At 62.2% G+C, this 57671-nt stretch carries 36 protein-coding genes and 1 pseudogene (2 of these 37 running past the window's edge); 23 read left to right on the forward strand and 14 right to left on the reverse strand.

The window, feature by feature from the left end:
- The 9 genes and pseudogenes from HV753_RS22410 to HV753_RS31410 form a co-directional block, all read left to right on the forward strand.
- Positions 1-1255 carry the 3' portion of a pilus assembly protein TadG-related protein gene (locus tag HV753_RS22410; protein WP_175176786.1) on the forward strand. 137 nt of this gene lie to the left of the window's left edge, so the window shows 1255 of its 1392 coding nt (coding positions 138-1392); the start codon falls outside the window, past its left edge; it ends in the stop codon at positions 1253-1255.
- Positions 1252-1887, forward strand: coding sequence for a pilus assembly protein (locus HV753_RS22415; protein ID WP_175176787.1), 636 nt, complete (start codon positions 1252-1254; stop codon positions 1885-1887). Before HV753_RS22410 ends, HV753_RS22415 begins: the two co-directional genes overlap by 4 nt.
- A gap of 41 nt (positions 1888-1928) precedes the next feature.
- Complete coding sequence (locus HV753_RS22420; protein WP_246288358.1) at positions 1929-2612, forward strand: hypothetical protein; 684 nt, start codon at positions 1929-1931, stop codon at positions 2610-2612.
- Complete coding sequence (cpaB, locus tag HV753_RS22425) at positions 2609-3460, forward strand: Flp pilus assembly protein CpaB (RefSeq protein WP_175176789.1); 852 nt, start codon at positions 2609-2611, stop codon at positions 3458-3460. The genes HV753_RS22420 and cpaB overlap by 4 nt, the downstream gene beginning before the upstream one ends.
- Positions 3457-4818 carry a type II and III secretion system protein family protein gene (locus HV753_RS22430; RefSeq protein WP_425485921.1) on the forward strand — a complete coding sequence of 454 codons (1362 nt, stop codon included), beginning with the start codon at positions 3457-3459 and terminating at the stop codon, positions 4816-4818. The genes cpaB and HV753_RS22430 overlap by 4 nt, the downstream gene beginning before the upstream one ends.
- Positions 4819-4822: 4 nt before the next feature.
- Positions 4823-6523: a TadA family conjugal transfer-associated ATPase gene (locus HV753_RS22435; protein WP_175176791.1), complete on the forward strand. Its 1701-nt coding sequence runs from the start codon at positions 4823-4825 to the stop codon at positions 6521-6523.
- Entirely contained in the window at positions 6520-7371 is an 852-nt protein-coding gene (locus HV753_RS22440; protein ID WP_175176792.1) for a type II secretion system F family protein, read from the forward strand. Before HV753_RS22435 ends, HV753_RS22440 begins: the two co-directional genes overlap by 4 nt.
- Positions 7372-7443: 72 nt before the next feature.
- On the forward strand, positions 7444-8316 hold the full coding sequence (locus HV753_RS22445; protein ID WP_175176793.1) for a type II secretion system F family protein: 873 nt from the start codon (positions 7444-7446) through the stop codon (positions 8314-8316).
- A 65-nt stretch (positions 8317-8381) separates the two neighbouring features.
- Positions 8382-8549, forward strand: a pseudogene (locus HV753_RS31410) (DUF192 domain-containing protein); the annotation flags it as partial.
- Between the two features lie 3 nt (positions 8550-8552).
- Here HV753_RS31410 and HV753_RS31255 read toward each other — a convergent pair.
- Both HV753_RS31255 and HV753_RS22455 read right to left on the reverse strand, forming a co-directional pair.
- The gene (locus tag HV753_RS31255) at positions 8553-9356 is read right to left on the reverse strand and encodes a BPSS1780 family membrane protein (protein ID WP_246288359.1); all 804 of its coding nucleotides are present in this window, start codon (positions 9354-9356) and stop codon (positions 8553-8555) included.
- A 63-nt stretch (positions 9357-9419) separates the two neighbouring features.
- On the reverse strand, positions 9420-10388 hold the full coding sequence (locus tag HV753_RS22455; RefSeq protein ID WP_175176795.1) for a homoserine kinase: 969 nt from the start codon (positions 10386-10388) through the stop codon (positions 9420-9422).
- Positions 10389-10572: 184 nt separating this feature from the next.
- Here HV753_RS22455 and dusA point away from each other — a divergent pair, with 184 nt between their 5' ends.
- The gene (gene dusA, locus HV753_RS22460; RefSeq protein ID WP_175176796.1) at positions 10573-11589 is read left to right on the forward strand and encodes a tRNA dihydrouridine(20/20a) synthase DusA; all 1017 of its coding nucleotides are present in this window, start codon (positions 10573-10575) and stop codon (positions 11587-11589) included.
- A 51-nt stretch (positions 11590-11640) separates the two neighbouring features.
- Here dusA and HV753_RS22465 read toward each other — a convergent pair whose 3' ends face one another.
- Both HV753_RS22465 and HV753_RS22470 read right to left on the reverse strand, forming a co-directional pair.
- Positions 11641-12099 carry a CBS domain-containing protein gene (locus HV753_RS22465; protein ID WP_169270394.1) on the reverse strand — a complete coding sequence of 153 codons (459 nt, stop codon included), beginning with the start codon at positions 12097-12099 and terminating at the stop codon, positions 11641-11643.
- Between the two features lie 37 nt (positions 12100-12136).
- Positions 12137-13450 carry a YihY family inner membrane protein gene (locus HV753_RS22470; RefSeq protein WP_175176797.1) on the reverse strand — a complete coding sequence of 438 codons (1314 nt, stop codon included), beginning with the start codon at positions 13448-13450 and terminating at the stop codon, positions 12137-12139.
- Positions 13451-13467: 17 nt separating this feature from the next.
- On the opposite strand from HV753_RS22470, the gene HV753_RS22475 reads away from it, so the two are divergent.
- The 3 genes from HV753_RS22475 (at position 13468) to HV753_RS22485 (ending at position 16258) form a co-directional block, all read left to right on the forward strand.
- Positions 13468-13839, forward strand: coding sequence for a DUF2069 domain-containing protein (locus HV753_RS22475; RefSeq protein WP_175176798.1), 372 nt, complete (start codon positions 13468-13470; stop codon positions 13837-13839).
- Positions 13836-15323 carry a protein adenylyltransferase SelO gene (locus HV753_RS22480; RefSeq protein WP_175176799.1) on the forward strand — a complete coding sequence of 496 codons (1488 nt, stop codon included), beginning with the start codon at positions 13836-13838 and terminating at the stop codon, positions 15321-15323. Before HV753_RS22475 ends, HV753_RS22480 begins: the two co-directional genes overlap by 4 nt.
- Positions 15324-15538: 215 nt before the next feature.
- A complete protein-coding gene (locus tag HV753_RS22485) occupies positions 15539-16258 on the forward strand; it encodes a response regulator transcription factor (RefSeq protein ID WP_169270390.1) in 720 nt (239 codons plus the stop codon).
- A 52-nt stretch (positions 16259-16310) separates the two neighbouring features.
- On the opposite strand, the gene HV753_RS22490 is transcribed toward HV753_RS22485, so the two are convergent.
- The gene (locus HV753_RS22490) at positions 16311-17711 is read right to left on the reverse strand and encodes a sensor histidine kinase (RefSeq protein WP_246288360.1); all 1401 of its coding nucleotides are present in this window, start codon (positions 17709-17711) and stop codon (positions 16311-16313) included.
- A gap of 143 nt (positions 17712-17854) precedes the next feature.
- Positions 17855-19747: a bifunctional diguanylate cyclase/phosphodiesterase gene (locus HV753_RS22495; RefSeq protein WP_246288373.1), complete on the reverse strand. Its 1893-nt coding sequence runs from the start codon at positions 19745-19747 to the stop codon at positions 17855-17857.
- 607 nt (positions 19748-20354) lie between these two features.
- Here HV753_RS22495 and HV753_RS22500 point away from each other — a divergent pair.
- Genes HV753_RS22500 through HV753_RS22510 form a run of 3 tightly spaced genes read left to right on the forward strand, consistent with a single transcriptional unit; the run spans position 20355 to position 23707 of the window.
- Positions 20355-21737, forward strand: a complete 1383-nt coding sequence (locus HV753_RS22500) for a putative bifunctional diguanylate cyclase/phosphodiesterase (protein WP_175176802.1) — start codon at positions 20355-20357, stop codon at positions 21735-21737.
- A 36-nt stretch (positions 21738-21773) separates the two neighbouring features.
- On the forward strand, positions 21774-22841 hold the full coding sequence (gene aroC, locus HV753_RS22505) for a chorismate synthase (protein WP_175176803.1): 1068 nt from the start codon (positions 21774-21776) through the stop codon (positions 22839-22841).
- Between the two features lie 38 nt (positions 22842-22879).
- Positions 22880-23707 carry a M48 family metallopeptidase gene (locus tag HV753_RS22510; protein ID WP_175176804.1) on the forward strand — a complete coding sequence of 276 codons (828 nt, stop codon included), beginning with the start codon at positions 22880-22882 and terminating at the stop codon, positions 23705-23707.
- An 8-nt stretch (positions 23708-23715) separates the two neighbouring features.
- On the opposite strand, the gene HV753_RS22515 is transcribed toward HV753_RS22510, so the two are convergent.
- From HV753_RS22515 to HV753_RS22550, 8 genes are all read right to left on the reverse strand, one after another.
- Positions 23716-25692 carry a bifunctional diguanylate cyclase/phosphodiesterase gene (locus HV753_RS22515; protein ID WP_175176805.1) on the reverse strand — a complete coding sequence of 659 codons (1977 nt, stop codon included), beginning with the start codon at positions 25690-25692 and terminating at the stop codon, positions 23716-23718.
- A gap of 17 nt (positions 25693-25709) precedes the next feature.
- Positions 25710-26393: a transglutaminase-like cysteine peptidase gene (locus tag HV753_RS22520; RefSeq protein WP_175176806.1), complete on the reverse strand. Its 684-nt coding sequence runs from the start codon at positions 26391-26393 to the stop codon at positions 25710-25712.
- A gap of 105 nt (positions 26394-26498) precedes the next feature.
- Positions 26499-42911: a VCBS domain-containing protein gene (locus HV753_RS22525; protein ID WP_175176807.1), complete on the reverse strand. Its 16413-nt coding sequence runs from the start codon at positions 42909-42911 to the stop codon at positions 26499-26501.
- An 84-nt stretch (positions 42912-42995) separates the two neighbouring features.
- Entirely contained in the window at positions 42996-43652 is a 657-nt protein-coding gene (locus HV753_RS22530) for a helix-turn-helix transcriptional regulator (RefSeq protein ID WP_175176808.1), read from the reverse strand.
- A 19-nt stretch (positions 43653-43671) separates the two neighbouring features.
- A complete protein-coding gene (locus HV753_RS22535; RefSeq protein WP_175176809.1) occupies positions 43672-45093 on the reverse strand; it encodes an HlyD family type I secretion periplasmic adaptor subunit in 1422 nt (473 codons plus the stop codon).
- Between the two features lie 7 nt (positions 45094-45100).
- The gene (locus HV753_RS22540; protein ID WP_425485922.1) at positions 45101-47266 is read right to left on the reverse strand and encodes a type I secretion system permease/ATPase; all 2166 of its coding nucleotides are present in this window, start codon (positions 47264-47266) and stop codon (positions 45101-45103) included.
- Positions 47250-47462: a hypothetical protein gene (locus tag HV753_RS22545; protein WP_006218695.1), complete on the reverse strand. Its 213-nt coding sequence runs from the start codon at positions 47460-47462 to the stop codon at positions 47250-47252. Before HV753_RS22545 ends, HV753_RS22540 begins: the two co-directional genes overlap by 17 nt.
- Positions 47463-47488: 26 nt before the next feature.
- On the reverse strand, positions 47489-48994 hold the full coding sequence (locus tag HV753_RS22550) for a TolC family outer membrane protein (RefSeq protein WP_175176811.1): 1506 nt from the start codon (positions 48992-48994) through the stop codon (positions 47489-47491).
- A gap of 514 nt (positions 48995-49508) precedes the next feature.
- Between HV753_RS22550 and leuC the strand changes: the two genes are divergently transcribed.
- From leuC to HV753_RS22585, 7 genes are all read left to right on the forward strand, one after another.
- Positions 49509-50912, forward strand: a complete 1404-nt coding sequence (gene leuC / locus HV753_RS22555; protein WP_175176812.1) for a 3-isopropylmalate dehydratase large subunit — start codon at positions 49509-49511, stop codon at positions 50910-50912.
- A gap of 24 nt (positions 50913-50936) precedes the next feature.
- Positions 50937-51587: a 3-isopropylmalate dehydratase small subunit gene (leuD, locus tag HV753_RS22560; protein WP_175176813.1), complete on the forward strand. Its 651-nt coding sequence runs from the start codon at positions 50937-50939 to the stop codon at positions 51585-51587.
- 31 nt (positions 51588-51618) lie between these two features.
- Complete coding sequence (leuB, locus tag HV753_RS22565; RefSeq protein WP_175176814.1) at positions 51619-52695, forward strand: 3-isopropylmalate dehydrogenase; 1077 nt, start codon at positions 51619-51621, stop codon at positions 52693-52695.
- Between the two features lie 233 nt (positions 52696-52928).
- Positions 52929-54059 (forward strand): aspartate-semialdehyde dehydrogenase, encoded by a 1131-nt coding sequence (gene asd, locus HV753_RS22570; protein WP_175176815.1) that lies wholly within the window; start codon positions 52929-52931, stop codon positions 54057-54059.
- A 257-nt stretch (positions 54060-54316) separates the two neighbouring features.
- Positions 54317-56176 carry a type IV pilus assembly protein FimV gene (locus HV753_RS22575; protein WP_175176816.1) on the forward strand — a complete coding sequence of 620 codons (1860 nt, stop codon included), beginning with the start codon at positions 54317-54319 and terminating at the stop codon, positions 56174-56176.
- A gap of 3 nt (positions 56177-56179) precedes the next feature.
- Positions 56180-56989 (forward strand): tRNA pseudouridine(38-40) synthase TruA, encoded by an 810-nt coding sequence (gene truA / locus HV753_RS22580; protein ID WP_175176817.1) that lies wholly within the window; start codon positions 56180-56182, stop codon positions 56987-56989.
- A 54-nt stretch (positions 56990-57043) separates the two neighbouring features.
- Positions 57044-57671 carry the 5' portion of a TRAP transporter substrate-binding protein gene (locus HV753_RS22585; RefSeq protein ID WP_175176818.1) on the forward strand. The gene runs 470 nt beyond the window's last position, so only the first 628 of its 1098 coding nucleotides appear in the window; the start codon lies at positions 57044-57046; its stop codon lies off the right edge, out of view.

Below are 57671 nucleotides of genomic sequence, written 5' to 3' on the forward strand. Positions count from 1 at the left end.
TGCGGCCGCCTACAGCGGGGCGCTTGAGCAAGCGCGGACGCTCAATGCCATCGCCTACGTCAATCGGACGCAGATCGCGCATCAAGTCGCGATGGCGCATCTGGTCACGTTGGCCGCGTCCGCGCAGTATGGCCGCACGCTGCAATCGCAGCGCATGCGCGGCAATCCGCCAGTCAGTCTGATCGCCATGCTGTTTGGGCCCGACATGGGCCTTGCCTATCGGGCGGGTCAGGCGTTGCCGGATGCCGAAGCGCGATTGGCCAGCGCATTTGGGCAGCATGATCGCGTTGTGCATCAGGTCCTGGAAACCGCGGCGGCATCCGCGATGGGGGAACTGCCCGCCGCGCGCGGCCGCATCATGGACAAGGTGCTTGCTGCCAATTTCACTGAAGGGGATGTGGAGCGTGACCTCCGTGCACCGGGTTTGACGTTGCAGGTGCTGTCGGACGCATGGCCGGGATATATCGAACGCCATGGCGCCACGCGCAAATCGGGCTTGCGACCGACGGTGGAGCAGGCGGCCGATCGGTATGGGTTCTTGAAGAATAGGAACTACACACGACGCAACCCCTGGTTGGTCAGCACCCGTTGCCCGTTCTATCGGCATGAACTGCGCCGTCGCGGATCAACGTGGCTGGGGCCGGACGGCCGCTGGGGCGCCTTGGATACGCAATCGTTTCATGCGCTGCGATCAAATCGATGGATCGGCTGCTATTACCGTGAATACGCAATGGGTTGGGGTACCGCGCAGGGGCAAAAGAGCCAGGCGCCCGAGGGCGTGGATTACGTCGATGAGCCGCCTGTCGATTTTTCCCAGGAAGACTTCTGGCGATGGGTTGAGCAATCCACATCGTGGGACATCGTCAGTGGCTTCACCAATCCCATGGCCAATTCATATGCGATGGCGTCCGTGCAGCGATGGCCAGGCAGGGGCTTGCCCGTCTATCGCGAGGTGGCAGCGTCGCGCGTTCGTGATCCCTTGCGCTTTGCCGTTGGCGTGAGCATGGCTGGGGCGGTGTTGAAGACGACGGATGCGGATAGCGCGCTGGCTTCGCCGGGCGGTTGGTTTCGCTATGCGGGGTTGGGGCGGACAGATGCCATTACGGTGACCAGCGCGGCCGAAACCTACTTCCTACGCCCAGAAAAACGTGCGGATGGACGAACCGAATTGGCCACGTTGTTTCGTCCTTACTGGCAAGCGCGTTTGTCGGCGGTCAGGCCTGAAGAGGTCTTGCTTGCGCGGAGGTCGCCATGACGGCGTTCTTGAATAGGGAGGCTTGCGTGGTTCACCAGCAAGGCCAGGCAGCCTTGGAAGCGTTACTGCTGTTGCCATTGATGGCGACGATGGTCTGGGCGGTGACAGGAATTGGCGGCTTGCAGTTCTCGGCGCAGCAGATGGTGCAAGCCAGCCGCAAGGTGGCGATGTCGGCCGCCTTGGGACAACCATTGAAGCCGTCGTCGTCTCCTGCATCTTCGGGGCTGACGTCGCAAACCGTCGGGCTGCCGGGTATCGCATCGCCCCGCATGAGGGCTTTGCAGGCGGAGTGGTTTGGCGTGGACCTGCAAATGTTGTCGGTGCAAGCGCGGACCTTGCCTTCCACACCCGACACGGTACTGGCGCCGTCGATCATGCGGCAGACCCGCGTGGCTATCGGAGCCGGGCATGCGCATGGGGATGCGGATGCGCGTCACAGGATAGGCAATGCGCCCAGTGCTTGGCGGCAGCTTGAACTTGTCTCGTTGGCGCAGGCTCGCCGGGTGGGCGCGCTTGCGCAGCGCATGGACGGTGCTTGGGGACGCCCTGCGGCGTCGATGGACTGGCTTTCCGCTTGGGAGGATGTCGTGCCTACGGATCGTTTAGGGACTCGTGGAGGGTTGGTTCGATGAATGCATGCACGCTTTTCCATTTCCGGCGGACACGGGGCGCCATGGCTGATGCTTGCCGCCTGCTGTGGGCTGGCGGATTGATCGTCAGTGCCGTCGGCGTACCGGCCGCAACCGCCTCGGGTCATGCGGCAGCAACGCCACCCGGCGTGGCGTCTTTGAGCCAATTGCGTTTTCCAGAAGGTTCCAGCCACATGTTGCTGGCCGATCGCTTGTGGCTCTACGGCCAACCGGCGCGGGTGTTGGTATTTGACGTGCCGGCGAAGGCGTCGGACCTGATTCGCACGCTGTCTGGTCAGCAGCCCAGGTTGGCTGATTTGAATGTGCTGCCCGGACAACTGGTGCTTTCTGGCCAGGTCGGCGATGAACAATGGGTGGCCCAGATGGAAGACACCGGCACGGGGCGTACGGTGGGCAGTATCTCTACGCTGCGCTGGCAGAGCCCGATGGCTCAGTCGGCACCCGCGTGGTTGCCGGACGGCGCTCGGTTGCGGTTGGACTTCGCCGCCATGGACGAAGGCGTCACGGTGTCCGAGCGCATCTGGCAGCACGCGCTACCGCCGGCGCGGATGATGGCTTTGCTTGATGTGGGCCTACAGCGAGAAGGGTGGCGTCAGTCTGGAGGACGCGACGCGCAATCATGGGTGCGGGGGCGCCAGCGTCTGCAAGTTTCGGTGGTGTCGCTTGATGGCGGTAGTGGTCTTCGGGTGAGAGGGTGGACATCATGAAGGCCTTGATGATTCATGTCATGCAACGGCTGCGCCGCGTGGGCGTGTATGGGCTGGCGCTGAGCGCAGGTCTGGTGTCCGCATGGGCGGTGCGCGAACACGTTCAGCAACGGGTTCAGGCGCTAGAGGCGCAAGCCAGAACGCCTGTCGTCGAGCGCGTGGTTGCCGCCTACGATTTGCCCATCGGTACGCTGTTGGAAGAGGTGCATCTGGCGGTGCGGGAAATCCCCGCGCAGTGGGCGTCCAGCGCCAGTCTGGACCCGTTGGATCTGAACAGTCTGCTTGGCGCGACGCTGGTGGCGGATGTGGCGCATGGGGAGCCCTTGCTGAAGACGCATGTGACTTTTGTCACGCCGAGGCCAGCATTGGCGTCGCGGCTTCGGTCAGGTCAGCGGGCGCTTACCGTTGCCGCTGGCGATTTGGGTGGGCTGGCCGAGATGCTGCGTGCGGGTGATCTGATCGACATCTATGTGACCTTCTCGCACCGTCAACGCGAGCTCACTGTTCCATTGCTACAGGGCATGAAAGTGCTGACCGTGGGGGCGGAAGCGGATCTTGACAGTGCTGGGGGGGGCACTATCACGCTGGCTGCCGATCCAGATGAAGCGATGCGCTTCGTCGCCGCCAGACAGGCGGGTTCCTTGACGGCCATGTTGAGGCATCGTGATGACGCGGGGGCGGTGACGTCGTCGACACAGACGGATCTGGCGTCGCTGATTGGGTTGGACCCCGAGCCGGCGCCCAAGCCTGGCGTGAGCATCCTGTATGGGGACCGGTTGGAAGCGCAACCTGTTGCGCTTCCGGCTGCGCGCGGCGCGGCGGCCGAATTTGAGCCGAGATGGCCATGAAACGTATTGCTTGTTTTCTTGGCGCGATAGGACTGTGCTTGCTTGCGTCCACAGCTTGGGCCGCGATTGAAGCGCTGGAGCTTCAGGTAGGCGAAACCCGTGTCTTGCCGCATCCCGGCGTGAAAAGAGTGGCCATCGGCAATGGGCAAGTGCTGAGCGCGATTGCGGCAGAGGACCGAGATGTCGTGATCTTTGCGCGCGCCGAAGGCGTGTCTTCGGTGCATGTCTGGACCGCGGCGGGACGGACCAAGGCCTATGAGTTGCGGGTGGTCGCCGCTGGCGCTCCGCGCCTGCGAGCCGAGGTCGAGGCCTTGCTGGCCCGAATTCCCGGCGCGCGCAGCACCAGCGTGGGGGGGCGAATTCTGATCGAGGGCGACGACTTGTCGGACGATGATCGGGCCCGCATCGCCGCCTTGGCCGAGCGCTATCCCGCCGTCTTGGATTTCACGGGTCAGGTGGGATGGGACCGCATGGTGCTGCTTGACGTGCAGGTGGTTGAAATTCCTACGTCCCGATTGCGCGAATTCGGCGTGCGCTGGGATGGAACGACGCAAGGGGGCATGAATGCGGGCTTGGCATGGGATGCGGGGGCGCTTGGGCGGATGTCCCGGCCGGGCGAGTCAGTGATCGAGACCACCGGGCCGGCCTCTACGGCAGCAGGCTACTTCGGTGTCAACGCGCTGTTGTCCGCCCGCATCGCTGCCTTGGCGCAAAGCGGCGAAGCCGTGATGCTGGCTCAACCACAACTGCTTGCTCGCAGTGGCGCCAGCGCCACCTTCTTGGCGGGCGGCGAAGTGCCCTATGTATCGACGGATTCGCGCGGCAATCCCACGACCTTGTTCAAACCCTATGGCGTATCGCTAAGCATCACGCCACGCATCGACCGCAACGGCGTGATCCGATCGTTGATCGAGGTGGAGGCCAGTTCAGTGGACGCCTCGCTTAGCGTGGCAGGTGGTCCGGCGTTGCGCACGCGGCGCGCATCCACGGAATTCAATGTGCGATCAGGAAACACCTTGGTCATTGGCGGCTTTCTATCGCGCGAACAGGGGCAGGAGGTCAACGGCTTGCCCTGGTTGCAGAACATTCCCATTCTGGGCGCGTTGTTTTCGTCGCGCAGGTATCAGCAGCGCGAAACCGAATTGGCGATTTTTGTCACACCCAAGATCGTGTCGCAAGACGAACCGGCGATGGCTAGCCGGATACAGCGCGGACGCGATGTGTTGGCTTCCACGTTTCCTGATCCGCCACGTTTGGGCACTGCGGTGCCATCTTCGGGAGGCGGCTGGGATCCGTACAGAGGCGAGGGATCTCAATGGGCCGCGCAAGACGGTACGGTGCGCACGCTTGGGGAGTAGGGCGATGCTTGATATTGAAATGACGTTCGAGGATTCCGGTGTGCGCCGTTTGATCGCGCCTGAGCCGGTATTGATCGGACGAGGTGCTCAGTGCGGCTTGCGCATCATGAATTGGCGGGTCGGGCGGCAACATGCTCGCCTGCTGCGCGAGGATGGCGCGATTGTCCTGGAGGATCTGGGTACGTTGGCCGGCACGATCGTGAATGGTGTTCGAGTCGTGCGTCATGCACCCGTGTTGCCGGATGACGACATCCTCATTGGCCCCTGCCGCTTGAGAGTCCAAGGGGCATTGTCCGAAGACGTGGCGGCGACCGACGGCGGTACCCCTGATCTGCCCGAACCCATCGTGGCGGACGCATCGGGGGGGGCCGTTTCCCCGCATCCGCCGACGCCCAAGCAAGCGGTGGCGCCACAACGGCTGCAAGAGCGGCTGCACGAACGTCGACGCTTGCACGCCGCGTTGCTCGAAGCGCTGGATCTGCGCCGGCGAGATGTGGCGGGCATGAGCGATGGCACGCTGCGTGCCGAGGCCGAACGCCTGTTGACTCAGATCGTCACCACGGACACGGACTTGTCCGATGATGTGGACAAGGCGGCCTTGTGTCGCGAGGTCTTGGACGAAGCGGTGGGTCTGGGACCGTTGGAGCCATTATTGGCTGCATCCGACATTACGGAAATCATGGTCAACCGCTATGACGAAATCTATGTCGAACGCGGGGGGCGGCTCTGGCGGCATCCGGCGGCATTCACCAGTGAGCAATCCGTGCGCTGGGTGATTGAACGCATCGTGACACCGCTGGGCAGGCGCATCGACGAAAGTTCGCCGATGGTGGATGCCCGTCTGCCGGACGGGTCGCGCGTGCATGCCATCATCCCTCCCGTCGCGATGAAAGGGGCTAGCCTGACGATCCGCAAGTTTCCGGTGAAGCGGCCGAAGATGTCCGACTTGATCGCGGCGGCGTCGCTCAGTGACAGCATGGCGCGGTTTCTGGCGCTATGCGTACGAATGCGCAAGAGTCTGGTGGTGTCAGGAGGGACTGGGTCGGGCAAAACGACATTGCTGAACATTCTTTCAAACGAGATTCCAGACGGCGAGCGCGTGGTCACCATCGAGGACGCGGCGGAGCTGCGGCTGAACCATGATCATTTGGTGGCGCTGGAGGCGCGTCCCGCCAACCAAGAGGGTCGGGGGCATATCGATATCCGGGAACTGGTGCGAAATGCGCTGCGCATGCGACCGGACAGGATTGTCGTCGGCGAATGCCGAGGAGCCGAGGCGTTCGATATGTTGACGGCGATGAACACGGGGCATGAAGGGTCATTGACCACCCTGCATGCGAATTCTCCGCGTGATGCCCTGGGGCGATTGGAGTCGATGATTCTGATGGCAGGCCTGGATTTGCCCCTCTCTGCCGTGCGAGAACACATTGCCGCCAGTGTGGATGTGGTTGTTCAGCAAGCGCGGCTGGCGGATGGGCGGCGCGTGGTGACTTCCATCGTCGAAGTCGCGGGCATGGAAAGTGGGCGCATACAACTGCTGGAGCTGTTCCGGTACGACCGCGTGGCGGGCTTTCTGGGATGCGGCGCGTTGCCAGGCTTTGCCCGGGATTGGAATGACGAGGGGCCGCTACTGGATCCCAGATGGTTCGCGGAAACCCGCGGCAATGATCCCGACGCTGCCACGCTTGTGCAGGGTTTGACATGATCTGGCTGGCGGCGGGGGCCGCGATGTGCTGCGCGGCGGTTCTTGCTTGGCACGCTCAAAACTGGTTTGCACCTGCCTTGCGCCGTTACCGCGAGTTCTACACCCAGGATGCAGGGGTGCGCTTGAGCGAAGTGTTCCTGTTCATTGACCCGGCGCAGCTATGGGCTGCTGCCGTGGCATGTGCGGCATTGGCCGCAGCGCTGGCATTTTCCCTGACGGGCAGCGGTGTGGCTGCGGCATTGGCAGCGGGGCTTGCGTCCCGGGCGCCCCGGGAGATGGTCAGTGTGCTGCGCCGCAGGCGGGCGGGCCGCTTCGAGCAGCAATTGCCAATGGCGCTGTTAATGCTGGCCTCGGCCTTGCGCGCGGGCGTCGCGTTGGCGACGGGGCTGCGTCATGTCGTGGAGCAGAGTGGTGCGCCGCTGGCACAGGAATTCGGCTTGATGCTTCGAGAACAACGCATGGGCGTGCCGTGGGATGCCGCGCTTGAGAACTTGCACGTTCGGATGCCGGCTGATTCCACATCGCTGGTGGTGGCCGCCATGCGTATCTCGGCGCAGACCGGCGGAAACCTGGCCGAGGCGCTGGAGAGCATCGCGCAGACCTTGAGGGCGCAGTTGCAGTTGCAGTTGCAGGCGAAGTTGCAGGCGTTGACGTCCCAGGGGCGCTTGCAAGCCTGGATCGTGGGTGCATTGCCCTTGCTGCTGTTGGCGGTGCTGGACCGGCTGGAGCCGGAAATTATGGGGCTTCTCTGGCATACGCCAATGGGATGGGGGGTGCTGGCCATTGTCGCGGTGCTGGAAACGGCCGGGGTGGTGCTGATCCGGCGCATCATCCGAATCGATATTTGATCTGCTGATTGACCGGATGGTCGACGCGGCCGTCGATTCGATCCCGGACTTGATCTTTGATGGGAGGTCGCGATGTGGCTGTATATGGGTATGTTGACGACGGCGTTGTGCGTGGGCGGGTTGACGTGGTTCGTCCTGCGCCCGTTGCTGCGGGGTAAGCATGAAGCCCATGCCGCATTGCCTTGGTGGTGGCGGGCCGTCTGGCCGTGGGTGTCGGCCGTCGCCCCCTGGGTGGGGCCATTGTGTTCCTGGCGTTTGCGCATTCGGCTGACGCGAGCCATCGAGCAAGCTGCGTTGCCGGCCGGGGTGGGCTATGCCCACATGGCGGCGTTGTGTGCAAGCGCTGCCGCAGGTGTGGGAGGCCTGGCCGCCGCAGTGGCCGCGGCGCTTGCCGGCCCGGCGTCGATGGCCTGGGTGCTGTGGATGGCGATGGCGGCGTTGGCGGGCGGTGTGGCACCTATGCTGTGGCTGCGGGACTTGGCGGAGAAACGCCGGCGCAGCATTGAACGGGATTTGCCTTTTGTATTCGACATGATGACCTTGTGCGTGGAGGCTGGCCTAAGCGTTCAGGGCGCATTGCAACTGGCGGCACAAAGCGGGCCACGCGGCGCCCTCCGAGACAGCTTGGGGGACGCGCTGGCGGAGATGCGGGCGGGCGTTTCAAGAGCGGCGGCGATCAAGGCGCTGGCCGAGCGCTGCAATAGTCCGCTTGCGCGGAACTGGGCCGCGGCCTTGGCGCAAGGGGAATCACTGGGCATCAGCCTGGGACCGGTGTTGCGTGCCCAGGCCGCGCAGTGCCGTAGCGACCGTCATGTGCGGGCCGAACAACTGGCGATGCAGGCACCGGTGAAGATGTTGTTGCCGCTGATTGGATGCATTTTTCCGTGCACCTTCATCGTTCTGGCGTTTCCCATCGCTGTTCAACTGCTTCAAAGCGTGCAATGAACGGCCGGACCTTGTTGCCGGTGGGGCGCTTGAGGCTCTTGCGCGTGGCGGACTGGCGTCGCCGGATGCGAGGCCTGCTTGGGCGCCGACCTCCAGGGTGGCGGTCGGGCATCTTGCTGATCCCGTGTGCCGGCGTGCATACCTTCGGCATGCGCTACGCCATCGACGTGGCGTTTGTGTCGCGGGATCTGCGGGTGATGGGGGTGCGCAGGGCGCTGGCGCCCTGCCGCATTGCCCTATGCTTCGGCGCTGTGGCCGTCGTCGAGCTGCGAGCTGGCGCTATTGATGCCGAAAACGGAGGTATAGGCAGGATAGAAGCTGCAATACAGTACGCCACCCGCCGCGATGTTGAATGGGATTTGCAGCGTGCCAGCGAATTGGGGCGACAAGCCCATCGTGACCAGCAAGCCGGCGCACAAGTCGATGAACAGGAACACCAGCGCCCAGGTGGCGCCATACACCAGGAAAGGCCACTTATTGCGCCAGCAGGCGATCCCCGAAAAGAACAGGGCCTGCACCAGGCGCAGTCCATGCCACGCAACCAGCACCGGAGCGTGCCAGAACAGCGCCGCGATCACGACGTAGATGATCGCGAAGATGGTCAGCGGGACGCGCATGGCTAGCAGGATAGGATCCAGCGAGCGTTCCACGGAGGCGATTCGATAGGCCTCGGCCATCGAATCCATGAAGGGCAGGAAAGTCAGCAGGCCGGCCAGCATGCTCAGGCCCGCGTACATCAGGCCCATCAGGAACAGTTTCCTGAACACGCCGGGCTGCTTGAGGGGTTTGCCCCACATCGACGGCAGCATGACGCGGTCGGCATCCACGTGCTTGCACGCGGAAAGCGTCATGAGGGTGATGATCGGCATGAGCGCCACGACCAGGATGGGTCCGATCGGGGGCGTTGCACTGGCGAAGACGACCAAAAGGCTGATGAACATGGCCCAGGTGAACATGGCCAGAGGTTGTTTGCGGAACAGACGGAAACCGTCTCGAACCCATTGCCAGCCGGATGTCGCGGGTAGGAATGCTGCTTGCATGGCTCTCTAAGGGGGTGATCTCTCAACAGGGACGCGCTAACCCCATTATGGGGGGCGTAATGGTTACGGCAATATTGGCAAGACGGATCGGTGGCGTGCTTGCAACACTCTCTCAAAGTGACGCGGGTCGTGCGGTTTGAGCGTTTGGGCGGGCCGGGGCAGGAAAAAGTCGTACAGGCGGGATATCCAGAAGCGTAGCGCGGCGGCGCGCAGCATCAGCGGCCAGACCTCGCGTTCGGCATCCGTGAACGGACGCACGCTGGCGTACGCGGCCAGCCAGGATTGCACCAGTTCCGGGACGAATTCACCGGTATCGCGCTCAATGCACCAATCGTTGACGCTGACCGCCACGTCGAACAGCCAGGTGTCGCAACCCGCGAAGTAAAAGTCGATGATGCCGCCCATGAGCGGGTCTTCAAAGGTGCCTGCGAACAGCACGTTGTCGCGGAAAAGGTCGCAATGGGCCGGGCCCGTCTGTAGCGTCTGCCATGCTGGCGTGGCGACGAGGGCTTGCTGGGCGGTCAGTTCCGAGCCTAGCAATTGGGCTTGGGCAGCATCCAGAAACGGCATGACCTTGGGCGCGGTTTCCAGCCACCAGGACAGTCCACGCAGATTGGGCTGCTGAATCGGGAAGTCCTGGGCGGCGAGGTGGGCACGGGCCAGGGTGGCGCCGGCCAGGGCGCAATGGGCAGCGCCCGGGGCGGGTTCGTAGCCGCCGGGCAGCCGCGAAACAATGGCGCAAGGCTTGCCGTGCAGCGTGGTCAGGCGGGTGCCGTCGCGCAGGTTCTGGGGCTGGGGCACCGGGATGCCACGCTGGGCCAGGTGGTACATCAGTTCGATGTAGAACGGCAATTGGGCGTGCGTCAGGACTTCAAACAAGGTCAGGACGTATTCACCCCGGGTCGTGTACAGGAAGTAGTTGGTGTTCTCGATACCGGCCGTAATCCCTCGAAGCGAGACGAACTCGCCCAGGTCGAAATGCGCCAGGAGGGCGCGCGCGTCGTCGTCGGATACGGGAGTGAATACGGCCATTGATATGCGGGAGTGAAGGGGTTAACGGACGCTCGGACATGCCTGTGCGGCGGCGGCGGCGCAATTTTAGACCACATAGCGGGCGGGGTTGCGACGAGCGGCCGGGATCGGGGGCATTCGCCTGCCGGACATAAATCCGCTAAGCCCGTAAAATACCGCATCCCCTTGTTTTGTAGAGTGATTCTTGGACTCCCCCGACTGGCGGCTGTGCGTCGCCCCGATGATTGACGTAACCGATCGCCATTGCCGCTTTTTCCACCGGCTGCTGGCGCCCCGCGCGCGCCTGTATACGGAAATGATCACCACGGGCGCGTTGCTGCACGGCAGTGTTTCGCGTCACTTGGACTTTGACGAAGCCGAGCATCCGGTTGCCCTGCAACTGGGGGGCAGCGAACCCGACGCCTTGGCGCAGTCCGCCAAGCTGGGCCGCCAATGGGGCTATGACGAGATCAACCTGAATTGCGGGTGTCCGTCCGAGCGCGTACAGAAGGGCGCTTTCGGCGCCTGCCTGATGGCGGAGCCGGCGCTGGTGGCGGATTGCATGAAAGCCATGCAGGACGCCGTGGATATTCCAGTGACCGTCAAGCATCGGCTGGGGCTGGACTATGAGGAATCCTACGCATTCGTCCGGGATTTTGTTGGCAAGATCTACGACACGGGATGCCGGGTTTTCATCGCCCATGCCCGCAATGCGGTGCTCAAGGGACTGACGCCCAAGGACAACCGCGAAATCCCGCCGTTGCGCTATGACGTGGTCAAGCAACTGAAGCAGGACTTTCCGGACTGCACGTTCGTGTTGAATGGCGGTTTGGCCGATGCAGAGCAATCTGTCCGGGCTGCGGACGATTTCGATGGCGTGATGCTAGGCCGCGCGGCTTGGCACACGCCTCGCGTCTTGTCCGAAGTGTCGATGCAGCTATGGCCGTCGGTGCGCCTGCCTAGCGACGCACAAGTGGTGGACGCCATGACCGAATATGCGGCACGGCAAGTTGCCAAGGGTGTGCCGCTGCGTGTGATGACGCGGCCGATGCTGGGCTTGGTGAATGGGCAATCGGGTGCACGCCGCTGGCGCCGCATGCTGTCGGACCCGCGCCTGCTTGCCGCCAACAATCCCGAATTGATCTACGACGCCTGGCGTAGCCAGCGGCAGGCGCCGGATATGCGAGGCGCCGCATTCGAAGCGGCGCCGGCAGGCATCTAGGCGGGGATCAGCCCTCTGGCGACAGGCGCTGGGGGCTGCCGATCAAGGCGATCAGGACTTGGCCGGTTCGGCGCTTTCCGTGGGCCAATCGCGGATATAGGCTTTCAGCATATTGTTTTCAAACTGCTGGGCAGCCACGATGGCCTGAGCCATGTCGTAGAACGAAATCACGCCCATCAGGGTCGGGCCGTCCATGACCGGGATGTAGCGCGCGTGCTTTTCCAGCATCAGGCGCTGCACTTCGTCGGCGCTGGTATTGGGCGACACGCTGACCGGGGCGTCATCCATGATCGAACGGATGGTGGTTTCGCCGGCCCCGCCATGGGCGTGCATGTGGCGGATGATCTCGCGGAACGTGAGCATGCCGGTCAGGGTGCCGAATTCCATGATCACTAGCGAGCCTATGTCCTGCTCGCTCATGGTTTGCACGGCCTGGGACACAGGCATGTCGGGCGACGCCGTATAGAGCGTATGCCCCTTGACGCGCAAAATCTCGCTGACCTTCAACATCGGTTCCTCCTGGGCGGACTACGCCCGAATGCATTTGCTATTTCTTGTTCGCTTCCAATTGCAATATGGGAGCGATTCCATTTTCGGTATTCTGCGCTTCTCCGCAGAGTTCTTCCAGCGTCGGTGTATTTTGCTGGGAAATCACCGCTGAGGCGACTCGCAAAATCTCCGGGTCATTACGGACCCGGGGCTGATTGCGGTCCAGCAGGAAATGATCCACCACGGGTGCCATCGACGTTTCACGCGCGTCGCAGGTCAGCACCCAATTGTCTTCGGGGCTGCGTGTCACCAAGCCCATGCCGTTCAGGGTCTCCAGCACATCGTTCAGTTCGTCTTGATGCAGGTGCAATTGCGATGCCAGCAGGTTCGCGGGCAGGCCCGGTGGCTTGGCGGATTGCACTTGCCGCAGGGCGCGCAGCGCGTCCAGAGCATCGACGAATTGCGCGCCGGGGTAGCGGTTGATCTCCCAGCGGCCCAGCCGGATCAGCGGCGCGCTGGATGCCAGCGTGGCGCCCAGCAGCACGGCCAGCCAGGACAGGTAGATCCAAAGCAGGAAGATCGGCAGGGTGGCGAATGCGCCGTAAATGATCGTGTAGGTGGGAAACCGGGTCAGGTAGTACGCAAACCCTGATTTCATGATTTCCAGGACGATGGCCGTGACGCAGCCACCCACCAGCGCATCGCGCCACAGCACTTCGCGGTTGGGCACGACAACGAACAGGGCGGCAAAGCCCAGCGCGGTCAGGATGAGGGGAATGAAGGAAACGGCGATGCTGATGACTTCCGGCACGTCCGCCACAAGCCCCAGCGATTCTCGCGCCACGAAAGAGGTGGCCCACAGACTGGCCCCGGCCAGGACCGGTCCCAGCGTGATGATCGCCCAATAAACCAGTGCCCGCTGCGGCAGGGGACGTTGCCGCGAAACGTGCCAGATGTCATTGAACGCCTGGTCGATCGTCATGATCAGCAGCAAGGAGGTGACCAGCAGGAACGCGCCGCCGATGGCGGTCAGCCGTGAAGCCTGGCGCGCGAACTGGTTCAGGTATTCCATGATGTTGTCCGAGACGGACGGCGGCATCAGGCTGTTGGTCAGGAAGTCTTCCAGGGCAACCCTGAATTCCTGAAACACGGGAAACGCGGTGAACAGGGACAGCACCACGGCCAGCATGGGCACGATGGCCAGCACTGTCGTGAAAGTGAGGCTGGAGGCAACTTGAAGCAGCTTTTCCTCACCCGCGCGTTCCGCGGTGAATCGGATGACGCGCCCGGCCCTCGCGACCCATGAAGAGCGCGAAGGCGAGGGCTCGGTGGTCGCCGGTGTCGCGGCGACGGGCTCTGCGGGGCGATTCATCAGGCGATAATAGCAGCATGAACCCTGAACTCAACCCCCGTTTGCGCCTGTTGGCCTCGGTTTCTCTATTCGCCCTGATCGTCTTGTGCGTCACCTGGGAAACCGTGGTGGCGCCAGTGCGGCCGGGCGGTTCCTGGATGCTGCTGAAGGCGCTGCCGCTGGCGTTCCCGCTGCGCGGCATCCTGCGTGGAAACCTATATACCTATCAGTGGGCGTCGATGCTCTCGCTGCTGTATTTGATGGAAGGGGCCGTGCGTGCCATGTCCGATCCGGCCCCGCTCTCGGTCTTGATGGCCTGGGGCGAGATCATCCTTTCGGCCACCTTTTTCCTTAGCGCCATTTTCTATGTGCGGCCCGCCAAGCGGGCTGCCAGGAGCCAACGCGCATGAGCGCCCATTCCTTGTCCGAATTGCACGCCGTTAATTCGTTCGCGGCGTTGCCCGCTGCGTTCTATACCCGGCTGACGCCGCAGGGGCTGAACAATCCGCGCCTGCTTCATGCCAATACCGATGCGGCTGAGCTGATTGGACTGGACCCATCCGTTCTGCCCACCCCGGAATTCCTGGCCGTATTCGCAGGCGTGCAGCCCTTGCCCGGCGGGGACACGCTGGCGGCCGTCTATAGCGGTCACCAATTTGGCGTATGGGCGGGCCAGTTGGGCGATGGACGCGCGCATCTGCTGGGCGAGGTCCAAGGGCCGTCCGGCGGATGGGAATTGCAATTGAAGGGCGCGGGCATGACGCCTTACTCCCGAATGGGCGACGGGCGGGCGGTGCTGCGTTCCTCGGTGCGCGAATACCTGGCCAGCGAAGCCATGCACGGACTGGGTATTCCCACGACGCGCGCACTGGCGCTGGTGGTGTCGGATGATCCCGTCATGCGGGAAACCGTGGAAACCGCCGCCATCGTGACGCGCATGGCACCCAGTTTTGTGCGGTTCGGCTCGTTTGAGCATTGGTCGTCGCGCCGCCAGCCTGAATTGCTGAAGACGCTGGCGGACTACGTTATCGACCGCTTCTACCCGGAATGCCGCGAATCCCCCACGGGCGAGCCCTTGAGCGAGACCGCGCCTTACATCAATCTGCTGCGCGCCGTCACGCAGCGCACTGCGCGGCTGATGGCGGACTGGCAGGCGGTGGGCTTTTGCCATGGCGTCATGAATACGGACAACATGTCCATCTTGGGGCTGACGCTGGATTACGGTCCTTTTGGGTTCATGGACGGTTTCCGCCTGGGCCACGTCTGCAATCATTCCGATTCGGAAGGGCGCTACTCCTGGAACCGGCAACCATCGGTGGCGTTGTGGAACCTGTACCGGTTGGCAGGCAGCCTGCATACGCTGGTGCAGGATGCCGATGGCTTGCGCGCCGTGCTGGACGAATTCGAGGCGGTTTTCACGCGGGCCTTCCATGATCGGATGGGTGCAAAGCTGGGTCTCGCGGCTTGGCGCCCAGACGACGAGGCGCTGCTGGACGACCTGCTCAAGCTGATGGACGCCAATCAAGCCGATTTCACCCTGTCCTGGCGTCGTCTGGCCGACGCCGTGTTGGGGCAGCGCAGTGCATTCGAGGATCTGTTCATTGACCGTCCGGCGGCGGCGGCCTGGCTGGACCGCTTGGTGGCACGCCAGGCGCAAGACGGCCGGCCTGCGCAGGACGTGGCCCAGGCGATGAACCGGGTCAACCCGCTCTACGTACTACGTAATCATCTGGCCGAAGAAGCGATCCGGGCAGCAAAAACGGGTGATGTGAGCGAAATCGACACGTTGATGAAGCTGTTGCGTAATCCCTTTGTGGCGCAACCCGGGTATGAACGCTATGCCGGATTGCCTCCGGACTGGGCGGGTAGCCTGGAAGTCAGCTGCTCTTCTTGACGCCCGTTCAGCGCGGAATACGAGACGCTGCATACCAAGATCTTGTGGTTTGCACGAAAACACCGCGATAAATATTGAAATATCGCGGTTTTTTTCACTGCAATCATTCGTTTCCGTTGTAAATCTCGTAAGATTGTCGCCTGCGGGACACTCGGGATGGCATGCCGCATCCTTGGGGCATTTGTCGACAATTTTCAATATAAAGCACTCTGAATATGCCTGGCGCAGATGGTTTGCTATGTATCGGTCTGCTCGAGGATGATGCCGACTTCCGGGAGGAGTTGGCGTTAGGCTTGGGCGGCTATGGTTTTCGGGTGGCGTTTGCTTGTGACAATGCTGCGGCGTTCTATCGCCGCCTGCAGGAGCAGCCGTGCGACATCGTTATTCTGGATGCGCACCTACCCGGCGAGGACGGCTTTTCCGTGGCGACCCGCTTGCGGGCGTTGAGTCCGGTGGGCATTGTCATGCTGACCGGGCGCAGTGCCCTGGAAGACCGGGTGCGGGGCCTGGAAGGCGGTGCCGACGTCTACATGACCAAACCCGTGGATTTGCTGGAGCTTAGCTCTGTCATCCGTAGCCTGGCCCGCCGCATGCGCTTGGCAAAAGCGCCCCGTCCGGTGGATGCTGAAACCCGCGCCTCGGCGGACAGCACGTGGTCCTTGCAGGACGGCGGCTGGATCCTGGTGGCACCCGACGGGGCGTCGTTGCACCTGAGCGCCCAGGAACGGACCTTTCTGATGGCTCTGATGGATGCCGCTGGCAGCGCAGTCAGCCGCCAGGTGCTGGCGGAGTTGTTCCTGCCTGACAGTCCAGGCGGATTTGAACTGCGCCGCATTGATGTGCTGGTAAGCCGCCTGCGCGCCAAGGCGCAAAGCGCGGGTCTCAAGCTGCCAGTGCTTTCGGTGCGCGGTCAGGGCTACGTATTCGCCGCCTGACGGGCTTCGGCGTTACCTGACTGGCTTGGCTTTACCTGCCAGGGCTACGCGCCTATGGCCCGGGAGCCTGGGCTGGCAGGGTGATGATGAAGCGCGTACCTGCGCCCACCTTGCTTTGCATGGTCAGCGAACCACCCTGGTTTTGGCAGATGCGGCGAGCCAGATACAGGCCGATGCCCATACCCTGGGTTTCGCGGTGCGCGGAGCGCCGGAAATGGGGCTCGAAGATTCGCGCTTGTTCCTCATCCTCGATGCCGGGGCCGCGGTCAATGACGGCCAGCCAAGCCATCGGAACACCGTCGACTTGGGTTTGCCCCGCTTCGATTCTGACAGGTTCGTTGGCGGGCGAATACTTGATGGCGTTGTGAATCAGATTGCGTACCACGACGCTGGTCAGCGGGCGGTCGCAATACACGGGCAGGCTTGCGTCGGCCTGCATCAACAACGCATGCGCGGTATCCGGCTGCATTGCCGTCACGACATCACGCGCTAGCTCGGCCAGATCTGTTTGTTCTCCGCGTGGTGTCCAGGCTTGCTCGCCCAGCCTGTCCTGATTCAGCAATTGATCCATCAGTTCCGTCATGCGGGCAACCGAACGATGAATTCGGCCCAGGCGGCTGTCGACGGCCTCGCCGCTATCGGACAGGATCATGTCCAACGATTGCGCCGCCGCGCTGATGGTGGCTAGCGGGGCGCGCAACTCGTGGGAAATCAGCGCATTCATTTGCCGTTGCGTATCCAAGGCTCCGGCCAGTTCGGCCAGGCGCAGTTCGCCTTGGGCCAGATGTTCGGCGTCCACCGGATCGTGTCCGGCACGGCTTGCGCCGCTTTGGGGGCGGATTTGGCCGGCCAGCGTCAAGCCGAACAGGGCGCCCGCAACCAGCAGCAGGCGGGCCAGTTCGATCGGCGTTGCTGCGGTATCGGCGCCATTGGACTGCCAGGCGTCATGTCCCAACATCCAGGCAGATGCCGCGTATGCGGCGGCCATGGCCAGCGCGGGTGCACGACCGGTCTTGCGGACGGCGGCACGCACGGCGAACCAGACGGCCAGCGGTACGCTCAGTACCGCGCACAGGCCGGCGATCATGGCCGGAATCGATCCATTTTCCGTTTCATAGACGAAGATCAGCGCCAGCGCCGCAACGGCCGCCAACGCGATGCTCAAGCCGCGGCATGCCGCAGCCAGCCTGGATGCGTGGGGCAAACCCGACAGCAGCGGGGCCGTCAAGGCCAGCAAGGCTGCAAAAGATCCAGCTTGAAGCGCGCCGGGCGGCAGTATCTGGGGCAACGATCGGAACAGGCCCTCGATCAGCACGAAGGCCAGACCCGCGCCAAGGATGGCTTGGCGGGTGTATCCCCACGCGACGGCACAGACCAGGGCGCAAGCGATTGCGACGCCGGCCGTCAGCCCCAACTGGATGTCCTCATAGGGGCCGTTCAGACCATAGGCCAAGACGGTGCCAGGCCAAAGCAGGGCGCATGACAGGGCGCATAGCAGCATCCCTAGCCGCGATAATGCCGCTTGTGATCTGCTGTTGGCACGTCGTGCAAGGCGATGGCGAAAAGGCCAGCGGGTGCGAAGAAACAATCCTTCCGTCAACTAGGGACCCATTGGTGATCCGGCGCGAGGTCGCGCGTATGGGAGAAGTTTACGACAGCCCCGCGTATCGCGCGGACGCCGAGCCCCTCCAGAATGGTCTGCGTGGCGGAATCGGGAACGTCTTCAGCGTAGACCGCCATGTCCAGGGTCGTGGCCGTGGCGACTACGGTGGCGGCCAGATGCTGGCTGCCGGGGCTGTGCAGCAGGCCAGTGATGAAGCTGCCGCATAATTTCAGGTAGGAAACGGGATATTCGTGCAGATGTTCCATGGCGCCGAATTGCTGGGACAGCCGCGATATCCCCGTGCGGGCGCCTGCCGCGGTGACGATATCGCACAACTGGCGCAATCCGCCGCCTTGCTCGACCAGCCCGGCGGCGTCGACTTCAACCAGCAGGCGTACCGCCAATGCCGGCCGATCGCTCAGCATCCTTTCCAGCCGGGACAGGAAGGAAGTTTGCGCCAGCGAGGCCAGTGACACGGGAACCGCCAATGCGCCGGCATGGGTAAATAGCCAATCCAGGCCCAGGCGGATCGCCTGGATGTCGCATTCAGCCGACAGTCCCAGCCTGACCGCGGGCGGCATGAAGATCGAGGCAGGCACGGGGTCGCCGCCGCTTGTGTCATGCAGGGTCAAGCTGGCTTCGTGGTGCAGCAGTGCGCCGGAGACGGCATGCAACGGCTGGATCGACAGCGAGAAGCGATGTTGCTCCAGGGCGGTGGCCAAGGCATCGTGCCAGCTGTATTCCCCGATGCGCGTACTGTCCGGGGCCTGGCTGGCCGGCGCCACTTGGTCGTCATCGGCGCTCTCGGCGCACATCAAGGCATGGTCCAGGCGGGCCAGCGTATCGCTCATGTTGTCACCGGGGGCGAAAGCCGCCATGGCCAACGCCCACCGGCACCATCCGTACTTGTCCATTGGGACCCGTAGCGAACGCAGTTCACGGCGGACCCTTTCGGCCAGCAGGCTGGCTTGGGGCGCGGAAGTGCGAGGCATCAATAGCGCGAAGTCGGACCCGCTGATGCGCGCGATCTGCGCCGACGGCCCGCCGAATTCCTCGACCAGCTTGCGTAGCCGGTCGGATGAGGATCGCAACCACTGATCCGTGAAGGCGCGCGATAAATGCCGATTGATCTGCGCCAGATCACGCTGGCGGAACATCAGGATATGCCCACCCGCCTCCGGGGTCTTGTCGCTCAGCGCCTGCCGGAACTGGTCGACGAAATATTTGCGATTGGGCAGGCGGGTGACGGCATCCCGGTAGATTTCGCTTTGTAGCGATTCGATCTTCGCGTTCTGTTCCTGGACCGTGGCGGCAACCCGGCGCTGCGCGTCCACCAGCGCTTGATCCACTCCTGCCAGCTCACACGATCCCATTGGAGCTGCGTCGTTGCCGGGGGCCAGTGCTCGTACACGTTCACAGATGTCGCGTGACGTCCGCACTTCAATCCAGCGGACGAGATTCAGCGCGAACAGTGCCCAGAAGACACCAGCAGCCAACACCAGTCCCAAAATCCGCACACCACCCTGCCAGAGGGTGTCGCGAGCCAGCTGGGTGTCCGCCTTGACGGTAACGGTGCCCCGGGTATGGCCGTCGGTCAGGATGAAAGGCTGCGATACGGCAGGTGCCTGTACATTCAGCCAAGAGCTGTACCAGCTGCCATCCCGGTCTACGATGGATGCGTGCTTTTGTCGTTCCGCGACAACGGTGCCTCTTTCGTCGGTGATGCGAACCAACGCATACAGCCCCTGCTGGAACAACTCATCGGCCAATGTGGCCTGCTCGGCCGGGGCGGCGGCGGTGTGTGACAACGCCCAGGTCAAGGCACTGGCCCCCCCCTCGCTCTGTTGAACAAGCTGCGCATTCAGATAGCGATGGGCGGCCAACATCCCCAGCGCCTGTGCGCCAAGCAGGATGAAGCCGATCAAGAGGGCAGTGCAAAAGAGTAACCGGCGTAATGTCGACATGTGTTTGGGGTTCCCTTTTTGGACGGCATGCCTGCTCGCGCGAAGGAGTGCCGGCGGCCGATGAAAGGGGACGTCGAGCAGCGAACGCGCCCGACGGGAAAAAACCTGGATAAGAAACGTGACACACGTTACTAATACCTCAGTGACGCCGCTTACACTGTAATTCGGCATGTCACAGAACGTACAGAATATTACTAAATTAGCTACGACATCAGACAACCTGTGCAATTATTTCAATCGTGATAATTGCCCGGTTGAGAACTATTGAGACAGGGCGTATTAATTTTTGGGCTTTGGCTGTCGTAGTAAGGGTAGGGCATGGATCTATGGACCGGCCAGCGAATGCTATCCAAGGACCGACATGACCATTCACGAGCAGACAGAGAGCCTTAGGATTTCAAGGAAAAGAGGCGCGTTGCCTCTGAAGTGTGGCGTTTTTTTGCGAAAATAATGCATAATTTAAAAAATGTTACAGCCCTTGGGTTCTTTCTTGGACCGCAACGCCAAGGGCGCTTAGATAGGGGGCTCCGTGCGTGAGAGTTACCTGCTCGCACTGTGCCTGACGCTTGCAGGCACACTTGCGGCGATATGCGTATTTTTCGTGCGCAGGGAACGGGTATTGCGTCATCGACTGACGCGCGACGAATTGACCGGTGTCCTGAGTCAGCAGGAGCTGCATCGTCGCGCGCGTGCCAGTCTGGCCCAGACTGACGGGCCTGCACGTCGGGGCGCCTTTTTCCTGGTCAGTTTTGAGCAATATGCCGAGATCAGCGCCATGCTGCGGGCCGGGGAAGAACAGGCATTGCTGGTGCTGGTGGCTAATCGGCTTAGCCTCGTCACCCGCACGTTGGGCGGCATGGTGGCGCGCACCGGCATCGACAGTTTCACGGTTTGCGTGCCCGAAGTGGACGAAGTGGGCGCGGCTCAGGTGTCGGCCAAGTTGCTGGACGATTTAAGCGCCCCGTATGAATTGGGGGGGCGTCCCCTGATTGCGGTCTTCAGGGTGGGCGCTGCGTTGTATCCCGACCACGGGCGCACCGTGGAAGAAATGCAACGTTGCGTGCAAGTGGCCATGGTTCCGTTGAAAGAGCGGGGCGGCCCAGGGTGGAATTTGTTCGATTTCCGGCTGCTGGCTCGGCACCGTGATCAGCAAGGCCTGGAAAACGATTTGCGGCTGGCGCTGACCACGCCCGCCATGGAACAGTTTGAACTGTTCTATCAACCGGTTTGCGATAGCGGGACCGGAGTGGTGCAGGGCTGCGAAGCGCTGTTGCGCTGGCATCACCCCACATTGGGCAGCGTGTCGCCCGCCGTTACCATCGAATTGGCCGAACGCAGCGGGTTGATCGTCCCGCTGGGCGCCTGGATTCTGGAACGCGCGTGCTCGCAAGCCGCCTTGTGGCCCGCGGCCTGGCGAGTCCACGTGAACCTGTCAGTCAAGCAGATGAACGAAGATGGGCTGGTTCAACTGGTGACCGACGTGTTGGCGGCCACGCGCTTGTCGCCGCAAAAGCTGGTGCTGGAGATCACGGAATCCATCTTCATCCTGCACTACGAACGGCACATCAAGATCCTGAACACATTGCGCGCCAAGGGTATTGGCGTGGCGCTGGATGATTTCGGTTGCGGCTATTCCAGCCTGAATCACTTGCGCCACCTGCCCATCGACTGGGTGAAGATCGACCGCAGCTTCATTTCGGCGCTGGAGTCCGATGCCGGCAGCCGCGAAGTCGTCTCCGCGTTATTCGGCTTGTGCCAGGCGATGCGCTTGCCGGTAGTGGCCGAGGGCGTCGAGACCGAAGGCCAGCGCGAAATCCTGAAGTCGCTGGGGTGCCGAGTCATGCAGGGCTTCCTGCTGGGACGGCCGGCTCCCGCCTCGGAAATCCAGGCTTTGGCCTCGGCGGTGTCATAATCGGGGTTGCTCGCAACCCCCACCTGTTGACATCCTATGCCCGGCAATACCCTAGGTACTCTCTTTACCGTCACGAATTTTGGCGAATCCCACGGCCCGGCGATCGGTTGCGTCGTGGACGGCTGTCCCCCGGGACTGAGCCTGGACACGTCCGACATTCAGCTTGAACTGGATCGCCGCCGGCCTGGCACGTCGCGCCATGTCACGCAGCGCCAGGAAGCCGATCAGGTCGAGATCCTGTCCGGCGTCCATGAAGGGGTCACCACGGGCACGCCGATTGGCCTGCTGATCCGCAATACCGACGCGCGCAGCAAAGACTATTCGAATATTGCCGATACCTTCCGGCCGGGGCATGCCGACTACGCCTACTGGCGCAAGTTTGGCGTGCGCGACCCGCGTGGCGGCGGCCGTTCGTCCGCGCGCCTGACGGCGCCCACCGTCGCGGCAGGCGCCATCGCCAAGAAGTGGTTGGGCGAGCAGTACGGCGTGAAGGTGCGCGGCTACATGAGCCAGCTTGGCCCTGTCGCGATTCCCTTCGTGTCGTGGGATGAAGTCCCGAATAACCCGTTCTACGCGCCCAACGCTGAAATCGTCGCGGAACTGGAAGCCTATATGGACCAGTTGCGCCGTGACGGCGATTCCGTCGGCGCACGCATCGAGGTTGTGGCGGAAAACCTGCCGGCAGGTTGGGGTGAGCCTATTTACGATCGCCTGGATGCTGACATCGCGCATGTGATGATGGGCCTGAATGCCGTCAAGGGCGTTTCCATCGGCGCGGGCTTCGATTGCATCGCGCAGCGCGGTTCCGAGCACGGTGACGAGATTACGCCTGATGGTTTCCTGACCAACCACGCCGGTGGCGTGCTGGGCGGTATTTCCACGGGGCAGCCAATCACCGTATCGTTGGCCATCAAGCCCACGTCCAGCATCCGCGTCGAGCGCCGTTCGGTCAATCGTGCGAACGAACCGGTCATGGTCCAGACGCTGGGCCGCCACGATCCCTGCGTCGGCATTCGCGCAACGCCCATCGCCGAAGCGATGCTTGCGCTGGTGCTGATCGATCACGCGCTGCGTCATCGTGGACAGTGCGGCGACCCGATCTGAAACGTGAGCGTGCTTGCCACCGAGTGCAGGAGACCGACATGAACCGTAAACGTCATCTATTGCGTGGCTCGGCCGCGGCGCTTGCGCTGGTGGCTCTGGCCGGTTGCACAGGCATGAACACCACGCAGTCCGGTGCCATCGGCGTCAACCGGACGCAGTACATGTCCAGTCTTGTGCCGTCGCAAGCGTTGGAGCAAGAGGCAAGCCAGCAGTATGCCGATATCCTCAAGCAGGCTCAGGGCAAAGGGCTGCTGGACCGCGACGCGCAACAGTTGTCGCGCGTGCGCGCCATCTCTCAGCGCTTGATTGCGCAAGTGGGGGTGTTCCGCCCTGACGCTTCTGGCTGGAAATGGGAAGTCCATGTGCTGTCCAGCGACGAGATCAACGCCTGGTGCATGCCCGGTGGCAAGATCGCCGTCTATACGGGCCTGATCTCAAAGATCAAACCCTCCGACGATGAACTGGCTGCCGTGCTGGGGCACGAGATTTCGCATGCGCTGCGCGAGCATGCGCGCGAGCGCGTATCGCAGCAGATGGCCACCAACCTGGGCTTGTCCGTGCTGTCCATCGCCACCGGCTCCTCTGCCGCATCCGACCTGGGCGGGCAACTGTCCAGCGTGATGTTCACACTGCCCAACAGCCGCACTCACGAGACCGAAGCGGATCGCATGGGCGTGGAGTTGGCCGCCCGGGCGGGCTATGATCCGCGCGCTGCCGTGACGCTATGGCAGAAGATGGGGGCGGCCGACAGCGGCAATGCACCGCCGGAAATCTTGTCCACGCACCCCTCGGCCGCTTCGCGCATCACCGACTTGCAGGCTGCCGCGCAGCAAGTGATGCCGCTGTATCAGCAAGCCAAGAAATAACGCCAGGTTCAAGCCGCGCTTGCAGCCGGCTTGACGCCTGGTCCACGCATGATGCTGATGCCCAGGTCGGCCAGAATACGGCGCGTCTCGGCATCGGGCACATCTTCGGCATAGACCGCGATGTTCAACGTGCGTGCGGTTTCCTGCACTGAGGCCGTCAGCTGCTGGCTGCCCGGGCTTTGCGACATGCCGCCGATAAAGCCTCCACCCAGCTTCACATAGGACAAGGGCAGGGTGTGCAACTGTGCAACCGCGCCGAATTGCTGCGCCAGACGCCGCACGCCGATATGCGCGCCGAATTCCGATGCCACTCGGGCCAGCGTGGCGATCTGCTCGTGGCATTCCACCAGGCCGTGCGCATCGATTTCCAGGAACAGGCGGGGGGCAAGCCCACGGTGTTCCGTCAGCAGCAATGCCAATTGGCGGAAGAATTTCTGGCCTCGCAACGAGGGCAGGGCAACCCGGATGGCTAGCTCGCCCTCATGCGCGACCAGCCAGTCCAGGCCCAGGCGCACGGACTCCAGATCGCAATCAGCCACCAGATCCAGCCGCACGGCGGGTGGAATGAACAAGGTGGCAGGAATGGCGACCTGGTCGGGGGCGGTACGCAACATCAGCATGGCTTCCGTGCGGACCCTGTTGCCGTCGGCGGTCAACAAGGGCTCGGTCGCCAGTTCAAATTGACGCTTTTCCAAGGCCGTCTGGATAGCGTCCTTCCAGGCCAGTTCACCCGACTCCGACGGGGATTGCATGTCGGTCGCGCCCGCAATCACGACTTGATCATTGTTGGCGCTTTCTGCCCGCATCAACCCGAAGTCCAGGCGAGCAAGCACCGGCCCGGCCTGATTGCCTTGGCCGTAGTCCGTCATGGCCTGCGCCCAGCGGCAGAGATGGCCTTCCCCGACGGGTATGCGCGAGGCGTGCAGGTCAGCCCGCAATTGTTCGGCAACCATCATCGCTTGAGGGGCCGCGCAACCGGGCAACAGCAACGCAAAGTCTGAACCATTCAGCCTGGCCAGGAGTGGCGTGGCAACGTTCAGGGCTTTCAGCGTGCCTTGAATGCGTTGGCATGCAATTCGCAGCCATTGGTCGATGAACTCGCGCGGCATGTGGCGATTCAAATCGGCCAGATCCCGCTGGCGGAACACCAGCACGTGGCCCCCGGCGATGGATCGCGATGCGGACGGGCTTGCTGCGGCAGCCGGCACCTCAAGCGCGCGCCGGAATTCGTTGACGAAGTACTTGCGGTTCGGCAGGCCCGTGACCGGGTCCTGATTCAGCTCCAGTTCCAGCGATTCGATCTTGGCGTTCTGTTCTTCGACGCTGGCATAGACGCGCTCGCGAGTCTGGTTCAACGCTTGCACCACGCCAGACAATTCGGGCACGCGGGCTTCCACTTGCTCGGGCGGAGAGTCCTGGCCGATGCTGCGGACATGGTCGCTGATTTCGCGCAGCAGGCGATTCTTGATCCAACCCACCAGCACAAATGCGAATACTGCCCACAAGATGCCGGCACCCACGACCAAGGCGATCATCTTCAGGCTGCTGCGCCACAGGGCTTCCCATGCATAAGCATCGTTGGCGATCAGGGTGACCTCGCCAATCTGGCGCCAACCATCGCTGACGGCATGGCTGGCCGGTTGCGTATCCAGCGGCGCCAGCTTTTGGAACCAGCTGGGAACCGAATTCGGCGTGGCGTTCGACTTGCGCTCGATCAGCACCTTGCCTTCCGGATCGGCCAGACGTACCAGCGAGAAGTGCCCGCCGTCATAGAGCGCCGACACCAGCAGTTCTTGTAGTACGGGGTCATTGTTGGCAGGTTGCGACAAGGATAGCGCCAGGGACACGGCAGCATCCGTGCTCTGCACCTGCAACTGGCCTGACAGGTATTCGCGCGCCGAGTTGACGCTGAGCGCCAAGGTGCCCAGCAGAATGACGCCGATTGCAAGGGTAACGCTGAGCAGTAGCTGTCGAAGTATGGACATAGTCTTGTTTCCGGCAATCAGGGGCGTATGCCTTCCCGTTCCATGCGTTGAAGTAGATCACGCCAGCGGCTGAGTCGGTCAACCGGCGCGGCGGCCTTGCCGTCAACGTACACGCCGTCGGCGTTAAAGCTGAAGACCGGCGTCAGGTCACGACGCTGCGTCGCCGGAAGAATGGTTGAAATCAGGCTGTCCAGCACCAGAGGGACGGCATTCGGAGTTTCGTAGTAGCCCAGCACCATGTGGGCGATCTGGCTGCTGCTGGCGGGGCCGCCAATGCGCGCTCGAACATAGATGAAGCGCAGCTTGTTCGCGGGGACACCCATCGCCAGCAAGGTGAAATACTTGCCGATGACATAGTCTTCGCAGTCGCCGGCACCTTTGCCCAGCGATTCCAACGGGGTGGCCCAATAGTCCGCCTGCCCCCAAATGGTTGCATCTTCACCTGACAGCAGCGCGCGGTTCCAGAAGTCGTTCGCAAGCGTGAGCTTGTCTCGCTCCAGAGCCGGCGGCGGGTTGCGAAGCAGCTGCAACCAGTTCCCGACAGACTTTGCGCCCTTGGCCCCATAGCGGCTGGCCGCCAGGCTTTGCAGCCGGTCGGAACTGACCTCCAGGGCGAAGCTGCCGCCCCAGACGCAAGCCAGGCACAGCAAAACCAGTCGGCACAGGTTCAGCACGCTGCGGAAACGGTGAGTCGAGGACATGAAACGGATTTTCACATTTTTCCGACTCTCGCAGACATGCCTGTAGAAAAAATGCCTGCTACCCAGGGGTGGGCCATCAATAGCCCGCCCCTGGGGTACTACGCTTTAGCTGTGATCAACGTTCAACTTCCCCTTCTGCAACAGGTCGTTGATGATGGCCTGATTATTCATCTGGCCATTGTTCGTCAGGTCCACATTCTCCAGCACGATCTTCTGGTCGGCACCTTGGGCAATCTGACCCTTGGTGTTGATGTCGATGACCGTGTTGTTGCCTTCCTTGTGGATATTCAGGTATTGCGTCAGCGTGCCGTCCTTTTCTCCGATCAGCAGATCCTTCAGATCCAGGACATCGCCGCCATTGGCGATCGTAGCGTTGGAGAAGTCCTTGATCGTGTCGACTGCCGGCGCGGCGATGGAGCCCTGGTCGTTCAACTCCCACTTGAAGGTATCGCTGCCGGCGCCACCGTACAAGGTGTCGTCGCCCTTGCCGCCGATCAGCGTGTCGTTGCCCGAACCGCCATCCAACGTATCGTTGCCGGCACCACCGTGCAGGTAGTCATTGCCAGCACCACCGTAGAGGATGTCGTTGCCGTCATCGCCGTACAGGGAGTCGTTGCCGCCCTGGCCGTAGATGATGTCATCGCCCGTGCCGCCATGGACGGTGTCGTCGCCACCGCGCGGATCGTCCGGCAGGTTGAACTGCGCGTGGTTGGTCTTCAGGTACTCGTAGATCTCCGAGCTGGTTGCAGCGTGGCCGTTCTGGTACGCCAGGAAGTCTTGCAGCGCCTTCAGGCCTTGGCCGTCATGCGAACCCGCGGCGACGTTGCCCCAGGCGAGGTGATCAGTGTTGATCGTGTCGCCAAAGATAATGTCGTTGCCAGCGCCGCCGTTGATGACGTCGTTGCCGACCACCGCCGGGTCATTGGTGATGTTGCCGCCCTGAAGTGCCGCCGTCAGGTCTTCCGGCTTCAGCACGATGTCCACCTGGCCGCCAGGGGCCGACACCACGTTGCAGGACGACCAGCTCGTTTGCACGATGTTGTCGATCTGGACCGTGGCGCTCTGCGAGTTGCTGGTGGTGTCTTCCAGGTCGTAGACCAGGCGATAGGTGCCCGACGCCACGACAGCAGAAGACACGGAGGTCGTCCCGGACAGCGCGGCGGTGGTGTTGCCGCTGTCCACGTTGACCCACTTGCTGCCATCCCAGCGCTGCAACGTCCAGATGAACTTGTCACCCGTCGCATAGTTGCTGGTGGTCACATCGAACGTCACCTTGCCGTAGGCTGAGATCGTGAACGTCGGGCTGGTCGCGGTGGTGTGCGTGCCGCCCGCGGTATCGACGATCTGCAAGGCGTTGTTGTTGCGCGTCACCGAGCTGCCGCTGCCGGTTCCCGTGAGGGTCCAGTTGGACATGTTGCCCCAATTCGAACTCGAATTGAAGTTGGCCAGCGTCGAGTTCGAACCGCTACCGACCGGTGCATACGCCGTGCCGCCGCCGCCCGTGTTGTCGAACACGCGCAGAATGTCGGCATTCACGCCCGGGCCGATGCCGATGGCATTGACCTGGCTGATGTTGGCCAGCGGGTTGAACCCGGACAGCGACTCATTGATGGTGGTCGTGTCCGTGGAGTTCCCCGTACCGCCCACGGTGGGGCGGCCCCACCAGTCGGTGGTCTGGTAGTAGGTCGGGTCGCCATCGGTCAGGAAGAAGGTCTTGTTTTCGTAGCCGTTGGCGACGCTGTTGCCGCTGTTGCTTTGCTGATTGAACCAGTTCACCGCGGTGTTGAACGCGGCTTCGTAGTTGGTGCCGCCGTTGGCGGTGAGCGCATCAATGGCAGCAAGCAGCGAGGGCAGGGTGGCCGTCGAGAGATTGTTGATACTGATGTTCTCGCCACTGCTCGTTGCAAACCCGATCAGCGTGACGTTGACCTTGCCATCATGGCCGGAAAGCTGGTTGGCCAGGACAACCAAGGCGTCCTTAACCAGTTTCATGCGCGATTGGTTGTAGCTGACGCCCGTGCTGCCATCCAGCCCGTAGGCCATGCTGCCAGACGTATCCACCACCAGGGCAATGTTGTAGTTCTTGCCCGGCTCAACGGTCGTGACCGTGCCGCCCTTGTCGCCCAGGATGATGTCGTCGCCCGAACCGCCGTTCAACACCGGCGTCGTGCCCGTGCCGCTGCCGACGTTTTCGCCCGCCACCATGTTGTTCGTGTTCAGCACGAAGTTGTAGGTGCCGGAGGTGTTCTGGCCGCCGTGGTCGGTACCACCGCTGTCGCGCACCTGGAACCCGATCGAGGTATCCAGACCGTTGGACGACGGGGTGAAGACCAGCTTGCCTGCGGCGATGTCCGCCGCCGAGACGGCGGTGTTCAGCGTCACGGGGTTGCCGTTGAGCGTCAGCGTGCCGTCCGTCGGCAAGCGCGAGATGATCACGCTTTGCAATGCGTTGCCTTCGGCGCCGTCGCTGAAGTTGAACTCGGCCACCGTGAAGACATGGCTGGTGCCGATTTCCACGTTGGCGGAGTTGTCGGCGGCAACCGGCGCGTCGTTCGTGCCCACGATCGAGACCGTGATCGGCTGAACCGTCGTGCCGTCGCCGGCGGTCACATTGAACGACTCGGAGAGCAGGGCGCCCGCAGGCAGGTTCTGTACCACCGTCAAGCTGTTGTTCAGCGTGTAGGTCCAGTTGCCGTTGGCGTCGATCGAGAACGTGCCGTACTTGCCGACCACGTTGCTCTGTGCAGCGACACCGCTCTGGCCCACGTCCGCGTCCACCACCGTCAGCTTGCCGGTCGTGGTCAGGGTGTAGTCCTCAGTCACCGTGCCTGAGGTCTGGCCGGTGATCACCGGGGCATCATTGGTTCCCGTGATGGTGATGGTGATGGGCTGATCCGCCTTACCGCCGTGGCCGTCATTGACGGTCACGGTGATCGTGTCGGTCACCTGTTCGCCTTCCTTCAGGCCCTGAACGTTGGCCGCTCCGTTGTTCAGCGTGTAGGTCCACTTGCCCGTCGAGTCAACCGTGAAGGTACCGTACTTGCCTGCGCCGTTATTGCTGACGGACCAGGTGTGCGTATCGGTTGTGTCGATGTCGGTCTTGGTCAACTGGCCGTTTGCGGTCAACGTGCCGTCTTCCTTCACGGCGCCCGTGGCTTTGCCGGCGATGGTCGGCGCATCGTTGGTGCCCGTCACGGTCACGGTGATGACCTGCGTGGCGGTACCACCATGGCCGTCATCGACGGTCACGGTGATCTTGTCGGTCACTTGCTGGCCATCAGCCAGCGACTGCACCTTGGTGTTGCCGTTGTCCAGCGTATAGGTCCACTTGCCCGTGGCATCCACCACAAAGGAACCGTAAACGCCCTTGCCCGCATTGTTGAGCGACCACGTGTGCGTGTCGGTCGTGTCGATGTCGGTCTTGGTCAATTGGCCGCTGACAACTTGCGTGCCATCTTCGGTCACGCCGCCAGAGATGGTGCCACCGATGGTCGGGACGTCATTGGTGCCGGTGACGGTGATCGTGATGACCTGCTCGGCCTTGCCGCCGTGGCCGTCATCGACGGTCACGGTGATCTTGTCGGTCACTTGCTGACCATCGGCCAGCGACTGCACCTTGGTGTTGCCGTTGTCCAGCGTATAGGTCCACTTGCCGGTGTTGTCGACCACCAACGTGCCGTACGTGCCCTTGCCGTTGTCACTGACGGACCAGGTATGCGTGTCGGTCGTGTCGACGTCGGCCTTGCTGAGCTGTCCGGTGACGACTTGCGTGCCGTCCTCCTTGACTGCGCCGTTGGCGACGCCGCCGATGGTCGGGGCGTCATTCGTGCCGGTGACCGTGATCGTAATGACCTGCTGGGCCGTACCGCCGTGGCCGTCGTCGACGGTCACGGTGATTTTGTCCGTGACTTGCTGGCCAGCGGCCAAGGCCTGCACCTTGGCGCTGGTGTTGTCCAGCGAGTAGGTCCACTTGCCCGTGGCATCCACGGCGAAGGTGCCATAGATACCCTTGCCGTCATTGTTGACCGACCAGGTATGCGTGTCCGTCGTGTCGACGTCGGTCTTGGACAGTTGGCCTGAGACCGTGTTCAGCACCGCGTCTTCCGTCACGGCACCCGTTGTGGTGCCGCTGATCGTCGGGACGTCGTTGGTGCCTTCGATGGTGACCGTAACCTCACCTGTGGTTCCGTCGGCCGTCTTGACCGTGAAGGTCTCGGTCAGGGTCTCGCCGACCGCCAACGCCTGGACCCGCGCGTCGCTGTTAGTAAGTTGATAAGTCCAGTTGCCGTTGGCATCGATGGAGAACTTACCGTGTTGACCAGCAGCATTCGTTTGCGCCACAAACACGGCTTGACCCACGTCCGGATCCGTCACGTTCAGCTTGCCGCCAGTGGTGAGGACGGAGTCTTCCTTGACCGTGCCGGCGTCATCGCCCGGTTGAGCGGGGGTGATGATGGCGCCGTCGTCGGTGCCGTTAATGGTGACGGTTACGTCCTTCGTGACCACTCCGCCATTGCCGTCATCGACGGTCACGGTGAACGTTTCGGTAATGGACTGACCGGACTTCAGACCTTGGACATCCTTGTTGGCATTGTCCAGGTTGTAGGTCCAGTTACCCGTCGAGTCGACCGAGAACGAACCGTACGTACCCTTGCCGTCGTTGTTGACAGTCCAGGTATGCGTGTCAGTCGTGTCAACGTCGGCGACATCCAGCTTGCCAGTGGCAACCAGCGTGCCGTCTTCGGTGACTGCACCATCGGCCTTACCGGTCAGGACCGGGATGTCGTTGGTACCGACGATCGTGACCACGACTTGACCGGTCGTACCGTCAGCCGTCGTAACGGTGAAGGTTTCGGTCAGCGTCTTGCCAGCGCCCAGGCCTTGGACAGCCGGGTCGTTGTTGGTCAGGTTGTAGGTCCACTTGCCATCGGCGTCGATGGAGAAGGTGCCGTGCTGACCGGCAGCGTTGGTCTGCGGATTGAAGACCGCCTGGCCAGCATCGAGGTCGGTGACTTCCAGCTTGCCGCCGGTCGTGAGCGTCACGTCTTCCGTGACTTCGCCCTTGTCGTCGCCCGGTTGAGCGGGGGTGATGATGGCGCCGTCGTCCGTGCCGTTGATGGTGACGGTTACGTCCTTCGTGACCACTCCGCCATTGCCGTCATCGACGGTGACCGTGAAGGTCTCGGTGATGGATTCACCGGACTTCAGGCCTTGGACATCCTTGTTGGCGTTGTCCAGGTTGTAGGTCCAGTTGCCGCTGCCATCCACGGAGAAGGAACCATAGGTTCCCTTGCCGTCATTGTCGACGGTCCAGGTATGGGTATCGGTGGTGTCAACGTCCGCGACATCCAGCTTGCCGGTGGCAACCAGCGTACCGTCTTCGGTGACTGCACCATCGGCCTTGCCGGTCAGGACCGGGATGTCGTTGGTACCCACGATTGTGACCACGACTTGACCGGTCGTGCCATCAGCCGTCGTGACGGTGAAGGTCTCGGTCAGGGTCTTGCCAGCGCCCAGGCCTTGGACAGCCGGGTCGTTGTTGGTCAGGTTGTAAGTCCACTTGCCATCAGCATCGATGGAGAACGTGCCGTGCTGACCAGCAGCGTTCGTTTGAGCCACAAATACGGCTTGGCCGGCGTCCGGATCGGTGACTTCCAGCTTGCCGCCGGTCGTGAGCGTCACGTCTTCTGTGACTTCGCCCTTGTCGTCGCCCGGTTGCGCGGGGTTGATGACCGCGCCGTCGTCGGTGCCGTTGATGGTGACGGTTACGTCCTTCGTGACCACGCCGCCGTTGCCGTCATCGACGGTCACGGTGAACGTTTCGGTGATGGACTCACCGGACTTCAGACCTTGGATGTCCTTGTTGGCATTGTCCAGGTTGTAGGTCCAGTTGCCGCTGCCATCCACGGAGAAGGAACCATAGGTTCCCTTGCCGTCGTTGTTGACGGTCCAGGTGTGCGTGTCGGTGGTGTCAACGTCCGCGACGTCCAGCTTGCCAGTGGCAACCAGGGTGCCGTCTTCGGTGACTGCGCCGTCAGCCTTGCCGGTCAGGACCGGGATGTCGTTGGTACCCACAATGGTCACAACCACTTGACCGGTCGTGCCATCAGCCGTCGTGACGGTGAAGGTCTCGGTCAGGGTCTTGCCAGCGCCCAAGCCTTGGACAGCCGGGTCGTTGTTGGTCAGGTTGTAGGTCCACTTGCCATCGGCGTCGATGGAGAACGTGCCGTGTTGGCCCGGGGCATTCGTTTGAGCCTGGAACACGGCTTCGCCCGCGTCCGGATCCGTCACGTCGAGCTTGCCGCCGACGGTCAGGGTCACGTCTTCAACAACTTGGCCCTTGTCATCACCCGGAACCGACGGATTGATCACGGCGCCGTCGTCCGTGCCGTTGATCGTGACCGTCACATCCTTGGTGACCACGCCGCCATTGCCGTCATCGACGGTCACGGTGAAGGTCTCGGTGATGGATTCACCGGACTTCAGGCCTTGGACGTCCTTGTTGGCATTGTCCAGGTTGTAGGTCCAGTTGCCCGTCGAGTCGACCGAGAAGGAACCGTACGTACCCTTGCCGTCGTTGTTGACGGTCCAGGTGTGGGTATCGGTCGTGTCAACGTCAGCGACATCCAGCTTGCCGGTAGCGACCAGCGTGCCGTCTTCAGTGACAGCACCGTCGGCCTTACCGGTCAGCACCGGGATGTCGTTAGTACCCACAATGGTCACAACCACTTGACCCGTGGTGCCGTCAGCCGTCGTAACGGTGAAGGTCTCGGTCAGGGTCTTGCCAGCGCCCAGGCCTTGGACAGCCGGGTCGTTGTTGGTCAGGTTGTACGTCCACTTGCCATCGGCGTCGATGGAGAAGGTGCCGTGTTGACCGGCAGCGTTCGTTTGAGCCACAAACACGGCTTCGCCCGCGTCCGGATCCGTCACGTCGAGCTTGCCGCCGACGGTCAGGGTCACGTCTTCAACAACTTGGCCCTTGTCATCACCCGGAACCGAGGGATTGATCACGGCGCCGTCGTCCGTGCCGTTGATCGTGACCGTCACATCCTTGGTGACCACGCCGCCATTGCCGTCATCGACGGTGACCGTGAAGGTCTCGGTGATGGATTCACCGGACTTCAGGCCTTGGACGTCCTTGTTGGCATTGTCCAGGTTGTAGGTCCAGTTGCCCGTCGAGTCGACCGAGAAGGAACCGTACGTACCCTTGCCGTCGTTGTTAACGGTCCAGGTATGCGTGTCGGTGGTGTCAACGTCAGCGACATCCAGCTTGCCGGTAGCGACCAGCGTGCCGTCTTCAGTGACAGCACCGTCGGCCTTACCGGTCAGGACCGGAATGTCGTTGGTGCCCACAATGGTCACAACCACTTGACCGGTCGTACCGTCAGCCGTCGTGACGGTGAAGGTCTCGGTCAGGGTCTTGCCAGCACCCAGGCCTTGGACGGCCGGGTCGTTGTTGGTCAGGTTATACGTCCACTTGCCATCAGCGTCGATGGAGAAGGTGCCGTGTTGACCAGCCGAATTGGTTTGCGCCACAAACACGGCTTCGCCCGCATCCGGATCCGTCACGTCGAGCTTGCCGCCGACGGTCAGGGTCACGTCTTCAACAACTTGGCCCTTGTCATCACCCGGAACCGACGGATTGATCACGGCGCCGTCGTCCGTGCCGTTGATCGTGACCGTCACGTCCTTGGTGACCACGCCGCCATTGCCGTCGTCAACCGTGACCGTGAAGGTCTCGGTGATGGACTCACCGGACTTCAGACCTTGGACGTCCTTGTTGGCATTGTCCAGGTTGTAGGTCCAGTTGCCGGTCGAGTCGACCGAGAACGAGCCGTACGTACCCTTGCCGTCGTTGTTAACGGTCCAAGTGTGCGTGTCGGTGGTGTCAACGTCAGCGACATCCAACTTGCCGGTAGCGACCAGCGTGCCGTCTTCAGTGACTGCGCCGTCGGCCTTACCGGTCAGCACCGGGATGTCGTTGGTGCCCACAATGGTCACAACCACTTGACCGGTCGTACCGTCAGCCGTCGTGACGGTGAAGGTCTCGGTCAGGGTCTTGCCAGCGCCCAGGCCTTGGACAGCCGGGTCGTTGTTGGTCAGGTTGTACGTCCACTTGCCATCGGCGTCGATGGAGAACGTACCGTGTTGGCCCGGGGCATTCGTTTGAGCCTGGAACACGGCTTCGCCCGCATCCGGATCCGTCACGTCGAGCTTGCCGCCGACGGTCAGGGTCACGTCTTCGACGACTTGGCCCTTGTCATCACCCGGAACCGACGGATTAATAACGGCGCCGTCGTCCGTGCCGTTGATCGTGACCGTCACATCCTTGGTGACCACGCCGCCATTGCCGTCATCGACGGTCACGGTGAAGGTCTCGGTGATGGATTCGCCGGCCTTCAACGCCTTGACGTCGGGGTTGTTGTTGTCGAGGTTGTAGGTCCACTTGCCCGTATTGTCGACCGAGAAGTTGCCGTAATCACCCTTGCCATTGTTGCCGACAGACCAAGTGTGATTGTCGGTGGTGTCGACATCGGTTTGCGTCAATTGACCAGTCGTACTCAGGGACGTGCTTTCCGTCACGGAACCCGAGGCTTGGCCCGCGATGACAGGGATGTCGTTGGTACCAACGATGGTGACAACCACTTGACCGGTGGTGCCATCAGCCGTGGTGACGGTGAAGGTTTCGGTCAGGGTCTTGCCAGCGCCCAGGCCTTGGACAGCCGGGTCGTTGTTGGTCAGGTTATACGTCCACTTGCCATCCGCATCGATGGAGAAGGTGCCGTGTTGACCGGCCGAGTTGGTTTGCGCCACAAATACGGCTTGGCCGGCGTCCGGGTCGGTGACTTCCAGCTTGCCGCCGGTCGTGAGTGTCACATCTTCCTTGACTTCGCCCTTGTCGTCGCCCGGTTGCGCGGGGTTGATGACGGCGCCGTCGTCCGTGCCGTTGATCGTGACGGTTACGTCCTTCGTGACCACGCCGCCATTGCCGTCATCGACGGTGACGGTGAAGGTCTCGGTGATGGACTCACCGGACTTCAGGCCTTGGACGTCCTTGTTGGCATTGTCCAGGTTGTAGGTCCAGTTGCCCGTCGAGTCGACCGAGAACGAGCCGTACGTACCCTTGCCGTCGTTGTTAACGGTCCAAGTGTGCGTGTCGGTGGTGTCAACGTCGGCGACATCCAGCTTGCCAGTGGCAACCAGCGTGCCGTCTTCGGTGACTGCACCATCGGCCTTGCCGGTCAGGACCGGGATGTCGTTGGTACCCACGATCGTGACCACGACTTGACCGGTCGTGCCATCAGCCGTCGTGACGGTGAAGGTCTCGGTCAGGGTCTTGCCAGCACCCAGGCCTTGGACAGCCGGGTCATTGTTGGTCAGGTTGTAGGTCCACTTGCCATCAGCATCGATGGAGAAGGTGCCGTGTTGACCAGCAGCGTTCGTTTGAGCCACAAACACGGCTTCGCCCGCGTCCGGATCCGTCACGTCGAGCTTGCCGCCGACGGTCAGGGTCACGTCTTCAACAACTTGGCCCTTGTCATCGCCCGGTTGAGCAGGGTTGATAACAGCGCCGTCGTCGGTGCCGTTGATGGTGACCGTCACATCCTTCGTGACCACGCCGCCGTTGCCGTCATCGACGGTGACGGTGAAGGTCTCGGTGATGGACTCACCGGACTTCAGGCCTTGGACGTCCTTGTTGGCATTGTCCAGGTTGTAGGTCCAGTTGCCGCTGCCATCCACGGAGAAGGAACCGTACGTACCCTTGCCGTCGTTGTTGACGGTCCAGGTGTGGGTATCGGTGGTGTCAACGTCGGCGACATCCAGCTTGCCAGTGGCAACCAGCGTGCCGTCTTCGGTGACTGCACCGTCGGCCTTGCCGGTCAGCACCGGGATGTCGTTGGTGCCGACGATCGTGACCACGACTTGACCGGTCGTGCCATCAGCCGTCGTAACGGTGAAGGTCTCGGTCAGGGTCTTGCCAGCGCCCAGGCCTTGGACAGCCGGGTCGTTGTTGGTCAGGTTATACGTCCACTTGCCATCAGCGTCGATGGAGAAGGTGCCGTGTTGACCGGCCGAGTTGGTTTGCGCCACAAATACGGCTTGACCAGCATCGGGGTCGGTGACTTCCAGCTTGCCGCCGACGGTCAGGGTCACGTCTTCAACAACTTGGCCCTTGTCATCACCCGGAACCGACGGATTGATCACGGCGCCGTCGTCCGTGCCGTTGATCGTGACGGTCACATCCTTGGTGACCACGCCGCCATTGCCGTCATCGACGGTGACGGTGAAGGTCTCGGTGATGGACTCACCGGACTTCAGGCCTTGGACGTCCTTGTTGGCGTTGTCCAGGTTGTAGGTCCAGTTGCCGCTGCCATCCACGGAGAAGGAGCCGTACGTACCCTTGCCGTCGTTGTTGACGGTCCAGGTATGCGTGTCGGTCGTGTCAACGTCGGCGACATCCAGCTTGCCAGTGGCAACCAGCGTGCCGTCTTCGGTGACTGCACCATCGGCCTTGCCGGTCAGGACCGGAATGTCGTTGGTGCCGACGATCGTGACCACGACTTGACCGGTCGTGCCATCAGCCGTCGTGACGGTGAAGGTCTCGGTCAGCGTCTTGCCAGCACCCAGGCCTTGGACAGCCGGGTCATTGTTGGTCAGGTTGTAGGTCCACTTGCCATCAGCATCGATGGAGAAGGTGCCGTGTTGACCAGCAGCGTTGGTTTGAGCCACAAATACGGCTTGGCCGGCGTCCGGATCGGTGACTTCCAGCTTGCCGCCGGTCGTGAGCGTCACGTCTTCTGTGACTTCGCCCTTGTCGTCGCCCGGTTGCGCGGGGTTGATGATTGCGCCGTCGTCGGTGCCGTTGATGGTGACGGTTACGTCCTTGGTGACCACGCCGCCATTGCCGTCATCGACGGTGACCGTGAACGTCTCGGTGATCGACTGCCCGGACTTCAGACCCTGGACATCCTTATTGGCGTTGTCCAGGTTGTAGGTCCAGTTGCCGCTGCCGTCCACGGAGAAGGAGCCGTACGTACCCTTGCCGTCGTTGTTAACGGTCCAGATGTGGGTATCGGTCGTGTCAACGTCCGCGACATCCAGCTTGCCGGTAGCGACCAGCGTGCCGTCTTCAGTGACTGCGCCGTCAGCCTTACCGGTCAGGACCGGAATGTCGTTGGTACCGACGATCGTGACCACGACTTGACCGGTTGTGCCATCAGCCGTCGTAACGGTGAAAGTTTCGGTCAGCGTCTTGCCAGCGCCCAAGCCTTGGACAGCCGGGTCGTTGTTGGTCAGGTTGTAGGTCCACTTGCCATCGGCGTCGATGGAGAACGTGCCGTGCTGACCGGCAGCGTTCGTTTGAGCCACAAACACGGCTTCGCCCGCATCCGGGTCCGTCACGTCCAGCTTGCCGCCGACGGTCAGGGTCACGTCTTCAACAACTTGGCCCTTGTCATCACCCGGAACCGACGGATTGATCACGGCGCCGTCGTCCGTGCCGTTGATCGTGACGGTCACATCCTTGGTGACCACGCCGCCGTTGCCGTCATCGACGGTGACCGTGAAGGTCTCGGTAATCGACTCACCGGACTTCAGGCCTTGGACATCCTTGTTGGCGTTGTCCAGGTTGTAGGTCCAGTTGCCGGTCGAGTCGACCGAGAACGAGCCATACGTACCCTTGCCATCATTGTTGACGGTCCAAGCGTGCGTGTCGGTGGTGTCAACGTCCGCGACGTCCAGCTTGCCTGTCGCAACCAACGTGCCGTCTTCGGTGACTGCACCATCGGCCTTACCGGTCAGGACCGGAATGTCATTGGTACCCACAATGGTCACAACCACTTGACCGGTCGTGCCATCAGCCGTGGTGACGGTGAAGGTTTCGGTCAGCGTCTTGCCAGCGCCCAGGCCTTGGACAGCCGGGTCGTTGTTGGTCAGGTTATAGGTCCACTTGCCATCGGCGTCGATGGAGAAGGTGCCGTGTTGACCGGCAGCGTTGGTCTGCGGATTGAAGACCGCCTGGCCAGCATCGGGATCGGTGACTTCCAGCTTGCCGCCGGTCGTGAGCGTCACGTCTTCTGTGACTTCGCCCTTGTCATCGCCCGGTTGAGCAGGGTTGATAACAGCGCCGTCGTCGGTGCCGTTGATGGTGACCGTCACATCCTTCGTGACCACGCCGCCATTGCCGTCATCGACGGTGACAGTGAACGTTTCGGTGATGGACTCACCGGACTTCAGACCTTGGACGTCCTTGTTGGCGTTGTCCAGGTTGTAGGTCCAGTTGCCGCTGCCATCCACGGAGAAGGAACCGTACGTACCCTTGCCATCATTGTTAACGGTCCAGGTATGCGTGTCGGTGGTGTCAACGTCCGCGACATCCAGCTTGCCGGTGGCAACCAGCGTGCCGTCTTCGGTGACTGCACCGTCGGCCTTGCCAGTCAGTACCGGAATGTCGTTGGTACCCACAATGGTCACAACCACTTGACCGGTCGTACCGTCAGCCGTCGTGACGGTGAAGGTCTCGGTCAGGGTCTTGCCAGCGCCCAGGCCTTGGACAGCTGGGTCGTTGTTGGTCAGGTTATACGTCCACTTGCCATCCGCATCGATGGAGAACGTGCCGTGTTGACCGGCAGCGTTGGTCTGCGGATTGAAGACCGCCTGGCCAGCATCGGGATCGGTGACTTCCAGCTTGCCGCCGGTCGTGAGCATCACGTCTTCTGTGACTTCGCCCTTGTCGTCGCCCGGTTGCGCGGGGTTGATGACCGCGCCGTCGTCGGTGCCGTTGATGGTGACGGTTACGTCCTTCGTGACCACGCCGCCATTGCCGTCATCGACGGTCACGGTGAACGTTTCGGTGATCGACTCACCGGACTTCAGACCTTGGATGTCCTTGTTGGAGTTGTCCAGGTTGTAGGTCCAGTTGCCGCTGCCATCCACGGAGAAGGAACCATAGGTCCCCTTGCCGTCGTTGTTGACGGTCCAAGTATGCGTGTCGGTCGTGTCAACGTCCGCCACGTCCAGCTTGCCAGTGGCAACCAGGGTGCCGTCTTCGGTGACTGCGCCGTCGGCCTTGCCGGTCAGCACCGGGATGTCGTTAGTGCCAACGATGGTCACAACCACTTGACCGGTCGTGCCATCAGCCGTCGTAACGGTGAAGGTCTCGGTCAGGGTCTTGCCAGCGCCCAGGCCTTGAACGGCCGGGTCATTGTTGGTCAGGTTGTAGGTCCACTTGCCATCAGCGTCGATGGAGAAGGTGCCGTGTTGACCGGCCGAGTTGGTTTGAGCCACAAATACGGCTTGACCAGCATCGGGATCGGTGACTTCCAGCTTGCCGCCGGTCGTGAGCATCACGTCTTCTGTGACTTCGCCCTTGTCGTCGCCCGGTTGCGCGGGGTTGATGACCGCGCCGTCGTCGGTGCCGTTGATGGTGACGGTTACGTCCTTCGTGACCACGCCGCCATTGCCGTCATCGACGGTCACGGTGAACGTTTCGGTGATGGACTCACCGGACTTCAGACCTTGGATGTCCTTGTTGGCGTTGTCCAGGTTGTAGGTCCAGTTGCCGCTGCCATCCACGGAGAAGGAACCGTACGTACCCTTGCCGTCATTGTTGACGGTCCAGGTGTGGGTATCGGTCGTGTCAACGTCCGCCACATCCAGCTTGCCGGTGGCAACCAGCGTGCCGTCTTCAGTGACTGCGCCGTCAGCCTTGCCGGTCAGGACCGGGATGTCGTTGGTGCCAACGATGGTGACAACCACTTGACCCGTGGTGCCGTCAGCCGTCGTGACGGTGAAGGTCTCGGTCAGGGTCTTGCCAGCACCCAGGCCTTGGACAGCCGGGTCGTTGTTGGTCAGGTTGTAGGTCCACTTGCCATCAGCATCGATGGAGAAGGAGCCGTGTTGACCGGCCGAATTGGTTTGAGCCACAAATACGGCTTGACCAGCATCGGGATCGGTGACTTCCAGCTTGCCGCCGGTCGTGAGCGTCACGTCTTCCGTGACTTCGCCCTTGTCGTCACCCGGTTGCGCGGGGTTGATGACCGCGCCGTCGTCCGTGCCGTTGATCGTGACCGTCACGTCCTTGGTGACCACGCCGCCATTGCCGTCGTCGACGGTGACAGTGAAGGTCTCGGTGATCGACTGACCCGACTTCAGACCTTGGACGTCCTTGTTGGCGTTGTCCAGGTTGTAGGTCCAGTTACCCGTCGAGTCGACCGAGAAAGAACCATACGTACCCTTGCCGTCGTTGTTGACAGTCCAAGTATGCGTGTCGGTCGTGTCAACGTCGGCGACATCCAGCTTGCCAGTGGCAACCAGCGTGCCGTCTTCGGTGACTGCACCATCGGCCTTGCCGGTCAGCACCGGGATGTCGTTGGTACCCACAATGGTCACAACCACTTGACCGGTCGTGCCATCAGCCGTCGTGACGGTGAAGGTCTCGGTCAGGGTCTTGCCAGCGCCCAGGCCTTGGACAGCCGGGTCGTTGTTGGTCAGGTTATACGTCCACTTGCCATCGGCATCGATGGAGAACGTACCGTGTTGACCAGCAGCGTTCGTTTGAGTCACAAACACGGCTTCGCCCGCATCCGGGTCCGTCACGTCGAGCTTGCCGCCGACGGTCAGGGTCACGTCTTCAACGACCTGACCCTTGTCATCGCCCGGTTGAGCGGGGTTGATGACGGCGCCGTCGTCGGTGCCGTTGATCGTGACCGTGATTTGCTGGTTCGTAACGCCGCCATGGCCGTCATCAACCGTGACCGTGAAGGTTTCGGTGATCGATTCACCGCTCTTCAGGCCCTTGACGGTGGTGTTGCTGTCGTCCAGGTTGTAGGTCCACTTGCCGGTGTTATCCACCGTGAAGCTGCCAAAGTCACCCTTGCCGTTGTTGCCGACCGTCCACGTGTGCGTGTCGTTCACGTCCACGTCGGTCTGGCCCAGTTGGCCGGTGACGCTGGTGGTGCCGCCGTCGGTGACCGAGCCAGTGGCTTCGCCACTGATGACCGGTGCATCGTTGGTGCCGTTGATGGTGATCGTGACTTCCTGGGTCGTGACGCCACCATGGCCGTCGTTGACGGTCACGGTGAATTTCTCAGTCAGCGATTCGCCCACGCCCAACGCTTGCACCGTCGGGTTGCCGTTGGTCAGGTTGTAGGTCCAGTTGCCGTTCGCGTCTACCGACAGCGCGCCGTATTGGCCGGCGCCGTTGTTGTTGATCGACCAGGTATGGGTGTCGCTCGTGTCGACGTCCGTGACATCCAGCTTGCCGGTCACGGCAAGTGCGGTGTCTTCGGTCACGGCACCGGCGGCCTGGCCGCTCAGTGTCGGAACGTCGTTGGTGCCCTGGATCGTGACGACCACCGTGCCGGTCGTGCCGTCCGCGGTGGTGACGGTGAACGTTTCGGTCAGGGTTTCACCGACTGCCAGCGCTTGTACGCGGGCGTCGTTGTTGTTCAGGTTATAGACCCACGAACCGCTGGCGTCGATCGAGAACGTGCCGTGCTGGCCAGCCTGGCCGGATTGCACGACAAAGCGGGCTTCGCCGTCGTCCACGTCAGTGACATTGAGTTTGCCGTTCGTGGTGAAGGTGGTGTCTTCCTTGACCGTGCCCTTGTCATCATCCGACGTGGCGGGAGTGATGAGTGCGGGGTCGTTCACGCCGACGACCGTCACTTCGACGGTAGCCGTGGACGTCGCGCCGCTGGGGTCGGTGACGGTGTAGGAAATCGTGGTGGTGGTGGTCTGGCCTTCCGGCAGATGCTGGAAGCCCGTGCCCGGCGTGAAGACATAGCTGCCGTCAGGCAGCACAGTGAAGGTACCGCCGTTGGTGCCGGTGACCGATACGCCGCCCGGCGTCATCGGACGGCCGCTGACGGAAACGATGGCCAACGGATCGCCGTCGGGGTCCGAGTCATTGGTCAGCAGGTTGCCGCGAATCGTGGTGTTTTGGTCGCCGCGGCCGATGTCGTTCAGCGCAGACGGTGCGGCGTTGTTGGTGCCGACCGGCGTGGTGCCGTCGTCAGTACCGTCGCCAGCCAGGCCGGCGGACGATGCGCGGGGCACGGTGTCGTCGCCGCGGCCCGGGTTGCCGTAGGCCAGATCCAAGGGCGTCGTGGTTTCCAGGATGCGGGCCAAGCGGACAAAGCTGCTGCCGCCGGCATCGCCGCTGCCTGCCACGATGGCGGCGGTCGGGTCCAGTTCGTCGAACGGGTCGCGGCCGGCTTGCAAAGCGGCCAGGAGGCGGTCGGAATCGGTACCGGTGGGCGGGGCTACCGAGGCTTCGCTCGGATCGGCCAGCGGACCAGCCATGTCCCCATTTACGGCGACTTCGCGGCCTTCACCGATGACGATCGGCATGCCGTTTTCAACCTGAAGGGAAACCGTGGCGCCCGAGGCAGTGACGATGTCACTGCCGGCGGGGACTTTGCTGCCTTGATGCAGTTCGGTCAGTGAACCGTCGCTATTGCGTATCCACGCGCGACCAGAGATTTCATTGACGACTGCGGGGGAAGTGTTGGCCATGTTGGTTCCGTTTCAGGGAGTTATCCAAGATGACCAGATACTAGAGGGTGCCGCTGGGGCGCGATATTGTCCTCAAGGACAGTATCAAGACGTAATTTTGCTCCGGGTGTCCGCAGGTGCGGAAATGCCATGCACGAGCAGGGCAAGTTGCAGGCGATCCGACACCTTGAGCTTGTCGAAAGCCGCTGACAGATGGGCCTTGACGGTGCGTTCGGTAATGCCCAGCGCCTCGGCGATGGCGGCGTTGGCTTGGCCGCTGGCAGCGTAGCGCGCGACGGTGATTTCACGCTCGGTCAACAGGCCGCCATCCCAGGTATGCGAATCCTGAGCGCGTTCAGTCACCAATTTCAACAGGCGGGTCACCAGCGACCGGCCCATCCAGATGCCGCCGGAGGCAACCACTTCCAGCGCCTGCGCCAGCGCGGCAGCCGGTGCATGGGTGTGACAGTAGCCATGCGCGCCCGCGCCCAGCGCTTGCGTGCCTTGCTCGTCGTTGGGGCTGGGGCTGGCAACCACCAAGTGCAAGCCGGCCAGGGTCGACGCCCAGATGGGGTCTTGCCAGGACGGCAAACGGGGCACGTCGGCATCCAGCACCGCCAGCGCGCGGCCTTGCTCGCGCCAGCGCTGCAAGTCGGCCAGGCCGCGCCCGCGTGCCGCAAGCCAGCGCGTGGGGTCCAGCGCGCGCCAGTGTTGCCACAGCAGATCGTCGTGCGTAATCAACAGGACGGGAACAGGTTTCATAAAGCCTTCCAGCTCTCCTTTAACGTTCGGTAAAGGCATTCGCCTTGGCACGCAGAATCGGCTTAAGCAGGTACTGCAGCACAGTGCGCTTGCCCGTCAGGACATGAACCTCCGCCACCATCCCAGGGATGATGGGCAATAGTTTTTCGCCCACCGTGCTGCGATCCGTGCGGACGCGCACCACGTAGTAGGAGTTGCCTTTCTCGTCGGTCACGGTGTCCGCGCCGATCTGTTCCACCTTGCCTTCCAGGCCGCCATAAATGGCGAAGTCATAGGCCGTGAATTTCACTTCCGCTTTTTGGTCCGCGTGCAGGAAGCCGATATCGCGCGGCTGGATGCGGACTTCAAGCAGCAGCGTGTCGTCCTTGGGCACGATTTCGATAATGTCCTTGCCCGGCTGCACCACGCCACCGACGGTGTTGTTGAACAAGGTCTTGATGGTGCCGGCCAGGGGCGCGCGGACTTCAGCCAGCTTCACGCGGTCGGCCAGCGCCAACTTGCCTTGGCGCAGCGTGGACAGCTTGGTGTTGGTTTCCGACAGTTCGCTGCGTGCCTGGTTGCGGATATTCAGCTCGGATTCTTCAAGCTTGCTCTGGGCTTCCTTGATCGACGCCTGGAAGCGATCGATCTGCGCTTCGGCTCCTTTCTGTTCGCCGCAGTAGCGGGCCACGTCGCGTTGCAGGCGCAGCAGGTCCACTTCGGACACGGCGCCGCTCTTGAGCAGCGGGCGCGTGACTTGCAGTTCCCGGGAGGTCAGGCCGCAACTGGCCGATGCCTGATCGCGCTTGGCGATCGTTTCGCGCAAGTCTTCCTGGCGCTGCTTAAGCTGTTCACGGGCGACGTTGACCGTGGCGTTCAATTCCGTATTGCGCGCCTGCCAGGCATTGCGCTCCATTTCAGCCAGGCCAGGCGCTTGCTTCAGCACTTCTTCCGGCGCCACGAAGGGCTCGCCGGTGGCCAGCGCTTGCAGGCGGGCGGATTTTGCCAGCAGGGACAGATATTCCGCGTTGTTCTCGCCCAAAGACGAGGCAAAGCGCGTGGAATCGATCTTCAGCAGGGTCTGGCCGGCCTCGACTTCCTGCCCGGGCCGAACCAGGATTTCTTCGACGATGCCGCCGTCCAGGCTCTGGATGATCTGCACTTGGCGCGAGGGAACAACCTTGCCCTCGCCGCGGACGACCTCATCGATATTGCCCATCGCCGCCCAAACCAGTAGCAGCGCCGTGGCAATCAAGGCCACCCACAGCAGGATGCGCGAGCTGCGCGCCTGCGATTCGTGGATTACCCATTCCGCATTGCCGACGTAGTCAGAGCGCTTTTCAAGCTTGCCCTTGTCGGCGCCGTCCAGCAGACGGTCGAAGAAGAATACAAAGACGTTGCGCAGTTTGCGCCACAAACTGCCAAACACGCCTTGCTGGGTCTCGCCAGGATTTTTCTGCATGGGGCCCTCAGCTTCCGCGTCCAACGCGTCCTTGACGCAGTGCTTCGACAACTTGCTCCTTGGGGCCGTCGGCCACGATGTGACCGTTGTCGATCACAATCAAACGGTCAACCAGGTCCAGCAGCGCGGTGCGGTGCGTGACCAGCAGGATGGTCTTGGTCGCGCTGGCTTCGCCCAGCCGCTTGCGCAACTGAGCTTCGCTCTGGTGGTCCATATTGCTGCTGGGCTCGTCCAGCAACAGGATGGGGGGATCGTTGATGAGGGCGCGCGCGACGGCAACGGATTGCCGTTGGCCGCCCGACAGCGATTCCCCACGCTCGCCAATCACCATGTCGAACCCGTTGGGGTGCAGGTTGGCGAAATCCGTGACGCCGGCCAGATTGGCGGCGGCCAGGATGCTGGCGTCATCGGCGTAGGGGGCACCCATGGCCAAGTTGTGCTTGAGGCTGCCATAGAACAGCAGCGGATCCTGCGGCACGTGGCCAATGGCGCGGCGCACGTCGGCTGGATCAATTTGGCGCACGTCCACGCCGTCCAGCAACACCGCGCCTTCCGTGGGCTGGTACAGCGACAGCGCCAGCTTTTCCAGTGTGGTCTTGCCCGAACCGATGCGGCCGATAATGCCGACCTTTTCACCGGGCTTGAGCTTGAAGGACACTTTCTTCAACACCGGCTGCGTGCTGCCGGGGTAAGAGAAGGTCACGTCGCGGAATTCCAGGCCGCCATGGAATACCGGGCGATGCAGGAATTCGGCTTCGGCCGGGCGTTCGATCGGCAGCTTCATGTAGTTGTCGATGGAACCCAGCGAGGTGCGGGCGTTCTGATACTGCATCAACAGGCCGGCAACCTGGCCCAACGGCGCCAGGCAGCGGCCGGCGATCATGGACGCGGCAATGATGCCGCCCATGGACATGGCGGATTCCTGCGCCTGGTACACGCCGATGATCACGACGGCGATCGACACCATTTGCTGCACGGCCTGCACGAAGCCAACCGTGGATGACGAGATGAGCTTGAGCTTGCCGCCAGTCTGGGCGATGAATTCGGTGGCGCGTTCCCAGTTGCGCTGGATCGAGCCCTGAGCGTTCAGGGTCTTCACGGCTTCCAAGCCCGTCAATGCCTCAACCAGGGTTGCATTGCGTTGTGAACTGGCCTGGAAAGAGGCAACCGTCAGCGCTTCCATGCGGGCTTGCGCAGCCAGGGACACCAACAGGATCAGAACGATCGCCACCAGCGGCGGCAGAATCATCCAGGGCGAGATCCAGGCCAGCGCAGCCAGGAACAGGACGATGAAGGGCAGATCGACCAGAGTGGTGATGGTGGCCGACGCGATGAAATCGCGGATGGACTCGAACGAACGCAGATTGGCCGCGAACGATCCCACCGATACGGGGCGGCCTTCCATGCGCAAGTCCAGCACCCGTTCCATGATCTGGGCCGATAGACGCACGTCGACCCGCTTGCTGGCGCTGTCCACCACGTGCGAGCGCGCGGTGGAGAGGATCATATTGAAGATCACCACCAGGGTGATGCCGATCGCCAAGACCCATAGGGTTTCGACCGCGTTGTTAGGCACCACGCGGTCATACACGTTCATGGTGAACAACGGCATCGCCATGGCGAAAATGTTGATCAGCAGGGCAGCGATCAGGGCATCTCGGTACAGGCGGCGGTTCTCCATGATGGCGGCCCAGAACCAGTGGCGCTCGCGCACTTTGGCGACTTCCGGGGAACGCGCGTCAAATCGGAACTGCGGGCGCACAAAGCACACCAGACCGGTGTATTGCGCAGCCAGGGATTCGGGCGTCATTTCGACGGAACTGCCACCCAGCTCGGGATGGCTGACAACATATTTGCCGTCTTCCTTCTTAAGCAGCAAGCAGGCGCGTTCGCCTTGCAACAATAAGATCGCGGGCAACAAGTCCTGGGAAATGCTGTCCAGCGTGCGCTTGACCACGCGCGCCGACAACTGCGCGCGCGCGGCGGCGCGCGGCAGCAGGGCAGGGGTCAAACGGTGCTCTTCCAGCGGCAGGCCCGCGGAAAGCGCCTGGGCAGTGGCGGTCACGCCATGCAGGCGGGTGATTTCAACCAGGCAATCCAGCAGAGGATCATCGTGCGCCGCACGCGCATCGGCACGCCATTCCCGCGCTGCCTTTTCAGATAACTTGTCCATCTTCGTCATCCAATAGGTCGAGGTGTTCCGAAAGGCGCGCGCGTTGCTGCTTGCGCTGTGAGAGCTTTTGTTGGGCCTGGATAGGCAGGTCCGTCATGCGCAAGGTGCCATTGGCGATCAAGGCGTCGATCAGGTCTTCCAGAACGCGGACAAAGTCCGCGTCCAACTGCGAAAATTCGTTGCCCTGGGGCGTCATATGGCCTCCTTGCGACCCAACCCCGATCAGGGCTTGGCGTTGGGCGCGTTCAGCGGCACGAGCGTGGGCGGCAGCGTGCCTTCGTTGTATTGAACGCGCACGGGAGCCAGGCGGGCAGAATCGGGAACCGTCGAATTACAAAGCTTGATCACTTCGTCGGTTACCACCAACTTGCCGTTTTCCTCGGGCATCTCGTTGCGCGCGGGTTGCAGCGACAGCGCCGGCAGCAACGTGTGCGACAGCGCCAACCAGCGATATTGCGCAAGCTTGAGGTCATACAGGCCGTTGGTCAATGCACGACGCGATTCAAACAATTCGTTTTCGGTATCCAGCAAGTCCAGCAGCGAACGTTGGCCAATCTGGAATTGCTGGCGATATGCATCGCGCACCTTGGTCGTGGCCACTTCGTGGTCACGCAGGAAGGGCAGCTTTTGGCTCAGGCTGGTGATGTTGTTCCAGGCCACGGCCAGATCCTGCTGCACGTTGCGGCAGGTGTAGTCGCGGATATCGCGCGCGGCATAGGATTGCGCGGCGGTCTGGCGCACGCGAGCGGAATCGGCGCCGCCGCGGTACAGGTTGTAGCTCATCACCACTTGCACGCTGGAGCTCTGGATATCGCGGGTTTGCGGCGTGGGATCGTTTTGATCGCGGCCGGTGGAGGCCACGAATTCAAACTTCGGAGAGAACGCACCCTTCGACGACGACACACCGGCTTCCGCGGCTTGCAGGCCGGCCTGCTTGGACAGGAAGCTGGGATTGCGGCGCAGCGATTCATTGAAATTGCCCGGTTTGACGGGCAGCTTGCCGCCGACGTCGGGCGGCGGCTGCATCGCTTCGGGCGGGAATGCGCCGGTGACGCGCTGGAATCGCTGTTGCACATCCAGCAGGTTGGCGGTTTCGGTCATCAGGTTCGTCTGGGCCAGCGACAGACGGCCGCCCGCTTGTTCCAGGTCAACCCGGCGGCCCACGCCCGATTCCGTGCGCTCGCCGATTTGCTTCAGCGTTTCTTCGTGCAGGGAATAGTTCTGGCGGGCCAGCAATTCCATGTCGCGGTAGCGTTGCAGGTCAATATATGCCTGCACGGCGGCAAATGCGGTGGAGTCGCTAGTGGCCAACACGTCATAGAAACGTGCCAGTTTGTCGAAACCGGCTTGCTTGACGTCGTTGCTGGTACGGAAGCCGTCAAAAATCAGTTGGCGCAGTTCAACGTTGTAGCCGGGACGGTTCCAGTTCTGCGAGCCGACGCCGGGCACGTTGTTGCGGTATTCCCTACCTACGTAGCCTTGCGCGTTGATCTGCGGGAAGAACGCGCCGCGCGCCACCGACTGGCCTTCCAACGAAGCCTGGAAGTCGTGGTACTTGGCCTGAATCTCGGGATTGCTGAGCAGCGTCTGCTCAACGATCTGGTTCAGTGTCACGGCGGATGGTTCGGCAGTGGAGGCGGCGGCCGGCTCTGCTGTTTGTGCAAATGCTGCGGGAACAAAGGCCAGGGCAAGGATCGAAGTCGTGCTTTTGAGCAAAAACGAAGCCATAGTGATTATTCGCGAGTAGGTTTGGATTGAGTGGCCGCCATGTTGTATGCAAATGTCATATTCTTCGAGTCAAGATTTGTTAAGTCTTGAAAGGTCAAAAAGGCTGGCCATGAGATTTCTTCGCGCAACATCACTCAATTTCACTGAATTTGCACGAACTTCACAATAAACGAATGCCTCTATTTTCATTAATACGTTTTATTGCGCATTATTTCGTGAGAGAGGCAACCGTAGTGAAACCGGATTATATCGTTTTGATAATTTTGTATCTGTTTCTTTAACTAAATATTTGCGTGTGATTAATTTTCCACAGTATTTGGCGAGTGCGAATGGCCGTTGGAAGGGACAGATTCCGTAACGAACATGGTAGTGGTGGTACTAGTATCCATGGTGCAGTTGTACTAGGTTCAGAGCCTGTGCATAATTCCTCCATGCCGCAGTGGCCGGCGCGGGAGCGATTTGCTTTTCAACCGCGCGAGGCTCAAGCCGGATTGTCTATTTGCAGAGCGCATCCATGGCCCAAACCCTTTACGACAAACTCTGGGACGCCCACATCGTCCATCAGGAATCAGACGGTACCTGTCTGCTCTATATCGATCGCCACCTGGTGCACGAAGTCACCAGCCCGCAGGCGTTCGAGGGCCTGGCGATCGCCGGGCGCAAGCCGTGGCGTACCGGCGCCAACCTGGCAGTGGCGGATCACAATGTCCCGACGCTGAACCGCGCGCAGGGCATTGACGATCCCATCTCTCGCCTGCAAGTCGACACGCTGGACGCCAACTGCGAGAAATACGGCATCACGGAATTCCGCATGAATGACCTGCGCCAGGGGATCGTTCACGTGATCGGACCCGAGCAGGGGGCAACCTTGCCCGGCATGACCGTTGTCTGCGGCGACTCCCACACCAGCACGCACGGCGCGCTGGGCGCGCTGGCCTTCGGCATCGGCACGTCCGAAGTCGAGCACGTGCTGGCGACCCAGACGCTCTTGATGAAGAAAGCCAAGAGCATGCTGATCAAGGTGGAAGGCGAATTGCCCTTCGGCTGTACGGCCAAGGATGTCGTGCTGCACATCATCGGCATCATCGGCACGGCCGGCGGTACCGGACACGCGATTGAATTCGCGGGCAGCACCATCCGCTCGCTGTCGGTGGAAGGGCGCATGACGGTTTGCAACATGGCCATCGAAGCCGGCGCGCGTTCCGGCATGGTGGCGGTGGATGACAAGACCGTTGAATACTTCCGCGGCCGTCCCTTTGCGCCCATGGGCGTGGTCTGGGATCAGGCAGTCAAGTACTGGCGCACCCTGCACACGGACGAAGGCGCCAAGTTCGACACCGTGGTGGAAGTCAACGCTCGCGACATCAAGCCGCAAGTCACCTGGGGCACGTCGCCTGAAATGGTGCTGCCGGTGGACTCCCGCGTGCCGGACCCTGACCGCGAAAAGGACGACGTCCGCCGCAGCGGCATGGAACGCGCCCTGCAATACATGGGCCTGAAGCCGAATACGCCGTTGACCGACATCCGTGTGGATCGTGTCTTCATTGGTTCTTGCACCAACTCGCGCATTGAAGACTTGCGCGCCGCGGCGGTCGTTGCGCGTGGCAAGCATGTGGCGTCCAACGTGCGCCAGGCGATGGTGGTGCCGGGTTCGGGCCTGGTCAAGCAACAAGCCGAACGTGAAGGCCTGGACAAGATCTTCATCGAAGCCGGCTTTGAATGGCGCGAACCGGGTTGCTCGATGTGCCTGGCCATGAACGCCGACCGCCTGGAACCGGGTGAGCGCTGCGCCTCCACGTCGAACCGTAATTTTGAAGGCCGGCAAGGCCAGGGTGGCCGCACGCACCTGGTCAGCCCCGCCATGGCCGCTGCGGCGGCCGTGGCCGGCCACTTCGTCGACGTCCGCACGTTCCGTTAAGCGAATCAGCACCGAGTAGACATCATGCAAGCATTTACCACTCACGAAGGCCTGGTGGCTCCGCTCGACCGCGAAAACGTCGACACGGACCTCATCATTCCCAAGCAATTCCTCAAGTCCATTCAGCGCACGGGTTTTGGCCCGAACCTGTTTGACGAATTGCGCTATCTGGATCACGGCGAACCCGGCATGGACAACAGCAAGCGTCCGCTGAATCCGGATTTCGTGCTGAACCTGCCGCGTTATCAAGGCGCTTCGGTACTGCTGGCGCGCAAGAACTTTGGTTGCGGCTCCAGCCGCGAGCACGCGCCGTGGGCACTGACGCAATATGGTTTTCGCGCCATCATCGCACCGTCGTACGCCGATATTTTCTTCAACAACAGCTTCAAGAACGGTTTGTTGCCGATCGTGCTGTCCGAGTTGGAAGTGTCCCGCCTGTTCGACGAAGTGAAGGCATTCCCCGGCTACAAGCTGCGTGTGGATTTGGACCGCCAGGTCGTGATCGCGGCGGATGGCCGCGAAATGGGCTTTGATATTGAACCCTTCCGCAAGTACTGCTTGCTGAATGGTTTTGACGATATTGGCTTGACCTTGCGCCATGCCGACAAGATTCGCGCCTTTGAGGCCGAGCGCCTGACCCGTCACCCCTGGCTGGAAAGCCGTCCCATCGCCTGACCATTATTCTGAACACAGGATCGCTTCTTAAATGACTCACAACATCGCAGTCTTGCCGGGTGACGGCATTGGCCCGGAAATCGTTGAACAGGCCGTGCGCGTCTTGAAGGCGCTGGACGTTTCCTTCGATATCAAGCAAGCCCCCGTGGGCGGCGCCGCGTTCGACCAGTTTGAACACCCGCTGCCGCCGGCCACGCTGAATCTGGCGAAGGAATCGGACGCCGTGCTGTTCGGCGCTGTCGGCGACTGGAAGTACGACAGCCTGCCGCGCGAATTCCGTCCGGAACAGGCCATTCTGGGCTTGCGCAAAGCGCTGGGCCTGTTCGCCAACCTGCGGCCCGCCATCCTGTATCCCGAGCTGGCAAGCGCGTCGTCGCTGAAGCCGGAAATCGTGTCCGGCCTGGATATCCTGATTATTCGCGAACTGACCGGCGATATTTATTTCGGCACTCCGCGCGGTGTGCGTTCGTCGCCTGATGGCGCCTTCGCGGGCGAGCGTGAAGGCTATGACACGATGCGCTACGCCGAATCCGAAGTGCGCCGCATTGCGCACATCGGCTTTGAGTCGGCCCGCAAGCGCAATAAGAAGCTGTGCAGCGTGGATAAGGCCAATGTGCTGGAGACCTCGCAATTCTGGCGTGACATTGTTATTGAAGTGGCGCGCGAATACCCCGATGTCGAGCTGTCGCACATGTATGTCGACAACGCCGCGATGCAGCTGGTGCGCAACCCGCGCCAATTCGACGTGATCGTCACGGGCAATCTTTTCGGCGACATTCTGTCGGACGAAGCCGCCATGCTGACCGGGTCGATCGGCATGCTGCCGTCTGCGTCGCTGAATGCGGGCGGGCAGGGCCTGTACGAACCCAGCCACGGTTCCGCGCCGGATATCGCGGGCAAGGGCGTGGCCAATCCGCTGGCAACGATCTTGTCGGCTGCCATGTTGCTGCGCTATTCGCTCAACCTGGCACCCCAGGCTGACCGCATCGAAGCCGCCGTGCGTCGCGTACTGGCCGACGGCCTGCGCACCGCCGATATTTACGAATCGGGCACGACGAAAGTCGGCACGGCAGGCATGGGCGACGCAGTGCTCAAAGCCCTGGCCTGATCGCCAAGCAAGGGGCGCGCCCTTGCGGCGCTGCCCCAGTTTCCAAAGGGCCGCCCGCAAGGCGGCCCTTATTACGTCCCTGTTGTGACGGCGCCGCGAAAGGCGTTCTTGTTTCTTGTGGCCCCTATTTTTTCAAGCTGCGCCGCAACATCTCGCCGTGCATTCTGATAAATTGTTGAATTGCACGTCTTTTTCTCCCCGGACCTTGTCTCCACCTTTATAGAGCGATTGAAATGAATCAAGCAGTAGGCCTTGTCGGCTGGCGCGGTATGGTCGGCTCGGTGCTCATGCAACGCATGCGCGACGAGAATGACTTCGCACTGATCGAACCGGTGTTCTTTTCCACCAGCAACGCTGGCGGCGCTGCGCCCACGTGGGCCGAAGGCGCTGGTCCGTTGCAAGATGCCTACGATATTGACGCTCTGAAAAAACTGCCGATCATCGTGACGGCGCAAGGTGGCGATTACACGTCCGAGGTCTACCCGAAGCTGCGCGGCGCGGGCTGGAACGGCATTTGGATTGATGCGGCCAGCACCCTGCGCATGGCTGACGACGCCATCATCGTGCTGGATCCGGTCAATCGTCCGGTGATCGACGCGGCGCTCAAGCGCGGCGTGCGCAACTTCGTTGGTGGCAACTGCACCGTCAGCTGCATGCTGATGGGTCTGGCCGGCCTGTTCAATAACGACCTGGTGGAGTGGATGACCACCATGACGTACCAGGCGGCTTCCGGCGGCGGCGCGCAGCACATGCGCGAACTGCTGACCCAGTTCGGCGAGATCAACCAGTCGGTCAAGCCCCTGCTGGACGACCCTGCGTCGGCCATTCTGGAAATCGACCGTGGCGTGCTGGCCAAGCAAAAGGATCCGGCGCTGCCCCACGAGCATTTCGGCGTGCCGCTGGGCGGCAACCTGATTCCCTGGATCGACAAGGACCTGGGCGACGGGATGTCGAAGGAAGAGTGGAAGGGCGAGGTCGAGACCAACAAGATCCTGGGCCGGGGCGCTGCTTTCGGCACGGCTCCCACCCCGATCGACGGCCTGTGCGTGCGCATCGGCGCCATGCGTTGCCACAGCCAGGCGCTGACCATCAAGCTCAAGCGCGACATCCCGCTTGACGAGATCGAATCGCTGATCGCCCAAGGGACGCAATGGGCCAAGGTTGTTCCGAACACCAAGGAAGCAACGGTTTCGGCACTGACCCCGGTCGCCGTGACCGGCACGCTGGACATCCCGGTGGGCCGCCTGCGCAAGCTGTCGATGGGCTCGCAGTACCTGGGTGCCTTCACGGTGGGCGACCAACTGCTGTGGGGTGCCGCCGAGCCCCTGCGCCGCATGCTGCGTATCGCACTGGCCGAAGCCTGACGCGATTTCGGGCGCCGCATCGCGGCGCCTGATCGCTCAGCAAGGCAATCAAGGGCACCTGCGGGTGCCCTTGATGTTTGGGTATTCGTCAAAGCAGTGTGGTGGATGTGCCCGCAAGCCAACGCCAATGCGCCTTTCAGGTTTGTGAAATTCGCGTCATCCATTACACTTTTCCCGTGAATTGAGGCCTGTTCTCACTTATTTGGTGTGAACGGGCTCTAGCCCGTAATTCGACTACAAGAACGGAATTCCAGCTTATGACCCAGCGTTCGCGCCACGTGAAGCATGCCCGCCGTTTGAAAGCCCTTCAATGGGCGATTGCCTTGGCGATGGGGTCGAGCATGTGTAGTTCGGCGCTGGCCATGCGCGTGGGGCATTCCCGAGTCGTGTCCGTGCCGGGGGCGCCGTTGCAGGCGGTGGTGGGTTTGCAGGAGCTGACGCCGGATGAAGTGTCGTCGCTGAAGGTGTCGGTGGCGGACGAGGCCTCCTGGCAGCGTGCAGGTCTGAAACCGCCGGTGCCATTGGCCGGCATGGTGGTCAGGGTCGAGGACGGCATGGATGCCACGCGCAAGAATCTGCGCGTGCGCGGGATGCAGCCGCCGGCAAGCGGCGCGGTGGATTTGCTGCTGGATATCAGTTCCAGTTCCGGACAGCGCCAAGTGCAAGTCAGCATCCTGGTGCCGTTGCGCGGCACGGGAGCCGACGTGACGCCGGCTGCGGTCGGCACCCCGGCGCGTACCGGTGGCACGGCGGGATCGGTCAATGTGAAATCGGGCGACAACCTGTTTGCGATTGCGCAGCGTAATGCCGTGCCCAATGCATCGGTCTATCAGATGCTCGTCGCCTTGTGGCGTGCCAACCCCGAGGCGTTCATCCAGAACAATATGAATCTGGTGCGCGCCGGGCAGAAATTGAACATCCCGGACGCGGCAACGGTGCGGGCGATTGACCCGGCCGAAGCGCGCCGGATTTTCAACGAACACGCCGAGGCCTTTGCCAAATACCGAGCCCGGCTTGGTGCGGCCGCAGGCGCCAATCCTTCGGTGGTGAAGGGACAGGACGCCGCATCGGGCACGATTGCCCGTCCGGGCGATACCGGCGTGGCAAGTGCCGCGCCGACGCAAGATCGGGTGCGGTTGTCGACCGGGCAGGCGCAGGCGGACGCACAGGCCGATGCCCAGACCTCCTCCGAACGCGCGCTGAAAGACGCTGAAGGCCGCGTGAATCAACTACAGGCCAATGTGGATGATTTGAACAAGGCGGTTGCCCAACAAGGATCGGCGGGAGCGGGCGGCGCTGCGGGTACATCCGGTGCGCCGGGTGCTGCTGGCACGCCGGGCGCGTCAGGCACGTCAGGTGCCGCGGGTGCGCCAGGTGCAGCAGGCACGCCGGGTGCAGCAGGCACGTCAGGTGCAGCAGGCACGCCCGGAGCAGCAGGCACGTCAGGTGCAGCAGGCACGCCCGGTGCAGCAGGCACGCCAGGCGCAGCAGGCACGTCAGGTGCAGCAGGCACGCCGGGTGCGGCAGGTACGTCAGGTGCAGCAGGCACGTCAGGTGCAGCAGGCACGTCAGGTGCAGCAGGCACGTCAGGTGCAGCAGGTACGCCAGGCGCAGCAGGCACGTCAGGTGCAGCAGGCACGTCAGGTGCAACAGGCACGCCAGGTGCCGCAGGTACGCCAGGCGCAGCAGGTACGCCAGGTGCAGCAGGCACGCCAGGTGCGGCAGGCACGCCAGGTGCAGCAGGTACGCCAGGCGCCGCAGGCACACCGGGCGCCGCAGGTACGCCAGGTGCATCCGGAGCCTCTTCTTCCGCCGACAAGGCCGCCGGAGCTTCCGCCGCGGACACATCCAAGGACATCACGTCCGGCATGCCCAGTTGGCTTGCCGACAATTTGCTCGTCATCGTCACTGCCGTACTGGCGCTGATCGCATTCGCCATCGCTTGGTTGCTGCGCCGTGCCGGCGCTCGGCGCGACGACGATGATGAAGACACTTACGCCTATAACGAGCCTGCGCTGGACACGGCAGCGCTGAACCGCAAGCTCGATACGATTAATCTCGACCTGGACGAACCGCCCACGGACGAACCGCGCCGAGTCAGCGGTCCTCGGGTTTGAATAATGTCTAGAGTTGCATTGGGGCTGGCGTATGACGGCTCCGCTTGGCAGGGTTGGCAGACGCAGCCGCATCGGCAGACGGTGCAAGACACGTTGGAGTCCGCCCTGGCCAGTTTTTGTGGTGTGCAAGGTGTTGTCCCCACTATTTGCGCCGGGCGCACCGATACGGGCGTGCATGGCGCAATGCAGGTGGTGCATCTGGACACCACGCTGGATCGGCGCATGGAATCCTGGGTGCGGGGCGTGAATGCGTTTCTCCCCTCCAGCGTATCCGTGCAGTGGGCAGAGCCGGTGTCGGACGAGTTCCACGCGCGTTTTTCAGCCCGCGCCCGCACGTATGTCTATCTGCTGTGGCGCGGCCGCGTTCGGCCGGCGCTGTGGGCGGGGCGGGCCGGCTGGTGCTTCCAACCGCTGGACGTGGAGGCCATGCGGGCCGCGGCAAATGCGCTGTTGGGTGAACACGATTTTTCCAGCTTCCGGTCTTCGCAATGCCAGGCCAAGCATCCGGTACGCCACATGCACCGGCTGGACATCGAGGAGCGTGGCCCGTTCCTGGTGTTCACGTTGAAAGCGAATGCATTCTTGCATCACATGGTGCGCAACATCATGGGCGCGTTGTTGCAGGTTGGGCAGGGCAGGGAATCGGTTGATTGGATGGCGCAATTACTGTCTTGGCGCGACCGCAAGCGCGGTGCGCCCACGTTCGCGCCAGATGGCCTGTATCTGTCTGCGATTGACTATCCTGCTGAGTTCGGCCTGGAAGAGTTGGATGGCGGGTCACTGCTGCTGTCGCCGTTTACGCAAACCTATTAGGGAACTGCTGCAACCGATGGCGCTTTTCCCGGCGCCCCACTGGAGGTCTTTGCCATGCAACGCCGCGCGTTTTTGAAGCAAACTGCCTTGGGCGCCGCAGCCGGTGGCGCCGCGCTGGCTGCGCCGGCTTTTGCGCAGGACGCGCCCACCATCGCATGGCGGCTGGCATCAAGCTTTCCGAATGAATCGCCTACGCTGTTCGCGGGCGCCGAGGATGTGGCGCGATATGTGGCGGAAGTCACTGATGGCCGCTTCACGATCGAGATCTTTCCCGCGGGCGATCTGGTGCAGTCCGGCCAGGTTCTGGAAGCGGTTCAGCATCGCGTGGTGGAATGCGGGCACACCGCGTCGACGCGCTATTTCGATATCGACCCGGCGCTGAGCTTTGACGCCGGTGTGCCGTTCGGATTGAACACCCGGCAGATGAACGCCTGGATGAATCAGGGCGAAGGTCTGGCGCTGACGCGCGTACTGTTCGACAAATACAACATCCTGAATTTCCCCTGTGGCTACACCGGAGCGCAGATGGGCGGTTGGTTCCGTGGCGAGGTCAAGACCGTGGATGATCTGCGCGGCTTGAAGGTCAAGGCCGGCGGCTTTGCCCGCCATGTGCTGTCTCGCCTGGGTGCGACGCCGGTTGATGTCCCGGTCGCGGAAACGTATGTCGCGCTTGAGCAAGGCA

The organism is Achromobacter pestifer (assembly GCF_902859625.1).
Classification (GTDB): Bacteria; Pseudomonadota; Gammaproteobacteria; order Burkholderiales; family Burkholderiaceae_B; genus Achromobacter; species Achromobacter pestifer.

Bases quoted from the DNA above. Each gene is read 5' to 3' on its own strand.
- HV753_RS22415 (WP_175176787.1), top strand. From the start codon at position 1,252: ATGACGGCGTTCTTGAATAGGGAGGCTTGCGTGGTTCACCAGCAAGGC.
- HV753_RS22420 (WP_246288358.1), top strand. From the start codon at position 1,929: ATGGCTGATGCTTGCCGCCTGCTGTGGGCTGGCGGATTGATCGTCAGT.
- cpaB (WP_175176789.1), top strand. From the start codon at position 2,609: ATGAAGGCCTTGATGATTCATGTCATGCAACGGCTGCGCCGCGTGGGC.
- HV753_RS22430 (WP_425485921.1), top strand. From the start codon at position 3,457: ATGAAACGTATTGCTTGTTTTCTTGGCGCGATAGGACTGTGCTTGCTT.
- HV753_RS22435 (WP_175176791.1), top strand. From the start codon at position 4,823: ATGCTTGATATTGAAATGACGTTCGAGGATTCCGGTGTGCGCCGTTTG.
- HV753_RS22440 (WP_175176792.1), top strand. From the start codon at position 6,520: ATGATCTGGCTGGCGGCGGGGGCCGCGATGTGCTGCGCGGCGGTTCTT.
- HV753_RS22445 (WP_175176793.1), top strand. From the start codon at position 7,444: ATGTGGCTGTATATGGGTATGTTGACGACGGCGTTGTGCGTGGGCGGG.
- HV753_RS31255 (WP_246288359.1), bottom strand. From the start codon at position 9,356: ATGCAAGCAGCATTCCTACCCGCGACATCCGGCTGGCAATGGGTTCGA.
- HV753_RS22455 (WP_175176795.1), bottom strand. From the start codon at position 10,388: ATGGCCGTATTCACTCCCGTATCCGACGACGACGCGCGCGCCCTCCTG.
- HV753_RS22465 (WP_169270394.1), bottom strand. From the start codon at position 12,099: ATGTTGAAGGTCAGCGAGATTTTGCGCGTCAAGGGGCATACGCTCTAT.
- HV753_RS22470 (WP_175176797.1), bottom strand. From the start codon at position 13,450: ATGAATCGCCCCGCAGAGCCCGTCGCCGCGACACCGGCGACCACCGAG.
- HV753_RS22475 (WP_175176798.1), top strand. From the start codon at position 13,468: ATGAACCCTGAACTCAACCCCCGTTTGCGCCTGTTGGCCTCGGTTTCT.
- HV753_RS22480 (WP_175176799.1), top strand. From the start codon at position 13,836: ATGAGCGCCCATTCCTTGTCCGAATTGCACGCCGTTAATTCGTTCGCG.
- HV753_RS22485 (WP_169270390.1), top strand. From the start codon at position 15,539: ATGCCTGGCGCAGATGGTTTGCTATGTATCGGTCTGCTCGAGGATGAT.
- HV753_RS22495 (WP_246288373.1), bottom strand. From the start codon at position 19,747: ATGTTGGCCGCCCATCGCTATCTGAATGCGCAGCTTGTTCAACAGAGC.
- aroC (WP_175176803.1), top strand. From the start codon at position 21,774: ATGCCCGGCAATACCCTAGGTACTCTCTTTACCGTCACGAATTTTGGC.
- HV753_RS22510 (WP_175176804.1), top strand. From the start codon at position 22,880: ATGAACCGTAAACGTCATCTATTGCGTGGCTCGGCCGCGGCGCTTGCG.
- HV753_RS22515 (WP_175176805.1), bottom strand. From the start codon at position 25,692: ATGTCCATACTTCGACAGCTACTGCTCAGCGTTACCCTTGCAATCGGC.
- HV753_RS22520 (WP_175176806.1), bottom strand. From the start codon at position 26,393: ATGTCCTCGACTCACCGTTTCCGCAGCGTGCTGAACCTGTGCCGACTG.
- HV753_RS22525 (WP_175176807.1), bottom strand. From the start codon at position 42,911: ATGGCCAACACTTCCCCCGCAGTCGTCAATGAAATCTCTGGTCGCGCG.
- HV753_RS22530 (WP_175176808.1), bottom strand. From the start codon at position 43,652: ATGAAACCTGTTCCCGTCCTGTTGATTACGCACGACGATCTGCTGTGG.
- HV753_RS22535 (WP_175176809.1), bottom strand. From the start codon at position 45,093: ATGCAGAAAAATCCTGGCGAGACCCAGCAAGGCGTGTTTGGCAGTTTG.
- HV753_RS22540 (WP_425485922.1), bottom strand. From the start codon at position 47,266: ATGGACAAGTTATCTGAAAAGGCAGCGCGGGAATGGCGTGCCGATGCG.
- HV753_RS22545 (WP_006218695.1), bottom strand. From the start codon at position 47,462: ATGACGCCCCAGGGCAACGAATTTTCGCAGTTGGACGCGGACTTTGTC.
- HV753_RS22550 (WP_175176811.1), bottom strand. From the start codon at position 48,994: ATGGCTTCGTTTTTGCTCAAAAGCACGACTTCGATCCTTGCCCTGGCC.
- leuC (WP_175176812.1), top strand. From the start codon at position 49,509: ATGGCCCAAACCCTTTACGACAAACTCTGGGACGCCCACATCGTCCAT.
- leuD (WP_175176813.1), top strand. From the start codon at position 50,937: ATGCAAGCATTTACCACTCACGAAGGCCTGGTGGCTCCGCTCGACCGC.
- leuB (WP_175176814.1), top strand. From the start codon at position 51,619: ATGACTCACAACATCGCAGTCTTGCCGGGTGACGGCATTGGCCCGGAA.
- asd (WP_175176815.1), top strand. From the start codon at position 52,929: ATGAATCAAGCAGTAGGCCTTGTCGGCTGGCGCGGTATGGTCGGCTCG.
- HV753_RS22575 (WP_175176816.1), top strand. From the start codon at position 54,317: ATGACCCAGCGTTCGCGCCACGTGAAGCATGCCCGCCGTTTGAAAGCC.
- truA (WP_175176817.1), top strand. From the start codon at position 56,180: ATGTCTAGAGTTGCATTGGGGCTGGCGTATGACGGCTCCGCTTGGCAG.